50 protein-coding genes and 1 pseudogene (2 of these 51 only partly in view) are annotated in these 57,285 nt (G+C 71.7%); 18 read left to right on the forward strand and 33 right to left on the reverse strand.

Features of this window, described 5'->3' with window-relative positions; all coding sequences use genetic code 11:
• On the forward strand, positions 1-588 hold the 3' portion of the coding sequence (gene dapA / locus J7W19_RS07365; RefSeq protein WP_210455305.1) for a 4-hydroxy-tetrahydrodipicolinate synthase. The gene continues 306 nt to the left of window position 1, outside the view; the window shows 588 of its 894 coding nt (coding positions 307-894); its start codon lies beyond the left edge, outside the window; it ends in the stop codon at positions 586-588.
• A 156-nt stretch (positions 589-744) separates the two neighbouring features.
• Here the strand turns inward: dapA and dapD are convergent, their stop codons facing one another.
• The 3 genes from dapD to J7W19_RS07380 form a co-directional block, all read right to left on the reverse strand.
• Positions 745-1,734, reverse strand: a complete 990-nt coding sequence (dapD, locus tag J7W19_RS07370) for a 2,3,4,5-tetrahydropyridine-2,6-dicarboxylate N-succinyltransferase (protein WP_004956359.1) — start codon at positions 1,732-1,734, stop codon at positions 745-747.
• A 70-nt stretch (positions 1,735-1,804) separates the two neighbouring features.
• Complete coding sequence (locus J7W19_RS07375; protein ID WP_004956356.1) at positions 1,805-2,344, reverse strand: TetR/AcrR family transcriptional regulator; 540 nt, start codon at positions 2,342-2,344, stop codon at positions 1,805-1,807.
• Positions 2,344-2,667, reverse strand: coding sequence for a DMT family transporter (locus tag J7W19_RS07380; protein ID WP_004956354.1), 324 nt, complete (start codon positions 2,665-2,667; stop codon positions 2,344-2,346). Before J7W19_RS07380 ends, J7W19_RS07375 begins: the two co-directional genes overlap by 1 nt.
• 338 nt (positions 2,668-3,005) lie before the next feature.
• Between J7W19_RS07380 and J7W19_RS07385 the strand changes: the two genes are divergently transcribed.
• The 4 genes from J7W19_RS07385 (at position 3,006) to J7W19_RS07400 (ending at position 7,071) form a co-directional block, all read left to right on the forward strand.
• Complete coding sequence (locus J7W19_RS07385) at positions 3,006-4,232, forward strand: S8 family peptidase (protein WP_004951682.1); 1,227 nt, start codon at positions 3,006-3,008, stop codon at positions 4,230-4,232.
• 79 nt (positions 4,233-4,311) lie between these two features.
• Positions 4,312-4,956: a TetR/AcrR family transcriptional regulator gene (locus J7W19_RS07390; protein ID WP_004951679.1), complete on the forward strand. Its 645-nt coding sequence runs from the start codon at positions 4,312-4,314 to the stop codon at positions 4,954-4,956.
• A complete protein-coding gene (locus J7W19_RS07395) occupies positions 4,953-5,624 on the forward strand; it encodes a VC0807 family protein (protein ID WP_004951674.1) in 672 nt (223 codons plus the stop codon). The genes J7W19_RS07390 and J7W19_RS07395 overlap by 4 nt, the downstream gene beginning before the upstream one ends.
• 28 nt (positions 5,625-5,652) lie before the next feature.
• Complete coding sequence (locus J7W19_RS07400) at positions 5,653-7,071, forward strand: FAD-dependent monooxygenase (protein ID WP_004951671.1); 1,419 nt, start codon at positions 5,653-5,655, stop codon at positions 7,069-7,071.
• A 10-nt stretch (positions 7,072-7,081) separates the two neighbouring features.
• Here the strand turns inward: J7W19_RS07400 and J7W19_RS07405 are convergent, their stop codons facing one another.
• Complete coding sequence (locus J7W19_RS07405; protein ID WP_158688822.1) at positions 7,082-7,387, reverse strand: hypothetical protein; 306 nt, start codon at positions 7,385-7,387, stop codon at positions 7,082-7,084.
• Positions 7,388-7,790: 403 nt separating this feature from the next.
• Between J7W19_RS07405 and J7W19_RS07410 the strand changes: the two genes are divergently transcribed.
• Positions 7,791-8,228 (forward strand): hypothetical protein, encoded by a 438-nt coding sequence (locus J7W19_RS07410; protein ID WP_004951664.1) that lies wholly within the window; start codon positions 7,791-7,793, stop codon positions 8,226-8,228.
• Between the two features lie 83 nt (positions 8,229-8,311).
• Here J7W19_RS07410 and J7W19_RS07415 read toward each other — a convergent pair whose 3' ends face one another.
• Genes J7W19_RS07415 through J7W19_RS07450 form a run of 8 tightly spaced genes read right to left on the reverse strand, consistent with a single transcriptional unit; the run spans position 8,312 to position 14,953 of the window.
• Positions 8,312-8,644, reverse strand: coding sequence for a metal-sulfur cluster assembly factor (locus J7W19_RS07415; protein WP_004951661.1), 333 nt, complete (start codon positions 8,642-8,644; stop codon positions 8,312-8,314).
• Entirely contained in the window at positions 8,641-9,123 is a 483-nt protein-coding gene (gene sufU, locus J7W19_RS07420) for a Fe-S cluster assembly sulfur transfer protein SufU (RefSeq protein WP_040891837.1), read from the reverse strand. Before sufU ends, J7W19_RS07415 begins: the two co-directional genes overlap by 4 nt.
• Positions 9,124-9,136: 13 nt before the next feature.
• On the reverse strand, positions 9,137-10,393 hold the full coding sequence (locus J7W19_RS07425; protein ID WP_004951653.1) for a cysteine desulfurase: 1,257 nt from the start codon (positions 10,391-10,393) through the stop codon (positions 9,137-9,139).
• A complete protein-coding gene (gene sufC / locus J7W19_RS07430) occupies positions 10,390-11,154 on the reverse strand; it encodes a Fe-S cluster assembly ATPase SufC (protein WP_004951651.1) in 765 nt (254 codons plus the stop codon). Before sufC ends, J7W19_RS07425 begins: the two co-directional genes overlap by 4 nt.
• A gap of 7 nt (positions 11,155-11,161) precedes the next feature.
• Entirely contained in the window at positions 11,162-11,491 is a 330-nt protein-coding gene (locus J7W19_RS07435; protein WP_004951646.1) for a non-heme iron oxygenase ferredoxin subunit, read from the reverse strand.
• Positions 11,488-12,678, reverse strand: a complete 1,191-nt coding sequence (gene sufD, locus J7W19_RS07440) for a Fe-S cluster assembly protein SufD (RefSeq protein ID WP_004951644.1) — start codon at positions 12,676-12,678, stop codon at positions 11,488-11,490. The genes J7W19_RS07435 and sufD overlap by 4 nt, the downstream gene beginning before the upstream one ends.
• Positions 12,679-12,737: 59 nt before the next feature.
• A complete protein-coding gene (gene sufB, locus J7W19_RS07445) occupies positions 12,738-14,159 on the reverse strand; it encodes a Fe-S cluster assembly protein SufB (RefSeq protein ID WP_004951640.1) in 1,422 nt (473 codons plus the stop codon).
• Positions 14,156-14,953, reverse strand: coding sequence for a helix-turn-helix transcriptional regulator (locus J7W19_RS07450; protein ID WP_004951637.1), 798 nt, complete (start codon positions 14,951-14,953; stop codon positions 14,156-14,158). The genes sufB and J7W19_RS07450 overlap by 4 nt, the downstream gene beginning before the upstream one ends.
• Positions 14,954-15,103: 150 nt before the next feature.
• Here J7W19_RS07450 and J7W19_RS07455 point away from each other — a divergent pair, with 150 nt between their 5' ends.
• From J7W19_RS07455 to J7W19_RS07465, 3 genes are all read left to right on the forward strand, one after another.
• Positions 15,104-16,063, forward strand: a complete 960-nt coding sequence (locus tag J7W19_RS07455) for an ABC transporter ATP-binding protein (RefSeq protein ID WP_004951634.1) — start codon at positions 15,104-15,106, stop codon at positions 16,061-16,063.
• Positions 16,060-16,830 carry an ABC transporter permease gene (locus J7W19_RS07460; protein ID WP_004951631.1) on the forward strand — a complete coding sequence of 257 codons (771 nt, stop codon included), beginning with the start codon at positions 16,060-16,062 and terminating at the stop codon, positions 16,828-16,830. Before J7W19_RS07455 ends, J7W19_RS07460 begins: the two co-directional genes overlap by 4 nt.
• Before the next feature lie 107 nt (positions 16,831-16,937).
• Positions 16,938-17,924 (forward strand): COX15/CtaA family protein, encoded by a 987-nt coding sequence (locus J7W19_RS07465; protein ID WP_004951630.1) that lies wholly within the window; start codon positions 16,938-16,940, stop codon positions 17,922-17,924.
• Positions 17,925-17,999: 75 nt separating this feature from the next.
• On the opposite strand, the gene J7W19_RS07470 is transcribed toward J7W19_RS07465, so the two are convergent.
• On the reverse strand, positions 18,000-18,374 hold the full coding sequence (locus tag J7W19_RS07470) for a hypothetical protein (RefSeq protein WP_004951624.1): 375 nt from the start codon (positions 18,372-18,374) through the stop codon (positions 18,000-18,002).
• A 92-nt stretch (positions 18,375-18,466) separates the two neighbouring features.
• Positions 18,467-19,411, reverse strand: coding sequence for a heme o synthase (locus tag J7W19_RS07475; RefSeq protein WP_233478079.1), 945 nt, complete (start codon positions 19,409-19,411; stop codon positions 18,467-18,469).
• 450 nt (positions 19,412-19,861) lie between these two features.
• On the opposite strand from J7W19_RS07475, the gene tkt reads away from it, so the two are divergent.
• From tkt to pgl, 5 genes are read left to right on the forward strand one after another with little or no spacing between them, the layout of a single operon-like run.
• Positions 19,862-21,943, forward strand: coding sequence for a transketolase (gene tkt / locus J7W19_RS07480; RefSeq protein ID WP_004951618.1), 2,082 nt, complete (start codon positions 19,862-19,864; stop codon positions 21,941-21,943).
• A 37-nt stretch (positions 21,944-21,980) separates the two neighbouring features.
• Positions 21,981-23,096 carry a transaldolase gene (gene tal, locus J7W19_RS07485; protein ID WP_004951615.1) on the forward strand — a complete coding sequence of 372 codons (1,116 nt, stop codon included), beginning with the start codon at positions 21,981-21,983 and terminating at the stop codon, positions 23,094-23,096.
• 1 nt (position 23,097) lies between these two features.
• Positions 23,098-24,621 carry a glucose-6-phosphate dehydrogenase gene (gene zwf / locus J7W19_RS07490; RefSeq protein ID WP_004951612.1) on the forward strand — a complete coding sequence of 508 codons (1,524 nt, stop codon included), beginning with the start codon at positions 23,098-23,100 and terminating at the stop codon, positions 24,619-24,621.
• Complete coding sequence (gene opcA, locus J7W19_RS07495; RefSeq protein WP_004951610.1) at positions 24,618-25,712, forward strand: glucose-6-phosphate dehydrogenase assembly protein OpcA; 1,095 nt, start codon at positions 24,618-24,620, stop codon at positions 25,710-25,712. The genes zwf and opcA overlap by 4 nt, the downstream gene beginning before the upstream one ends.
• Positions 25,709-26,491 carry a 6-phosphogluconolactonase gene (gene pgl / locus J7W19_RS07500; protein WP_004951606.1) on the forward strand — a complete coding sequence of 261 codons (783 nt, stop codon included), beginning with the start codon at positions 25,709-25,711 and terminating at the stop codon, positions 26,489-26,491. Before opcA ends, pgl begins: the two co-directional genes overlap by 4 nt.
• A gap of 233 nt (positions 26,492-26,724) precedes the next feature.
• On the opposite strand, the gene pgi is transcribed toward pgl, so the two are convergent.
• The 13 genes from pgi to J7W19_RS07565 all read right to left on the reverse strand — a co-directional run bounded on the left by pgi (position 26,725) and on the right by J7W19_RS07565 (position 43,010).
• Entirely contained in the window at positions 26,725-28,377 is a 1,653-nt protein-coding gene (pgi, locus tag J7W19_RS07505) for a glucose-6-phosphate isomerase (protein WP_004948011.1), read from the reverse strand.
• A 206-nt stretch (positions 28,378-28,583) separates the two neighbouring features.
• The gene (locus tag J7W19_RS07510) at positions 28,584-28,919 is read right to left on the reverse strand and encodes an RNA polymerase-binding protein RbpA (protein ID WP_003957010.1); all 336 of its coding nucleotides are present in this window, start codon (positions 28,917-28,919) and stop codon (positions 28,584-28,586) included.
• 158 nt (positions 28,920-29,077) lie between these two features.
• Positions 29,078-29,308 (reverse strand): preprotein translocase subunit SecG, encoded by a 231-nt coding sequence (gene secG / locus J7W19_RS07515; protein ID WP_040890769.1) that lies wholly within the window; start codon positions 29,306-29,308, stop codon positions 29,078-29,080.
• 132 nt (positions 29,309-29,440) lie between these two features.
• Positions 29,441-30,217 carry a triose-phosphate isomerase gene (tpiA, locus tag J7W19_RS07520; RefSeq protein ID WP_004948018.1) on the reverse strand — a complete coding sequence of 259 codons (777 nt, stop codon included), beginning with the start codon at positions 30,215-30,217 and terminating at the stop codon, positions 29,441-29,443.
• A 5-nt stretch (positions 30,218-30,222) separates the two neighbouring features.
• Positions 30,223-31,434, reverse strand: coding sequence for a phosphoglycerate kinase (locus tag J7W19_RS07525; RefSeq protein ID WP_004948021.1), 1,212 nt, complete (start codon positions 31,432-31,434; stop codon positions 30,223-30,225).
• A 120-nt stretch (positions 31,435-31,554) separates the two neighbouring features.
• Positions 31,555-32,559 (reverse strand): type I glyceraldehyde-3-phosphate dehydrogenase, encoded by a 1,005-nt coding sequence (gene gap, locus J7W19_RS07530; protein ID WP_004948024.1) that lies wholly within the window; start codon positions 32,557-32,559, stop codon positions 31,555-31,557.
• A 194-nt stretch (positions 32,560-32,753) separates the two neighbouring features.
• Entirely contained in the window at positions 32,754-35,717 is a 2,964-nt protein-coding gene (locus J7W19_RS07535; protein WP_004948027.1) for a M14 family metallopeptidase, read from the reverse strand.
• 463 nt (positions 35,718-36,180) lie between these two features.
• Positions 36,181-37,200 (reverse strand): DNA-binding protein WhiA, encoded by a 1,020-nt coding sequence (whiA, locus tag J7W19_RS07540; RefSeq protein WP_004948030.1) that lies wholly within the window; start codon positions 37,198-37,200, stop codon positions 36,181-36,183.
• Positions 37,191-38,240: a gluconeogenesis factor YvcK family protein gene (locus J7W19_RS07545; RefSeq protein WP_004948031.1), complete on the reverse strand. Its 1,050-nt coding sequence runs from the start codon at positions 38,238-38,240 to the stop codon at positions 37,191-37,193. The genes whiA and J7W19_RS07545 overlap by 10 nt, the downstream gene beginning before the upstream one ends.
• Positions 38,237-39,169 (reverse strand): RNase adapter RapZ, encoded by a 933-nt coding sequence (gene rapZ / locus J7W19_RS07550; protein WP_078588105.1) that lies wholly within the window; start codon positions 39,167-39,169, stop codon positions 38,237-38,239. The genes J7W19_RS07545 and rapZ overlap by 4 nt, the downstream gene beginning before the upstream one ends.
• Before the next feature lie 163 nt (positions 39,170-39,332).
• Entirely contained in the window at positions 39,333-41,357 is a 2,025-nt protein-coding gene (gene uvrC, locus J7W19_RS07555; RefSeq protein WP_004948036.1) for an excinuclease ABC subunit UvrC, read from the reverse strand.
• A 131-nt stretch (positions 41,358-41,488) separates the two neighbouring features.
• Positions 41,489-42,343, reverse strand: a complete 855-nt coding sequence (locus J7W19_RS07560; protein ID WP_004948042.1) for a hypothetical protein — start codon at positions 42,341-42,343, stop codon at positions 41,489-41,491.
• Between the two features lie 4 nt (positions 42,344-42,347).
• Positions 42,348-43,010: a papain-like cysteine protease family protein gene (locus J7W19_RS07565; RefSeq protein WP_004948043.1), complete on the reverse strand. Its 663-nt coding sequence runs from the start codon at positions 43,008-43,010 to the stop codon at positions 42,348-42,350.
• Positions 43,011-43,241: 231 nt separating this feature from the next.
• On the opposite strand from J7W19_RS07565, the gene J7W19_RS07570 reads away from it, so the two are divergent.
• Positions 43,242-44,180, forward strand: a complete 939-nt coding sequence (locus tag J7W19_RS07570) for a hypothetical protein (RefSeq protein ID WP_004948046.1) — start codon at positions 43,242-43,244, stop codon at positions 44,178-44,180.
• Between the two features lie 198 nt (positions 44,181-44,378).
• Here J7W19_RS07570 and J7W19_RS07575 read toward each other — a convergent pair whose 3' ends face one another.
• Complete coding sequence (locus tag J7W19_RS07575; RefSeq protein ID WP_004948048.1) at positions 44,379-44,816, reverse strand: QcrA and Rieske domain-containing protein; 438 nt, start codon at positions 44,814-44,816, stop codon at positions 44,379-44,381.
• A gap of 234 nt (positions 44,817-45,050) precedes the next feature.
• Positions 45,051-48,071: an excinuclease ABC subunit UvrA gene (gene uvrA, locus J7W19_RS07580; protein WP_040890761.1), complete on the reverse strand. Its 3,021-nt coding sequence runs from the start codon at positions 48,069-48,071 to the stop codon at positions 45,051-45,053.
• A gap of 251 nt (positions 48,072-48,322) precedes the next feature.
• Here uvrA and J7W19_RS07585 point away from each other — a divergent pair, with 251 nt between their 5' ends.
• The 3 genes and pseudogenes from J7W19_RS07585 to J7W19_RS07595 all read left to right on the forward strand — a co-directional run.
• Entirely contained in the window at positions 48,323-49,009 is a 687-nt protein-coding gene (locus tag J7W19_RS07585) for a maleylpyruvate isomerase family mycothiol-dependent enzyme (RefSeq protein WP_004948055.1), read from the forward strand.
• Positions 49,010-49,076: 67 nt separating this feature from the next.
• Positions 49,077-49,733, forward strand: a complete 657-nt coding sequence (locus J7W19_RS07590) for an MBL fold metallo-hydrolase (RefSeq protein WP_004948056.1) — start codon at positions 49,077-49,079, stop codon at positions 49,731-49,733.
• 252 nt (positions 49,734-49,985) lie between these two features.
• Positions 49,986-51,251: pseudogene (locus J7W19_RS07595) on the forward strand (MFS transporter); the annotation flags it as partial.
• Positions 51,252-51,380: 129 nt separating this feature from the next.
• Here J7W19_RS07595 and J7W19_RS07600 read toward each other — a convergent pair.
• The 4 genes from J7W19_RS07600 to uvrB form a co-directional block, all read right to left on the reverse strand.
• Entirely contained in the window at positions 51,381-52,379 is a 999-nt protein-coding gene (locus J7W19_RS07600; protein WP_004948060.1) for a TerC family protein, read from the reverse strand.
• A 185-nt stretch (positions 52,380-52,564) separates the two neighbouring features.
• Positions 52,565-54,505, reverse strand: a complete 1,941-nt coding sequence (locus J7W19_RS07605; protein ID WP_004948061.1) for a TerD family protein — start codon at positions 54,503-54,505, stop codon at positions 52,565-52,567.
• 122 nt (positions 54,506-54,627) lie between these two features.
• The gene (locus J7W19_RS07610) at positions 54,628-55,206 is read right to left on the reverse strand and encodes a TerD family protein (RefSeq protein ID WP_004948062.1); all 579 of its coding nucleotides are present in this window, start codon (positions 55,204-55,206) and stop codon (positions 54,628-54,630) included.
• A 270-nt stretch (positions 55,207-55,476) separates the two neighbouring features.
• Positions 55,477-57,285: the 3' portion of an excinuclease ABC subunit UvrB gene (gene uvrB / locus J7W19_RS07615; RefSeq protein ID WP_004948063.1), read on the reverse strand. 324 nt of this gene lie beyond the right edge of the window; the window shows 1,809 of its 2,133 coding nt (coding positions 325-2,133); its start codon lies off the right edge, out of view; it ends in the stop codon at positions 55,477-55,479.

A 57,285-nucleotide genomic window follows, 5' to 3' on the forward strand; every position in this document is an offset into this window, starting at 1 on the left:
GCCGACGCCGTACTCGTCGTCACCCCGTACTACAGCCGGCCCCCGCAGGACGCCGTCGAAGAACACTTCCGGACCGTGGCCGACGCCGTCGGCGTCCCCGTCATGCTCTACGACATCCCCGGCCGCACCGGCACCCGCATCGAGGTGGACACCATGCTGCGGCTGGCCGAGCACCCGCGCGTCGAGGGCGTCAAGGACTGCGCCTACGACCTCCTCGGCAGCGCCAAGGTCATCGCCGCCACCGGGCTCGCGTACTACTCGGGCAGCGAGGAACTCAACCTGCCGCTGCGCTCGGTGGGGGCGGTGGGGTACGTCAGCACGGTGGCGAACGTCGCGGGGCCGCTGCTGGCGGCTTCCCTCGACGCGTTCGAGGCGGGGTCCGTGGAGGAGGCGACGAGGCTGAACGCGGCCGCGCTGCCGCTGATCGAGGCGATGATGGCGGGCGGGCTGCCGGGCACGGTGACGGCGAAGGCCCTGCTCGGCGCACTGGGCCTGCCGGGCGGGCCGGTTCGGGCGCCCTTGCGAGCGGCTTCGGAGGAGTGGGTGGAGCGGCTGCTGAAGGTGCACGGGGAGGCGGTGGGGCGCTGACGCGCTGTCCCTCAAGCGCCGGACGGGCTGAATTCAGCCCGTCCGGCGCTTGAGGACAACCGCGCGGAGCGCGGTTTCGGGGGTGCGGGGGCGCAGCCCCCTGCAAGAAACGGAGAAAGGGCGGGACCGGGGCACCGCCCGCCGCAGGCGCCCGTCTCAGTTGTGGCTGTGCAGCGCCTCGTTGAGCCCACCCCAGGTACTCTTGTAAGGACGAGCCTCCACGGCCCCAGTGGTCGAGTTCCGCCGGAACAGGATGTTGCTGGCGCCGGAAAGCTCCAGCGCCTTCACGATCTCCCCGTCCGGCAGAGTGACCCGAGTACCGGCGGTCACGTACAGCCCGGCCTCGACGACGCACTCGTCACCGAGCGCGATCCCGATACCCGACTCCGCGCCGAGCAGGCAGTTCGCCCCCACGGAGATGATCTGCTTGCCGCCGCCGGACAGCGTCCCCATCGTGGACGCGCCGCCCCCGATGTCACTGCCGTCACCGACGACCACACCCGCGCTGATGCGTCCCTCCACCATGGAGGTGCCCAGCGTGCCGGCGTTGAAGTTGACGAAGCCCTCGTGCATGACGGTGGTGCCCTTGCCCAGGTGGGCGCCGAGGCGGACGCGGTCGGCGTCGCCGATGCGGACGCCGGACGGGACGACGTAGTCGGTCATGCGCGGGAACTTGTCGACGCTGGTGACCTGGAGGTGCAGGCCCTCGGCACGGGCGTTGAGGCGCACGGTCTCGATCTGGTCGACGGCGACCGGGCCGAGCGAGGTCCAGGCGACGTTGGCCAGCAGGCCGAACATGCCGTCCAGGTTCGCGCCGTGCGGCCGGATCAGCCGGGACGACAGCAGGTGCAGCCGCAGGTAGACGTCGTGCGCGTCGAGCGGCTTGTCGTCGAGCGAGGCGATGACCGTGCGGACCGCGACGACGGTGACGCCACGGCGGGGGTCCGGGCCGACGGCCTTCAGGGCGGCCTCGCCCAGCAGCTCGGCGGCGCGCTCGGCGGTCAGCTCCTCGGTGCCGGCCTGGCCGGGCGCGTCGGCCAGCGCGGGGGCGGGGAACCAGGTGTCGAGGACGGTGCCGTCGGCGGCGATCGTGGCGAGGCCGGCGGCGGCGGCACCGGTGGTGAGGGGGACAGCAGCATCGGTCATGTCCGAAAACCTAACCGGAGGGGCACGCTCAAGGCGAACCGGACTCCCGCACCCCGGTGGCGGGCGCGGCTCACCCCACCAGCCGCGCCACCGCCTCCCGCACCTCCGCCCGGTCGAAGGGCCGCCCGGTCACCAGGCACTGGAGCAGCAGCCCGTCGAGCAGCGCGGCGAGGGCGCGGGCCGTGGCGGCGTCGGGCGTGCGGCGGCCGAGGACGGCGGCCATCTCCTCGACGCTCTCGGCGGCGACCGGACGGACGGCCGGACGGCGCAGGGCGGCGGCGTACAGCTCGTACTCCAGCTCCAGCCGCGAGCGGTCCCCGGCCGGCGCGTCCACGACGAGGTCGGCGACGGCGTCCGCGAGCGGCGCGTCCGGGGACAGGTCGCGCTCCCAGGCGGCGAAGTCGTCCAGCCACTTCCGGGCGGTCCGGCGCACGGCCTCGACGAGCAGGTCGTCGAGGGTGGCGAAGTGGTACGTCGTGGAGCCCAGCGGGACGTCCGCCTCGGCGGCGACCGCCCGGTGGCTGAGCGCGCCGAGGCCGCGGGCGGCGACGACGCGGACGGCGGCCTCGACGATGCGGTCGCGGCGGTCGGGGTCGTAGCGGCGGGGCATCAGTGGGAGGCCCCGCCGAGGTTGAGGACGACGACGCCCGCGATCACCAGCAGGATCCCGCCGATCCGCGCCGCGTTGACCGCCTCGCCCAGGAAGAACATGCCGATCGCTGCCACGACCGCCGTCCCCGCGCCGGACCAGATGGCGTAGGCCGTGCCGACGTCCATGGTCTTGAGCGTGCGAGCGAGGAGGAGGAAGGCGAGGAGGTAGCCGACCGCCGTCCCGAGCGAGGGCCAGAGCTTGCTGAAGCCGTCACTGAACTTCATGCAGGTGGTGGCGGCGATCTCGGACGCGATGGCACCCGCGAGGGTCAGGTACACCATGTGTACGAGGGTACACAACGGTGTGTACGGGCGTACGCAACGTGGGGTGGGGGGCGGTGAGGTGGCCCCGGTCCCGCCCCTTCCCGTTTCTTGCAGGGGCTGCGCCCCCGCACCCCCGAAACCGCGCTCCGCGCGGTTGTCCTCAAACGCCGGACGGGCTGAATCGTGCGCCCGGACGCGAAATCAAGCCCGTCCGGCGTTTGAGGACGAGCGGCGAAGCCGCGACAAGGGGGCGCGGGGGCCGGCCCCCGCAAGAAACGGTGAAAGGGCGGGACAGGGGCAGGCCAAACGGCCCACGCCCGATCGCCCCCCGCCACCCCTCCCCCTATCCAGGGGACATGAGACCCCCTCACCACCTCCGCCGCCTCCTCCCCCTCACCCTGCTGGCACCCCTCACCCTGGCCCCGACCGACCCCACCCCCGCCCCCGCGGCGCCCCGCGCCGCACTGCACCGCACCGACGGACGCGCCGTCCCCGGCCACTACATCGTCACCCTCCGCCAAGGCACCAGCCCGCGCGCGCTGACCACCCGGCTGGGCGTCACGCCGGACACCGTCTACCAGCACGCCCTCCTCGGCTTCGCCGCCCCGCTCACCCCCGGGCAGTTGGACGCCGTCCGCCGCTCCCCGGACGTGCGGTCCGTCGAGGAGGACGCGGTGCTCCGCCAGTCCTCGGTCCCCGTCCGGCCCTCGACACCCGTCCGCGACTCCGCCGGCCCGGCCGCCTCCTGGGGCCTGGACCGCGTCGACCAGCGGCGGCTCCCCCTCGACGGCCGCTTCGCGGTCACCGGCACCGGCGCGGGCGTGACCGCGTACGTCGTCGACACGGGCATCGACTACCGGCACCCCGAGTTCGGCGGGCGCGCCCGCGAGGGCGTCGACCTGGTCGACCCGAACGGCCACGGCTCCGACTGCCTGACCGGCTCCGGGCACGGCACCCACGTGGCCGGGATCATCGGCGGCGGGGAGCACGGCATCGCCCGGAAGGTGACGCTGGTCAGCGTGCGGGTGCTGGACTGCGAGGGCACGACCTCGGCCTCCCGTTTCGTGGCCGGCCTGGACTGGGTCGCCCAGCACGCCGGGCCGGCCTCCGTACTGAACGCCTCGCTCAACGGCCCGTACTCGGCGGCGACGAACGCCTCGGTGGCCGCGGTCGCCGACCGCGGCGTGCCGCCCGTCGTCTCGGCGGGCAACGCGCAGCCCTCGACCGCGGCCACCGACGCCTGCGCCAACTCGCCGGGCAGCGCGCCGGGAGCGGTGGTCGTCGGGGCGACGGACCGCGACGACCGGATGACGTCGTTCAGCGACTGGGGATCCTGCCTGCGGCTCCTCGCCCCGGGCCTGGACATCGTCTCGGCCCGCGCCGGCGGCGGCACCGCGACGAAGAGCGGCACCTCGCAGGCGGCGCCGCACGTCACCGGGGTGGCCGCGCTGTACAAGGCGGCGCACCCGGACGCGTCGGTGCGGACGGTGACCGAGTGGCTGGAGAAACAGGCCACCCAGGGGGTCCTGAGCGGACTCCGCGAGCGGACGCCGGACCGGCTGCTGAACACGGGCGGTCTCTGACGAAGGCGCCGCGCCACCAGCCCCTGCTTGACCAAACCAATACTTGCTCACCCAAGCAAACCCTCGCTACCTTTTGCTCATGCGAGCAAAGAACAGCGGAAGCAAGCAAGGTGCCGCCCCGGCCGCCGACCGGACGTTCACGGAGGCCGCCAGAAGGGCGCAGATCGTCGACGCTGCGATCGAGGTCATCGCCGAAGTGGGCTACGCCAAGGCGTCGTTCTCCCGGATCGCCCGGCAGGCCGGGCTGAGCAGCACCGGAATGATCTCGTACCACTTCGCCGGCAAGGACGACCTGATGCGCGAGGTCGTGGCCGAGGTGATGCGGGTCGCGGACGCATACATGCGACCCAGGATCGAGGCGCACGCGACCGCCCCCGAGCGACTCCGGGCGCACATCGAGTCCAACCTCGCGCTGCTGGACGTCTACCCGAAGCACCTGCACGCGATGGTGGAGGTGCTCACCGGCGTCCGGGGCGAGAGCCCGTCGGCGCGGGAGTTCACCGCCGCCACGGACGCGATGCTGGACACCCTGATCAACGCCGTCCGCACGGCCCAGGAAGCCGGGGAGTTCGGCGAGTTCGACCCGGCGACCATGGTGTACGCGCTCCGCGGCGCGATCGACGCGCTCGTGATGCGCGCCGCCCACGACCCGGACTTCGACGCCGCGGCCCACGGCCGCCGACTCGCCGACCTCTTCGACCGCGCGACCAGGAGGACCCCGTGACCGCCGAACCCATGACCGTCCCCGCCCCGCCGCCCACCGAGCGGCAGAAGACCGCCGCCCTGCGCAGGCTCATCGTCCTCCAGCTCCTCTTCGAACTCGCCCTCCCCCTCGGCGCGTTCTACGGCCTCCAGGCGGCGGGCGCGAGCCAGTGGACCGCGCTGGCGGCGGGCAGCCTGCTCGCCGTGCCCTGGCTCGTCCACGGGATGGTCCGGCGCCGACGGGTGGACGCCATGGGGCTGTTCGCCCTCTGCCTGATGCTGCTGGGTGCCCTGATGTCCATGGTGACCGGCAACCCGCGCGTCCTGCTGGTGCGCGACAGCTGGATCTTCGGCCTCATCGGCCTGTGGATCCTGGGCACTCTGGCGACCCGCCGCCCGTTCGTCATGTACCTGGGCCAGACGGTCGTCACCGCCAAGCTGGGCGAGGCGGGTTGGCGCGCCTGGGCCTCCCGCTGGGACACCGAGCCGGTGTTCCGCCGCGACGTACGGGTGCTCACCGCCGTCTGGGGCGCGGTGTTCACGCTGGACGCCGTGGTCCGGGTGGTCCTGGCCCTGACGCTGCCGGTGGGTTCCGTCCCCCTGGTGAGCACGGTGCAGTGGCTGGTCGTCCTGGCCGGTCTGCTCCTCTTCCACAACGTCTACGTCACCCGGCGCGGACTGAAGGCCTGAGACCGGAGGTACCGTCGTGGACCCTGATGTGATCGATGTGATCGTCGTCGGAGCCGGCCCCACCGGCCTGACGCTCGCCAACGAACTCGGCCTGGCAGGCGTCAGGACCGTCGTCCTGGAACGCACCCTCGAACGCGGCGGCCAGTCCCGCGCGCTCAACCTCCAACCCCGCACCGCCGAAGTCCTGGATCTGCGCGGCTGGTTGGAGCCCATCGCCGAACAGGCCCTCACCACCCTGCCGCGCGGCCACTTCGCGGGCATCCCCCTGGACTACTCGGTCTTCGACACCCGCTTCCCCTACCAGGTGGGCATCCCGCAGGCCCGCGTCGAACGGTTCCTGGAGGACCACCTCGCCTCGTACGGCATCCCCGTGCTCCGCGGCCACGAACTCACCGGCTTCGTCCAGGACGCGGACGGCGTGACCGCCACCGTCGCCGGCCCGGACGGCACCACCACCCTGCGCGCCGCCTACCTCGTGGGGGCGGACGGCGGACGCAGCCGGGTGCGCCGCGAACTCGGCGTCGGCTTCCCCGGGCGCGACGGACGGATCTCCATGGTCGTCGCGGACATCGTGCCGGAGCCCCACGAGGCCCTGCCGACCGAGTGGCGCCTGCCCGTGTTCGACGTACGGGAAGGCCCCTTCCTGATGCCGCTCGGCGACGGCGTCCACCGCTTCCTCTTCGGCGCCCCGGACCAGACCGTCGCCCGCGACGCCCCGGTCACCGCCGACGAGATCCGCACCGCCCTCACCACCGGCCCCGCACCGCACTTCACCCTCCGCGAGGTCCGCTGGGCCTCCCGCTTCACCGACGCCACCCGGCAGGCGGAACGGTACGCGGCCGGCCGGGTGCTGCTGGCCGGCGACGCGGCCCACATCCACTTCCCGGCGGGCGGCCAGGGCCTCAACCTCGGCGTGCAGGACGCCTTCAACCTGGGCTGGAAGCTCGCCGCCACCGTCCACGGCCACGCCCCACGCGGCCTCCTGGACACGTACCACACCGAACGCCACCCGGTCGGGGCGGCGGTCCTGGAGAACACCCGGGCCCAGGTCGTCCTCCTGCACCCCGACGACGACGTACGCGTCCTGCGCTCGCTGGTCTCCGACCTCCTGACGGAACCGGCCGCCAACCGCCGCATCGCCGGCATGATCTCCGGCCTGGACATCCGCTACCCCATGCCCCCCGACACCCCCACCCACCCCCTCCTGGGCACCCGCCACCCCGTCCCCCACCTCCACGACGCCCGCGGCCTCCTCCTCACCCCCTCCTCGGACCTGACCACCCTCCTCACCCCCTGGTCCGACCGAGTCGACCACACCATCACCCCGCCCACCTCCGGCACCGACGCCCTCCTCCTCCGCCCGGACGGCCACGTCTGCTGGGCGGGCACATCGACGGGGGACGGCCTGGAAGCGGCCCTGGAACACTGGTTCGGCCCCGCCTCCTGACGGGCCCCGATCAGCCTCCGGCGCGCCGCAGCACCGTGGACGGACAGTTGTCCGGGTCCGTGCTCTTGAACAGCACCCGCTCGTCCCCGTCCCGGCCGACGACGAGCGTCCTCAGCGGCCGACGATGCAACGGAGCATCCTCAAAGGACAGTTGGACCCGCATCTCCTGGACACCGGAGTCTTGGGAGAGGCTCCACGTCCCCGCAGCGTCGAACGTCTTCTCCTTCCGGTAGGCCGGGGACCACTCGTACGGCCAACGGTCCACGGAGAACGTCCCCCGGCCCGTGCCCGCCTCGTACCGAAGACGCACACTCATCCCGTCCGGCCCCTCGTACTTTCCCGCCACATCCGCCTCCGAAGCCCTGGCAACCGCTTCCGGACACCCCCGCCCGTCCCAGCTCAACCAGGCGAACCCGAGAAGCCCGACGAAGGTCAGGACAGCCACCACCAACCCGGTGACCGGGAACCGGCCCACCGGCAGGATCGGCGACTTCGGCAGTCCGCTCCGCCACCGATCATCCTTCGCCCTCATACCTCCCCTTCAACTCCAAGATCGCCGAATGTCCGCCGAGGCTACATCGCACCCCAGTTCGCCTATAGAGAGCCCCTGGCGAGTCGGTCAGCGTGACGGAAAAGCGTCGTTGCGGCCGGTGAGGCGAGCTAACATCAGCTCGCGATCGAACACGCGTTCGCATCTTCCAAGGGGGGAAGGAATTTCCATGAAGAACACGTCCCGCACCACCGTCCGCCGTCTCGCCGGAGCCGGGGCCGCCGTGCTGCTGCTGGGGGGCGGTGCGCTGGCGACCGCGCCGAGCGCCGCGGCCAAGAACTACTCGCTGTCCTTCGACAAGGTGGCGCTGGCGGCCCCCGGCGTCACGGTGGACGTCACCTACTCCTGCGACGAGGGTTCGCAGCAGTGGATCGTCGCCAACGCCGACGAGCTGCCCAAGCCGGGGCACAACGAGGTGAGCGCCGCCGGCATCCTCAAGACCGACAAGCTGGTCTGCGACTACAACACCCACACGGCGCGGATGCAGCTGACCACGGGCGGCGTCGGCGCGTTCGCCAAGGGCAGCAAGGTGAAGGTCTCCCTCCACTACTTTGACCCGAACGACGGCTTCAGCGGCTTCCGCACCGAGCGGACCGTGACCCTGTAGGCACCCGCGTACGGCGGAAACGGCGAGCGGCCCGCCCCCGGACGGTACCGGGGGCGGGCCGCTCGCGTCGGCGTGTGCCGCGCTCAGACGTTGAAGCCGAGCGCCCGGAGCTGTTCCCGGCCCTCGTCGGTGATCTTGTCGGGGCCCCACGGCGGCATCCAGACCCAGTTGATCCGGAGCTCGTTGACGATGCCCTCGGTCGCGGACTTCGCCTGGTCCTCGATGACGTCGGTCAGCGGGCAGGCCGCGGACGTCAGCGTCATGTCGAGGGTGGCGATGTTGGCGTCGTCGATGTGGATGCCGTAGATCAGGCCGAGGTTGACGACGTCGATGCCCAGCTCGGGGTCGACCACGTCGTACAGGGCCTCGCGGACCTCTTCCTCGGTGGCCGGCTTGGTGGTCACTTCGTCGCTCATGCGGTCTTCCTCGCAGTGCTCTCGGTGCTCGCGGTGGTCTCGCCCAGTGCCTGGGCGGTCGCGTCCTTCCACGCCATCCAGCTCAGGAGAGCGCATTTCACCCGCGCGGGGTACTTGGAGACGCCGGCGAACGCGACCGCGTCCTCCAGCACCTCCTCCATCGCGTCGTCCGGCTCGACCTTGCCCTTGGACTGCATCAGCTCCAGGAAGGTCTCCTGGATCCGACGGGCGTCGGCGAGCTCCTTGCCGACCAGCAGCTCGTTGAGGACCGAGGCGCTGGCCTGGCTGATCGAGCAGCCCTGGCCCTCGTACGAGACGTCTTCGATCGTCTCACCGGAGAGCCGGACGCGCAGGGTGATCTCGTCGCCGCACGTCGGGTTGACGTGGTGCACCTCGGCGTCGCCGTCCCGCAAGCCCCTGCCGTGCGGGTGCTTGTAGTGGTCCAGGATGACGTCCTGGTACATCGAATCAAGCTTCACAGTCCGCTGCCCATCAGCCGAAGAAGTTCCGGACGTGCTCCAGACCCTCGACCAGCGCGTCGACCTCGCCGGGGGTGGAGTACAGGTAGAACGACGCCCGGGTGGTCGCCGGAATTCCGTACCGCAGGCAGACGGGCCGCGCGCAGTGGTGGCCGACGCGGACGGCGATGCCCTGCTCGTCGAGGACCTGGCCCACGTCGTGCGGGTGGATGTCGCCGAGCGTGAACGAGATCGCCGCGCCGCGGTCCTCGGCCGTGGTGGGGCCGATCAGCCGGAGGTCGGGGACCTCCTGGAGCCGCTGGATCGCGTACTGCGTGATCGCGTGCTCATGCCGCGCGATCTTGTCCATGCCGATCGACGTCAGGTAGTCCACAGCCGCGCCGAGGCCGATGGCCTGGGCGATCGGGGGCGTACCGGCCTCGAACTTGTGCGGCGCCGGGGCGTAGGTGGACGAGTGCATCGAGACGGTCTCGATCATCTCGCCGCCGCCGAGGAACGGCGGCAGGTCCTCCAGGAGCTCCTGGCGTCCCCACAGCACGCCGATGCCGTCCGGGCCGCACATCTTGTGGCCGGTGAAGGCCACGAAGTCGGCCTGGAGCGCCTGGACGTCCAGCGGCATGTGCGGCGCGGCCTGCGAGGCGTCGACGACGACCAGCGCGCCGACCTCCTGGGCGCGCCGGACGATCGCCTCGACCGGGTTGACCGTGCCCAGGATGTTGGAGACCAGCACGAACGAGACGACCTTGGTCTTCTCGGTGATGACCTGCTCGATGTTCGACAGGTCGAGCCGGCCGTCGTCCGTGAGCCCGAACCACTTCAGCTTCGCGCCGGTGCGCTGCGCGAGCAGCTGCCACGGGACGATGTTGGAGTGGTGCTCCATCTCCGTGATGACGATCTCGGTGTCGTGGTCCACCCGGTAGGGCTCGTCGGCCCAGCCGAGCATGTTCGCCACCAGGTTGAGCGACTCCGAGGCGTTCTTGGTGAATATGACCTCGTCGCGGCTGGGCGCGTTGACGAACGCGGCGATCTTGTCGCGCGCGCCCTCGTACAGCGCGGTGGCCTCCTCGGCGAGGACGTGGACGCCGCGGTGCACATTGGCGTTGTGCTGCTCGTAGTACTCGTTGATGACGTCGAGCACCTGGCGCGGCTTCTGGGACGTCGCCGCGTTGTCCAGGTAGACGAGCTTCTTCCCGTCGTGCAGGACGCGGTCGAGGATGGGGAAGTCCTTGCGGATCGCCTCGGTGTCGAGGAGCCCCGGAATCTGTGTCACGCGGTGACGCCTCCCGTCGTGTACGCCTCGTAGCCCTCTTCCTCCAGCTTGTCCGCGAGCTCGGCGCCGCCGGACTCGGCGATGCGGCCGTTCGCGAAGACGTGCACGAAGTCCGGCTTGATGTAGCGCAGGATGCGGGTGTAGTGCGTGATCAGCAGGGTGCCCACCTCACCGGTGTCACGGACCCGGTTGACGCCCTCGGAGACGATGCGCAGGGCGTCGACGTCCAGGCCCGAGTCGGTCTCGTCCAGAATCGCGATCTTCGGCTTGAGGAGCTCCAGCTGGAGGATCTCGTGCCGCTTCTTCTCACCGCCGGAGAAGCCCTCGTTGACGTTGCGCTCGGCGAAGGCGGGGTCCATGTGCAGGCGCGCCATGGACTCCTTGACCTCCTTGACCCAGGTGCGCAGCTTGGGGGCCTCGCCGCGGATCGCGGTGGCGGAGGTGCGGAGGAAGTTGGAGACCGAGACGCCGGGCACCTCGACCGGGTACTGCATGGCGAGGAAGACGCCGGCGCGGGCGCGCTCGTCGACGGACATCTCCAGGACGTCCTCGCCGTCGAGGGTGACGGTGCCGCCGGTGATCGTGTACTTGGGGTGACCGGCCAGCGAGTAGGCCAGGGTGGACTTGCCGGAGCCGTTGGGGCCCATGATGGCGTGGGTCTCGCCCTGCTTCACGGTCAGGTCGACGCCACGCAGGATCTCCCGGGGGCCGCCTTCGGCGTCGACGGAGACGTGCAGGTCGTGGATCTCAAGCGTTGCCATGGGGAACTCAGGACTCCTGGGTGATGGAAACGAGCACAGACGCGTCTGGGCCGTCTCCTTCGATCTTGACGGGGTAAACGGGGACCGGTCGGGTGGCCGGGAGACCCGAGGGCTTTCCGGTGCGCAGGTCGAAGGTGGAGCCGTGCAGCCAGCATTCGATGGCGCAGTCCTCCACCTCGCCCTCGGAGAGCGAGACGTTGGCGTGCGAGCAGATGTCGTGGATGGCGAAGACCTCGCCCTCGGTGCGGACGATCGACACGGGGGTGCCGTCGACCTCCACCCGCTTGGGCGTGTCCTCCTCCAGTTCGCCGAGCGCGGCCACGCGTACGTAGGTCATGCGACGGACGCCTCCAGCTCGGCCTCGATCTTGGCGATCAGGCGCTCCTCCAGCTCGGGGACGCCGATCTGCTGGACGAGCTCGGCGAAGAAGCCGCGGACGACCAGCCGGCGGGCCTCGTCGGCGGGGATGCCGCGGGCCATCAGGTAGAACAGCTGCTCGTCGTCGAAGCGGCCGGTCGCCGAGGCGTGGCCGGCGCCGACGATCTCACCGGTCTCGATCTCCAGGTTGGGGACCGAGTCGACGCGCGCGCCGTCGGTGAGGACGAGGTTGCGGTTGAGCTCGTAGGTGTCGGTGCCCTCGGCCGCGGCGCGGATGAGGACGTCGCCGATCCAGACGGCGTGCGCGTCCTTGCCCTGGAGGGCGCCCTTGAAGACCACGTTGCTGCGGCAGTGCGGCGTGTCGTGGTCGACGAAGAGGCGGTGCTCCTGGTGCTGGCCGTTGTCGGTGAAGTACAGGCCGTAGAGCTCGGCCTCGCCGCCGGGGGCGCCGTAGACGACGCGCGGGTGCAGCCGGACCAGGTCGCCGCCGAAGGTGACGATCACGGACTTGAAGCGGGCGTCGCGGCCGACGAGCGCGGTGTGCTGCGCGGCGTGGACGGCCGTGTCGTCCCAGTCCTGGACGGAGACGACGGTGAGCTTGGCGCCGTCGCCGAGCAGGTACTCGACGTTGGCGGCCAGGGTGGCGTCACCGGTGTGGTCGATGACGACGATGGCCTCGGAGAAGGCGCCGATCTCGACGACCTGGTGGCCGAAGGCCACCCCGCCCTCGCCGTGCACGGCGATCCGCACGGGCTCGGTGAGCACGGTGTCCTTGGGGATCGAGACGACGGACGCCTTCTCGAAGGAGCTGTACGCCTGGGCGGCCACCCGGTCGACGGGCTTGCCGGCCTTGCCGAGCCGGGCGTCGTCCCGGCCGACGGTCTCCACGATGACGCCCTCGGGGGCGGTCACCTCGACCTTGACGCCGGCGCCGTCCGTCCCCTTCTCCAGGGCCGTGCCGTCGTGCAGACCGCGGAGGCGCTCCAGCGGGGTGAACCGCCACTCCTCCTCGCGGCCGTGCGGCACGGGGAAGTCGGCGACGTCGTACGAGGCGGGGGCGCTGACCCGCGCGTCGATGGGCTGCTTGGCCCCGCCCACCTGGATGGCGCCGTCGGTGGTGCTGCCGGCGGGAGTGTTGTCAGCCATGGCTGTCGTGGTGCTCTCTTCCTGTCAAAAAGGGTCGCTGCGGTCGAAGGCGGCGGGCGTCAGCCGACCGCGCCTTCCATCTGCAGCTCGATCAGCCGGTTGAGCTCCAGCGCGTACTCCATCGGCAGCTCGCGGGCGATCGGCTCGACGAAGCCGCGCACGATCATCGCCATCGCCTCGTCCTCCGACAGACCGCGGCTCATCAGGTAGAAGAGCTGGTCGTCGCTGACCTTGGAGACGGTCGCCTCGTGGCCCATGGACACGTCGTCCTCGCGGACGTCCACGTAGGGGTAGGTGTCCGAGCGGGAGATGGTGTCCACCAGCAGCGCGTCGCACAGCACGTTGGACTTGGAGCCGTGGGCGCCCTCGCCGATCTCGATCAGACCGCGGTACGAGGTGCGGCCGCCGCCCCGCGCCACCGACTTGGAGACGATGTTGGAGGAGGTGTTGGGCGCCATGTGGACCATCTTGGCGCCGGCGTCCTGGTGCTGGCCCTCGCCGGAGAAGGCGATGGACAGCGTCTCGCCCTTGGCGTGCTCGCCCATCAGGTAGACGGCGGGGTACTTCATCGTCACCTTGGAGCCGATGTTGCCGTCGATCCACTCCATGGTCGCGCCCTCGTACGCCACGGCGCGCTTGGTGACCAGGTTGTAGACGTTGTTCGACCAGTTCTGGATGGTCGTGTAGCGGCAGCGGCCGCCCTTCTTGACGATGATCTCCACGACGGCGCTGTGCAGCGAGTCGGAGGAGTAGATCGGGGCGGTGCAGCCCTCGACGTAGTGCACGTAGGCGTTCTCGTCGACGATGATCAGCGTCCGCTCGAACTGGCCCATGTTCTCCGTGTTGATCCGGAAGTAGGCCTGGAGCGGGATGTCGACGTGGACGCCCGGCGGGACGTAGATGAAGGAGCCGCCGGACCACACGGCCGTGTTCAGCGAGGCGAACTTGTTGTCGCCCGCCGGGATGACGGTGCCGAAGTACTCCTGGAAGAGCTCGGGGTGCTCCTTCAGGGCGGTGTCGGTGTCCAGGAAGATGACGCCCTGCTCCTCCAGGTCCTCACGGATCTGGTGGTAGACGACCTCGGACTCGTACTGGGCGGCGACACCGGCGACGAGGCGCTGCTTCTCCGCCTCGGGGATGCCCAGCTTGTCGTAGGTGTTCTTGATGTCCTCGGGCAGGTCCTCCCAGGAGGCGGCCTGCTTCTCGGTGGAGCGGACGAAGTACTTGATGTTGTCGAAGTCGATGCCCGTGAGGTCCGAGCCCCAGGTCGGCATGGGCTTCTTGTCGAAGAGCCGCAGGCCCTTCAGACGCAGCTTGAGCATCCACTCCGGCTCGGACTTCTTGGCCGAGATGTCGCGGACGACCTCCTCGGAGAGGCCGCGCTTGGCCGCGGCGCCGGCCGCGTCGGAGTCGGCCCAGCCGTATTCGTACGTGCCCAGGCCCTCGAGCTCAGGGTGGGCAGTCTCCGTGGGGAGAGTCATGCGGGGTTCCTCCCGGCCGTGCTGGTGGATGCGGTGGTCGTCTTGGTGGACGCTGTCTTGGGGATGAACGTCGTGCACACGCCGTCGCCGTGGGCGATGGTGGCAAGACGTTGCACATGCGTCCCGAGCAGGCGGGAGAAGACCTCGGTCTCCGCCTCGCACAGCTGCGGGAACTGCTCGGCGACATGGGCGACCGGGCAGTGGTGCTGGCAGAGCTGTTCGCCGACCGGCGCTGTGCGCGCCGTAGCAGCGTACCCGTCCTCGGTCAATGCCCTGGCCAGCATGCGGGCCCGCTCCTCGGGGGGCGCGGCCTCCAGGGCGGCCCGGTAGCCCTCGGCCTGGGCGGCCATCCGGGCCCGGGCGAACGCGGCGACGGCGGCCTCGCCCATCTCGCCGCCGCCCGCGGCCTGGGCGATCCAGCGCAGGGCGTCGGTGGCGAGCTTGTCGTATGCCTGGTCGAAGGCGTCCCGGCCGCAGTCCGTCAGGACGAAGACCTTGGCGGGCCGGCCGCGGGTACGGGCGCCGTACACCCGCTTCTCACGGGGCTCGACCATGCCCTCGGCGGCCAGCACGTCCAGGTGGCGGCGGACCGCGGCCTGGGTGAGCTCCAGGCGCAGGGCCAGCTCGGCGGCGGTGGACGGGCCGTGATCGAGGATGGAGCGGGCCACGCGGGCGCGGGTGCCGCGCTGCTCGTCGTGGGCGCGCTGCTCCTCGCGGGCCGCGGGTACGGCGGAACCGGGTCCGGCGGCCGTCGTGGCCGCGGGCCCTTCCGGTGCCTCGCCCGCGTATTTCACAACACCATTGTTGCGTAATTGGCTGAGCCGGGACAAGCCTCGACGCCCCGCCCGGCGGTGGTCTCGGTCACTAAGGGTCACCTAACCGGCACATTGATCTCGCACCCCGGCGGGATCCGGAGGCCCGCGGGGTTCGTAGACTTCCTTGCCATGCGCAGTGCCACCCCGGGCGAGCCCCGGACCCCCGGCCGCGTGCCGGCCGTCGAGGTCCACGGCCTCGTCAAGCGGTACGGGCGGAAGACCGCGGTGGACGGTCTCGACCTGTCCGTCGCGGCCGGCACCCTCACCGCCGTCCTCGGCCCCAACGGGGCCGGCAAGACCACCACCATCGAAACCTGCGAGGGCTACCGCCGCCCCGACGCCGGCACCGTCCGCGTGCTCGGCCTCGACCCGGTGGCCGACGCCGCCGCCCTGCGCCCGCGCGTCGGCGTGATGCTCCAGAGCGGCGGGATCTACTCCGGCGCCCGTGCCGACGAGATGCTGCGGCACATGGCCGCGCTGCACGCCCACCCGCTGGACGTCGGCATGCTGATCGAACGCCTCGGCCTGGACACCTGCGGACGCACCACGTACCGGCGGCTCTCCGGCGGCCAGCAGCAGCGGCTCTCCCTGGCCATGGCCGTGGTCGGCCGCCCCGAACTGGTCTTCCTGGACGAGCCCACGGCCGGCCTCGACCCCCAGGCGCGCCGCGCGACCTGGGACCTGGTCCGGGAGCTGCGGGAGGACGGCGTCACCGTCGTGCTCACCACCCACCACATGGAGGAGGCCGAGGAGCTGGCCGACGACGTCGCGATCATCGACGCCGGCCGGGTCATCGCCCAGGGCAGCCCCGAGGAGCTGTGCAAGGGCGGCGCGGAGAACACCCTCCGCTTCACCGGCCGGGCCGGCCTGGACGTCGCCTCCCTCCTGAAGGCCCTCCCCGCCGACTGCGCGGCCGTCGAGCTGACCCCCGGCTCGTACCGGGTCACCGGCTCCGTCGACCCGCAGCTGCTCGCCACCGTCACCACCTGGTGCGCGCAGCACGGCGTGATGCCGGACCGGATAGCCGTGGAGCGGCACACGCTGGAGGACGTCTTCCTGGAGCTCACGGGCAAGGAGCTGCGCGCATGACCACACCGGGCACCTTCACACCGCGCCCCGGCGCCGCCCCGCTCTCCCGGATGATCCGCGCGCAGGCCGCCCTGGAGACCCGGATGCTGCTGCGCAACGGCGAGCAGCTGCTGCTGACGGTCGTCATCCCGACGCTGCTGTTGGTCCTCTTCAGCACCGTGGACGTGGTGGATACGGGGGACGGCAAGGCCGTCGACTTCCTCGCCCCCGGCATCCTCGCCCTGGCCGTCCTCTCCACCGCCTTCACCGGGCAGGCCATCGCCACCGGTTTCGACCGGCGGTACGGCGTCCTCAAGCGGCTCGGCGCGTCCCCGCTGCCGCGCTGGGCGCTGATGACCGCCAAGACGGCGTCGGTGCTGGTCACCGAGGTGCTCCAGGTCGCCCTGCTGACGGTGATCGCGTTCGCGCTCGGCTGGTCGCCGCACGGCAACCCGTTCGCCGTACTGCTGCTGCTCGTCCTCGGCACGGCCGCGTTCTCGGGTCTCGGCCTGCTGATGGCGGGCACGCTGAAGGCGGAGGCGACACTCGCGGCGGCGAACCTGGTGTTCCTCCTGCTGCTGGTCGGCGGTGGCGTGATCGTGCCGCTGGACCGGTTCCCCGACGCCGCGCGGGCGGTGTTGGAGCTGCTGCCGATCTCGGCGCTGTCCGACGGCCTCCGGGACGTGCTGCGGGACGGCGCCGGGATGCCCTGGCGGGACCTCGGCATCCTCGCGGTGTGGGCGGTGCTGGGCCTGGGCGCGGCGGCCCGCCTCTTCCGCTGGGAGTGACCCCCCAAGCCGGGGTGAGCGCCCCCGACACAGGCGCTCACCTCGGCTTTCACGCCCCGCCGCACCCCTCGTGAATCCATGCACAAGCGGGCCCTTACGATGGCTCCGTGCCGAATTCGCTGAATCCCCTGCAGGCCGTCGCCGACCGCTGGCAGCCGTCCGCGCGCTTCGTCCGGCGGGCCTCGTTCGCCTGCGTCGTCATGGCCGTGATCATCGTGGTGACGGGTGGCGCGGTCCGGCTCACGCAGTCCGGCCTGGGCTGCCCGACCTGGCCGACCTGCACCGAGGACAGCCTGACGCCCACCCCCGCGATGGGCGTCAACGGCATCATCGAGTTCACCAACCGCATGCTGACCTACGTGCTCTGCGTGGTCGTCGGCATCGCGATCATCGCGGCCCGCGCCCGGAGCCCGCGCCGCCGCGACCTGACGCGGCTCGGCTGGGCCCAGTTCTGGATCGTCGCGAGCAACGGCATCATCGGCGGCATCACGGTCCTCACCGGCCTCAACCCGTATATCGTCGCCGCCCACTTCCTCGCCGCGACGGCCCTGCTCACCGTGGCCGTGATCATGTGGCAGCGGTCCGGTGAGGGCGACGACGCGCCGCGCGACCTGGTGGCCCGGCCGGTCCGCCAGCTGAGCTGGGTGCTGGTCGTCTCGACCGTCCTGCTGATCGTGGCGGGCACCGTGGTCACCGGCTCCGGGCAGCACGCGGGCGACGCCTCCAAGGACGTCCACCGCATCCCGCTGGACTTCCGGGAGATCACCCAGCTCCATGTGGACCTGGTGTTCATCGTGCTCGGCCTGACGGTGGCGCTGTGGTTCGCGCTGCGGGCCGTGAAGGCGCCGGGCGGACCGCGCCGCCGGGTGGTGGAGCTGTTCGCCGTGCTGATGCTCCAGGGCGTCGTCGGCTATGTGCAGTACTTCAACGACTCGCCCGAGATCGTCGTCGGGGCGCACATGTTCGGCTCGTGCCTGGTCTGGATCGCCGTCCTGCGGGCCTTCCTCTCGCTGCGGGACCGCGGCGAGCCCGTGACGCTGCCGTCCCCGGCCGCGGAGCCCGAGCCGGCGGCCCTGGCCGCGGCGGAGCGCTGACCGGGCCGTACGACGAACGCCGGAGGGGCGGACACGAAACCCGTGTCCGCCCCTCCGGCGTTCGGTCATGCGGCCTCAGCCGTTGGACGGCCCGCCCACCTGGATCCCGGCCATCCGCGACCACTCGTACGGGCCGGTCCGCACCTTCGCGGCCATCTCCCCGTCGAAGTCCTCGTGGACGGTCAGCCCGGCCGGCGCGGCCAGTTCGAGGGCCTTCTCTGCCGTCGCGTAGGAGGGGGCCACCAGGTTCCCCCACTCCCCGTTCGCGCCCACCAGGGCGATCCGGGTCCTGCCCCGCCCTATGTGGGCGAGCTGACCTTCCGCGCTCCCGCCGTGGGTCCGTGCGAAGTCGCCGATCCGCTTGGCCAGCCGGGCCGCCCGCCGCTGCGCCCTGGCGTCCAGCGGGGCGTTCCCGGCCTCCGTGTCGCCGGCCTGCTTGGTGTCTGCCATGACCAGGATGCTACCGACGGGTAGCCGGAATGGCGACGGGCGGCGCGGGTGGCTTTGACCACCCGCGCCGCCCGTGTGCGACGACGTCGGGACTACCGCAGGAAGGGGTCGATCGCGACCGCCGTGAAGAGCAGCGAGACGTAGGTGATGGACCAGTGGAAGAGGCGCATCTCCTTGAGCTTCGCCCCGGTGATCCCGGCCTTGGCGCGGGCCTGGAGGGCGTGCGCCTCCTTGAGCCAGAAGCCGCCGCAGGCCACGGCCACGACCGTGTAGAACCAGCCGGTGTACCCGAGCGGCGTCAGCAGCAGGGAGACGCCCACCATCACCCAGCTGTAGAGGACGATCTGCCGCGCGACGGCCTTGTTGCCCGCGACGACCGGCAGCATGGGCACGCCGGCCCGCTCGTAGTCGTCCTTCACCTTCATCGACAGCGGCCAGTAGTGCGGCGGCGTCCAGAAGAAGATGACGAGGAAGAGGATCAGGGAGGCCCAGGAGACCTCGTTCTTCACCGCGGACCAGCCGATGATGACCGGCAGGCAGCCCGCGATGCCGCCCCAGACGATGTTCTGCGCGGTGCGGCGCTTGAGGATCATCGTGTAGACGACGGTGTAGAAGAGCGAGGCGCCGAGCGAGAGCATCGCCGACAGGGGGTTGACCAGGAACCAGAACCAGACCGTCGAACCGACGGTGAGCGCCGCGGCGAAGACCAGGCACTCGCGCGGCGAGACCATGCCGGTGACCAGCGGGCGCTGGGACGTCCGGTCCATCATGGCGTCGATGTCGCGGTCGTAGTACATGTTGAACGCGCCCGCGCCGCCGGCGGAGAGGTAACCGCCGAGGCAGGTGGCCAGCACCAGCCACATGTCGGGGACGCCCTCGGCGGCGAGGAACATCACCGGGACCGTCGTCATCAGCAGCAGCTCGATGACGCGCGGCTTCGTCAGCGCCACGAAAGCCTTGACACGGGCCCCGAACGGCCGGTGATGACCGGGGCTCTCGACGAGTACCCCCGCAGGACGGGATTCGACGGCCGTCACGCACACCCCTGACAGAGATAAGGCCAGCAAGCACATCCGGCCCGTTCTGCCGGGTAAGGCTTGCGCGTACCAAGCCACTCTAGACGCAGGGCATGGCACGGCCTCCGCCGGGGTGGGTCGTGTTGGTCCCCGGGGAATCCGGGCGAAAGCGGGTTCCGGCGGCCCCCGGCGCACTCCGGGCGGGCACCCCGTGAGCACCCTCCGAGAGGCGCGCTCCGGCGCCGCACCGCACGCTGGACACATGACGGACACCCGCCGGACGGGAATCTTTACCCCCTCGGTCCGGTTGCCCGGGTCGTGTGGCGGGCAGCCGGAGAGCTGCCGACCGTCCACCGGAAGCACGCGGAAAGGACGCCGGTCCCCACGGGGGTAGGCTCGGGACCGCCGCGTCGTGGCGGAACATACCGCCCCCGGCAAGTGAAACCATGTGGAGAGGAGCCCTGACCTAGGGTGAGCACCAAGCCGACCACCACAGACCTCGAGTGGACCGAACTGGACCAGCGGGCCGTCGACACAGCCCGCGTCCTGGCCATGGATTCCGTGCAGAAGGTCGGCAACGGCCATCCCGGTACGGCCATGAGCCTGGCCCCCGCCGCGTACCTGCTCTTCCAGAAGCTGATGCGGCACGACCCCAGCGACGCCGACTGGACGGGCCGCGACCGTTTCGTCCTCTCGCCCGGTCACACCAGCCTGACCCTCTACGTCCAGCTCTTCATGGCCGGCTACGGCCTGGAGCTGTCGGACCTCAAGGCGTTCCGCACCTGGGGCAGCAAGACCCCGGGCCACCCGGAGCACGGCCACACCCGCGGTGTGGAGACCACCACCGGCCCCCTGGGCCAGGGCATCGCCAACGCGGTGGGCATGGCGATGGCCGCCCGCTACGAGCGCGGTCTGTTCGACCCGGAGGCCCCGAAGGGCGAGTCCCCCTTCGACCACACGATCTGGGCGATCGTCTCCGACGGCGACCTGGAGGAGGGCATCTCCGCGGAGGCGTCCTCGCTGGCCGGCCACCAGAAGCTCGGCAACATCGTCGCCCTGTACGACGACAACCACATCTCGATCGAGGGCGACACCGCGACGGCCCTGTCCGAGGACGTCCTCAAGCGCTACGAGGCGTACGGCTGGCACGTCCAGCGCATCGAGCAGGCGCCCAACGGCGACTTCGACATCCAGGCGCTGTACGCGGCGCTGAAGGCGGCGCAGGAGGAGACCGAGCGTCCCTCCCTGATCGCGGCCCGCACGATCATCGCCTGGCCGGCCCCGAACGCGCAGAACACCGAGGCCGCGCACGGCTCGGCGCTCGGCGACGCCGAGGTGGCCGCGACCAAGGAGGTGCTCGGCTTCGACCCGAAGCAGACCTTCCAGGTCGACGACGACGTCTTCGCGCACGTCCGCAAGGTCGTCGACCGCGGCCGCGAGGCCCACGCCACCTGGGAGAAGAAGCTCGCCAAGTGGCGCGAGGCCAACCCGGAGCGGGCGGCCGAGTTCGACCGGATCAACGCGGGCGAGCTGCCCGACGGCTGGGAGAAGGTCCTCCCGGTCTTCCCGGCCGGCAAGTCCGTCGCCACCCGCAAGGCGTCCGGCGAGGTCCTCAAGGCCCTCGGCGGCGTCGTTCCGGAGCTGTGGGGCGGTTCCGCCGACCTCGCCGGCTCGAACAACACCACGATCGACGCGTCGTCGTCGTTCCTCCCGGAGGGCAACCCGCTCCCCGAGGCGAACCCCTACGGCCGCACGATCCACTTCGGCATCCGCGAGCACGCCATGGGCTCGACCATGAACGGCATCGCGCTGCACGGCAACACCCGTGTCTACGGCGGCACCTTCCTGGTGTTCTCCGACTACATGCGCCCCGCCGTCCGGCTGGCCGCGCTGATGAAGCTGCCGGTCACCTACGTGTGGACGCACGACTCCATCGGCCTCGGCGAGGACGGCCCGACGCACCAGCCGGTCGAGCACATGGCCGCGCTGCGCGCCATCCCGGGCCTGAACATGGTGCGCCCGGCCGACGCCAACGAGACGGCCATCGCCTGGCGCGAGATCATGAAGCGCCACGCCACCAAGCCCGCCCCGCACGGTCTGGCCCTCACCCGCCAGAACGTCCCGACCTACGAGGCCAACGAGGGCGCGGCCAAGGGCGGCTACGTGCTGTTCGAGGCCGAGGGCGGCCGTCCCCAGGTGATCCTGATCGCCACCGGCTCCGAGGTCCAGATGGCCGTCGAGGCCCGCGAGACCCTGCAGGCCGAGGGCGTCCCGACCCGCGTGGTCTCGATGCCGTCCGTCGAGTGGTTCGAGGAGCAGGACCAGGCGTACCGCGACGGCGTGCTGCTGCCGGACGTCAAGGCCCGGGTGGCCGTCGAGGCGGGCATCGGCCTGACCTGGCACCGCTACGTCGGCGAGGCCGGCCGGATCGTCTCGCTGGAGCACTTCGGCGCCTCCGCCGACTACCAGGTGCTGTTCCAGGAGTTCGGCCTGACCTCGGAAGCCGTCGTCGAGGCCGCCCGCGAGTCGCTGGCCGACGCCGGCCGCCGCTGACGCGCAAGCACACGATCCAGTAGGAGATGTAGAACCCATGACAGACGCACTCAAGCGCCTCTCCGAGGAAGGCGTCGCGATCTGGCTGGACGACCTGTCCCGCAAGCGCATCACGTCCGGCAACCTGCGCGAGCTGATCGACGACAGCCACGTGGTCGGTGTCACCACCAACCCGTCGATCTTCCAGAAGGCGATCTCCAGCGGCGACGGCTACGAGCAGCAGCTGTCCGACCTCGCGGTCCGCAAGGTCACCGTCGAGGAGGCCATCCGCATGATCACGACGGCGGACGTGCGTGACGCCGCCGACATCCTGCGGCCGGTCTTCGACGCCACGGACGGCCAGGACGGCCGGGTGTCCATCGAGGTGGACCCGCGGCTGGCGCACGACACCCACGCCACCGTGGCCGAGGCCAAGCAGCTCGCCTGGCTGGTCGACCGCCCCAACACCCTGATCAAGATCCCGGCCACCAAGGCGGGCCTGCCGGCCATCTCCGAGACCATCGGCCTGGGCATCAGCGTCAACGTCACGCTGATCTTCTCGCTGGAGCGCTACCGCGCGGTCATGGACGCCTACCTGACCGGTCTGGAGAAGGCCAAGGCGGCCGGCCTGGACCTGTCGCTGATCCACTCGGTGGCGTCCTTCTTCGTGTCCCGCGTGGACACCGAGATCGACAAGCGCCTGGACGCGCTGGGCACCGAGGAGGCCAAGGCGCTCCGCGGCAAGGCCGCGCTGGCCAACGCCCGCCTCGCCTACCAGGCGTACGAGGAGGTCTTCTCCTCCGACCGCTGGCTGGCCCTGGAGAAGGCCGGCGCCAACAAGCAGCGTCCGCTGTGGGCGTCGACCGGCGTCAAGGACCCGGCCTACAAGGACACCTTGTACGTGGACGACCTGGTCGCCCCGAACACGGTGAACACCATGCCGGAGGCCACCCTGGAGGCCGCCGCCGACCACGGCGACGTCAAGGGCGACACCGTCCGCGGCACGTACGAGCAGGCCAAGGCCGAGCTCGACGCGCTCGCGAAGCTGGGCGTCTCGTACGACGAGGTCGTCCAGCTGCTGGAGGACGAGGGCGTCGAGAAGTTCGAGGCGTCCTGGAACGACCTGCTCAAGTCGACGGAGGCGGAGCTCAAGCGCCTCGCACCGGAGGCGTGAATTGACTCGCAGCAACCCGCTGCGTGACGCACAGGACCGGCGGCTCCCGCGTATCGCGGGGCCGTCCGGCCTGGTCATCTTTGGCGTCACGGGCGATTTGTCCCGTAAAAAGCTGATGCCGGCCGTCTACGACCTCGCCAACCGCGGCCTGCTGCCGCCGGGCTTCTCCCTCATCGGCTTCGCCCGCCGCGACTGGGAGAACGAGGACTTCGCGCAGATCGTGCACGACGCCGTCAAGGAGCACGCGCGCACGCCGTTCCGCGAGGAGGTGTGGCAGCAGCTGGTGCAGGGCTGCCGCTTCGTCCAGGGCGACTTCGACGACGACAACGCCTTCGAGACCCTCAAGCACACCATCGAGGAGCTCGACAAGGCGCAGGGCACGGGCGGCAACTTCGCCTTCTACCTGTCCGTCCCGCCGAAGTTCTTCCCCACCGTCGTCCAGCAGCTCAAGAAGCACGGCCTGGCCGAGCAGACGGAGAAGTCCTGGCGGCGCGCGGTCATCGAGAAGCCGTTCGGCCACGACCTGAAGAGCGCGCAGGAGCTCAACAGCATCGTCCACGATGTCTTCCCGCCCAACGAGGTCTTCCGGATCGACCACTACCTGGGCAAGGAGACCGTCCAGAACATCCTGGCGCTGCGCTTCGCCAACACCCTCTTCGAGCCGATCTGGAACCGGTCCTACGTGGACCACGTGCAGATCACCATGGCCGAGGACATCGGCATCGGCGGCCGGGCCGGCTACTACGACGGCATCGGCGCCGCGCGCGACGTCATCCAGAACCACCTGCTCCAGCTGCTGGCGCTGACCGCCATGGAGGAGCCCGCCTCCTTCGACGCGGACGCCCTGGTCGCCGAGAAGACCAAGGTGCTGGGCGCCGTCCGGCTCCCCAAGGAGCTGGGCAAGGAGACCGTCTTCGGCCAGTACGCGGCCGGCTGGCAGGGCGGCGAGAAGGTCGTCGGGTACTGCGAGGAAGAGGGCATCGACCCGCACTCGAAGACCGACACCTACGCCGCCATCAAGCTGGAGATCGACAACCGCCGCTGGGCGGGCGTCCCCTTCTACCTGCGCACCGGCAAGCGGCTCGGCCGCCGCGTCACCGAGATCGCGGTCGTCTTCCAGCGCGCCCCGCACTCCCCCTTCGACGACACCGCCACCGAGGAGCTGGGGCAGAACGCCCTGGTCATCCGGGTGCAGCCGGACGAGGGCGTCACCCTGCGGTTCGGCTCCAAGGTGCCGGGCACCTCGATGGAGGTCCGGGACGTCTCGATGGACTTCGCCTACGGCGAGTCGTTCACCGAGTCCAGCCCGGAGGCGTACGAGCGGCTCATCCTCGACGTGCTGCTCGGCGACGCCAACCTGTTCCCGCGCCTGAAGGAGGTCGAGCTCTCCTGGCAGATCCTCGACCCGATCGAGGAGTACTGGGACAAGCACGGCACGCCCGCCCGCTACCCGGCCGGCACCTGGGGCCCGGTCGAGGCGGACGAGATGCTCGCACGAGACGGACGGAGCTGGCGTCGGCCATGAAGATCGATCTCACGGACACCACGGCCAGCAAGATCAACAACGCTCTGGTCCAGGGGCGCCGCGCCATCGGCACCCCCGCCATCGGCATGGTCCTCACGCTGGTCATCGTCACCGACGAGGAGCACGCCTACGACGCGCTCAAGGCCGCCAACGAGGCGTCCCGCGAGCACCCGTCCCGCAAGCTCGTCGTCATCAAGCGCGTCAGCCGCTCCCCGCGCGACCGCGCGCAGGCCCGGCTGGACGCCGAGGTCCGGGTCGGCACCAGCGCCGGCACCGGCGAGACGGTCGTCCTCCGGCTCTACGGCGAGGTCATAGACCACGCCCAGTCGGTCGTGCTGCCGCTGCTGCTGCCGGACGCCCCCGTGGTCGTGTGGTGGCCGGTCAACTCGCCGCTGCACCCGGCCAAGGACCCGCTGGGCGTCCTCGCCCAGCGCCGCGTCACCGACACCTACGCGGCCGAGGACCCGGTCTCGGAGCTCGCGGCCCGCGCCGCGAACTACGCGCCCGGCGACACCGACCTGGCCTGGACCCGGATCACCCCGTGGCGCTCGATGCTCGCGGCGGCCCTGGACCAGCAGGCCGTCGAGGTCACCGCCGCCGAGGTCGAGGGCGAGGGCTACAACCCCAGCGGCGAACTGCTGGCCATGTGGCTCGCGGACCGCCTCGGCGTCCCGGCCCGGCGCACCGTCTCCGACGGCCCCGGCCTCACGGCCGTCCGCCTGGAGACCAAGGACGGCACCATCACCCTGGACCGCCCGGACGGCTCGCTGGCCAAGCTCAGCATGAAGGGCCAGCCGGACCGCGCCGTGGCGCTCAAGCGGCGGGAGACCGCCGAACTGCTCGCCGAGGAGCTGCGCCGGCTCGACCCGGACACCATCTACGAGTCCGCGCTGAAGTACGGCGTGGAACGGCTGGCGGAGGCGGGCGGCCCGGCGGTGGCACCGGCGGCGGGCGCGCCGCCGAAGTCCCCGGAGGCGGCGAAGACCTCGGAAGCCGCTTCCGAGCCCTCGGAGCCTTCGGAGCCCTCGGAGTCCTCGGAGAGCAAGCCCGCCCCGAAGAAGTCCGCGTCCAAGAAGGCGGCGGACAAGTGAGCACCGCGCCGCAGATCGTCGTCCACCGGGACAAGGACCTGATGGCGCGGGCCGCCGCGGCCCGGCTGATCACGAAGATCGTGGACGCCCAGGCCGCGCGCGGCACGGCCTCCGTCGTCCTCACGGGCGGGCGCAACGGCAACGGGCTGCTCGCGGCCCTCGCCGCCGCGCCCGCCCGGGACGCGGTCGACTGGTCGCGCCTCGACCTGTGGTGGGGCGACGAGCGGTACCTGCCGGACGGCGACCCCGAGCGCAACGTCACCCAGGCCCGCGACGCCCTGCTGGACGCCGTGGACCTGGACCCGGCCCGGGTGCACGCCATGCCCGCGGCCGACGGCCGGTACGACGACGCCGACGTGGCCGCCGAGGCGTACGCGGCCGAACTGGCCGCGGCCGCCCGCCCGGAGGACCACGGCCCGGTGCCCTCCTTCGACGTCCTCCTGCTGGGCGTCGGCCCGGACACCCACGTCGCGTCGCTCTTCCCCGAGCTGCCCGGCGTCCGGGAGACCGACCGCACGGTCATCGGCGTCCACGGCGCCCCCAAGCCCCCGCCGACCCGCATCTCCCTGACCCTGCCGGCGATCCGCGCGGCGCGGGAGGTATGGCTGCTGGCGGCGGGCGAGGACAAGGCCAACGCGGTGGCGCTCGCGCTGAGCGGGGCGGGCGAGATCCAGGCCCCGGCCGCCGGGGCGTACGGCCGCAGCCGCACGCTGTGGCTGCTCGACCAGCCGGCGGCGTCGCAGCTGCCGCGGGGGCTGTATCCGCCGGCTTCGCCCTGACGGGCGGGGGGGTGCCCCGGTCCCACCCTTTCACCGTTTCTTGCGGGGGCGAGCCCCCGCACCCCCTGAAGCGCCCTGCGGGCGCTGTCCTCAAACGCCGGACGGGCTCAATATCAGCCCGTCCGGCGTTTGAGGACGAGCGGCGAAGCCGCGAAAAGGGGGGTCTGGGGGCACAGCCCCCAGGAAACGGCGAAGGGGCGGGACCGGGGCACCCCCAGCGCGTCAGCGCACCCTCAGCGCCCCCGAACCGCCCGGTACCGGGCGACGAGCGCGGCAGTGGACGCGTCCAGCCCCTCCACCTGCGCACCCTCGGAGAGCGCAGGCTCAACCCGCTTGGCAAGCACCTTCCCCAACTCGACTCCCCACTGATCAAAGGAGTCGATGTTCCACACAGCCCCCTGCACGAACACCTTGTGTTCATACAGAGCGATCAACTGCCCCAGCACGGACGGCGTCAGAGCGTCGGCGAGAATCGTCGTCGTAGGCCGGTTCCCCCGGAACGTCTTGTGCGGCACGAGCTCCGCCGGAACCCCCTCCGCCGCCACCTCCTCCGCCGTCTTCCCGAAGGCGAGCGCCTGCCCCTGGGCGAACAGGTTGGCCATCAGCAGATCGTGCTGCGCCGCGAGTGAGGGCGACAGCTCGTCCACGGGACGGGCGAAGCCGATCAGATCGGCGGGGATGAGCTTCGTCCCCTGGTGGATCAACTGGTAGTACGCGTGCTGCCCGTTGGTACCAGGAGTCCCCCACACCACGGGCCCGGTCTGCCACTCGACACGCCGCCCCTCCCGGTCCACGGACTTGCCGTTGGACTCCATGTCCAACTGCTGGAGGTAGGCCGTGAACTTGGACAGGTAGTGGCTGTAGGGCAGCACCGCGTGCGACTGCGCGTCGTGGAAGTTGCCGTACCAGATCCCCAGCAGACCGAGCAGCAGCGGCACGTTCTCCTCGGGAGCCGCGGTGCGGAAGTGCTCGTCGACGAGGTGGAAGCCGTCCAGCATCTCCTGGAAGCGGTCCGGGCCGATGGCGATCATCAAGGAGAGCCCGATGGCCGAGTCGTACGAGTACCGGCCGCCGACCCAGTCCCAGAACTCGAACATGTTGGCGGTGTCGATGCCGAAGTCGGCGACCTTCTCGGCGTTGGTGGACAGCGCCACGAAGTGCTTGGCCACGGCGTCCTCACCCGCCCCGAGACCCGCCAGCAGCCACTTCCGCGCGGAGGTGGCGTTGGTGACGGTCTCGATGGTGGTGAAGGTCTTCGACGCGACGATGAACAGCGTCTCGGCGGGGTCCAGGTCGCGCACGGCCTCGTGCAGGTCCGCGCCGTCCACGTTGGAGACGAAACGGAGCGTCAGGTCGCGGTCGGCGTAGGGCCGCAGCACCTCGTAGGCCATCGCCGGTCCGAGGTCGGACCCGCCGATACCGATGTTGACGACGTTGCGGATGCGCTTGCCGGTGTGGCCCTTCCACTCCCCGGAGCGGATCCGCCCGGCGAAGTCCCGCATCTTCCGCAGCACCGCGTGCACGGCGGGGACGACGTTCTCCCCGTCCACCTCGATCACCGCCGACTCCGGTGCCCGCAGGGCGGTGTGCAGCACCGCGCGGCCCTCGGTCGTGTTGATCTTCTCGCCCCGGAACATCGCGTCCCGCAGCTCCGCCACGCCCGTCGCCTTCGCGAGCTCGCGCAGCAGCCGCAGGGTGTCGTCGGTGACCAGGTGCTTCGAGTAGTCGACGTAGAGGTCGCCGACGGTCAGCGCGTACCTCTCCGCCCGTCGCGGGTCGTCCGCGAACAGCTCGCGCAGGTGCACTTCCCCGATCTCGTCGCGGTGCTTGGCCAGCGCGTTCCACTCGGGCATGCGGTCGAGCCTGTGACGGGCTTCAGCGTTCATTCCGGACATCAGTCCACTTCTTCTTCTCGTAGCTCTCTCGCCTCCCACCAACCTAGTTGATGGAACATCCATTCCGATGCGCGGCATCACCCGCCGGTGGGACGAAACGGTTCGCCCCGAGAACGCGACCGGCCCGGCCGGAAGGCGGATGCCTCCCGACCGGGCCGGTCGTCTTCTTCGTACGGCTCATGCGCCGCGGGCGATCGTCAGATCTCCCCGCGCAGCTTCGCCAGCGCCTCGGCGAGGATGGCCTCGCCGTCCGCGTCGCTGCGCCGCTCCCGGACGTACGCGAGGTGCGTCTTGTAGGGCTCGGTGCGCGGCGGGTCCGGGGGGTTGTCCCGGTCCTGGCCGGCCGGGAAGCCGCAGCGCGGGCAGTCCCAGGTGTCCGGCACCTGCGCGTCGCTGGCGAAGCTGGGCTGCGTCTCGTGCCCGTTGGAGCACCAGAAGGAGATGCGCAGCCGCGGTGCCGATTCGCCGCGCTCCGCCTCCCCCATCGGCCCCGCCCCGACCCGGCTTCCTCGGATCGCGTTGCCACTTGCCACGGTCGTAACTCCCTGCGTGATGGTGCCGCGGAGCGTGACAGTCCGCTCCGCCGCGGGCGCCCCAGTCTACGTAAGGCCCAACGCGCGTCCAGCGGCTGGAGTTACCGACCGGCCGTGAAGACGCGGTCACCATCATAGGCCGAGGGTGCGACGGAGCGTCAGCTGTCGAACTTCATCAGCAGCCCGAGCACCACGATGCAGGCGAACCACAGCAGGCCCACGACGATGGTGATCCGGTCGAGGTTGCGCTCGGCGACCGAGGACCCGCCGACGGAGGACTGCATGCCGCCGCCGAACATGTCGGACAGGCCGCCGCCCTTCCCCTTGTGCATGAGCACCAGCATCATCATCAGCAGGCTGAAGACGATGAGGGCGATCGAGAACCCCATGACCACGGCTGGACCAACTCTCTCGGACTGTCACGGACGGACACTGGACGATGACGCTGCGGGGCCGGGCGGCGCGTTTGCGCCGGTCCCGGCCCCGACAGGGTACGACGGGCGGGGCCCGTCGGGATACCGCTACTGGTCGCGGAAGCGAACGATCTTGACGAACTCGTCGGCGTCCAGCGCGGCACCGCCGACCAGGGCGCCGTCCACGTCGGGCTGCGCCATGATCGCGGCGACGTTGCCGGACTTCACCGAGCCGCCGTACTGGATCCGGACCTTGTCCGCCAGCTCCTGGGAGTAGAGCTCGGCGAGCCGGCCGCGGATCGCCCCGCAGACCTCCTGCGCGTCCTCGGGCGTGGCGACCTCGCCGGTGCCGATGGCCCAGACGGGCTCGTAGGCGATGACGACGTTCTCCGCCTGCTCGGCCGGGACGTCCTTCAGGCCGCCGTCGAGCTGCGCGAGGGTGTACGCGACCTGGTTGCCCGCCTTGCGGACGTCCAGGCCCTCGCCGACGCAGAGGATCGGGGTGATCCCGTGCTTGAACGCGGCCTTGACCTTGGCGTTGCAGAGCTCGTCCGTCTCGCCGTGGTACTGGCGGCGCTCGGAGTGGCCGACGGCCACGTAGGAGCACTTCAGCTTGGCGAGCATCGGGCCGGAGATCTCCCCGGTGTACGCGCCGGAGTCGTGCGCGGAGATGTCCTGCGCGCCGTACTTGATCTTGAGCTTGTCGCCGTCGACCAGCGTCTGCACGGAGCGCAGATCGGTGAACGGCGGCAGGACGGCGACCTCGACGGACTCGAAGTCCTTGTCCGCGAGGGCGAAGGCGAGCTTCTGGACGTGGGCGATGGCCTCGAGGTGGTTGAGGTTCATCTTCCAGTTGCCCGCCATCAGCGGGGTACGTGCACTCACGTGGTTCAGTCCTCCAGTGCGGCGAGGCCGGGGAGCGTCTTGCCCTCGAGGTACTCGAGGCTGGCGCCGCCGCCGGTCGAGATGTGGCCGAAAGCGTTCTCGTCGAAGCCCAGGATGCGCACGGCCGCGGCCGAGTCACCACCACCGACGACGGTGAAGCCCGGCGAGTCCAGCAGGCCCTGCGCGACGGCCTTGGTGCCGTTCGCGTAGTCGGGGTGCTCGAAGACGCCCATCGGGCCGTTCCAGAAGACGGTGCCGGCGTCGGCGAGCTTCGAGGCGTACAGCTCCCGGGTCTTCGGGCCGATGTCGAGGCCCTCCTTGTCCGCCGGGATGGCGTCGGAGGCGACGAGGTCCGGGTTGGCCGGGGTCTTGCCCTTGAGGTCCGGGAAGTCGGCGGAGACCAGGACGTCCACCGGGAGGACGAACTCCACGCCGCGCTTCTCGGCCCGGGCCAGGTACTCCAGGCAGGCCGGGATCTGGTCCTCCTGGAGCAGCGAGATGCCGACCTCGTGGCCCTTGGCCTTGAGGAAGGTGTACGCCATGCCGCCGCCCACGAGGATGCGGTCGGCCTTCTCCAGCAGGTGGTCGATGACGCCCAGCTTGTCGGAGACCTTGGCGCCGCCGAGGACCACGACGTACGGCCGCTTGACGTCCTCGGTCAGCTTCCTGAGGACGCCGACCTCGGTGGCGATCAGGTCGCCCGCGGCGTGCGGCAGGCGCGCCGGGAGGTCGAAGACCGAGGCGTGCTTGCGGTGCACGGCGCCGAAGCCGTCGCCCACGTAGAGGTCGGCGAGCGACGCGAGGGCGTCGGCGAACGCGCCGCGCTCGGCGTCGTCCTTGCTGGTCTCGCCCGCGTTGAAACGGAGGTTCTCCAGCAGCGTGACCTCGCCGTCGCCGAGAGCGGCGACGGTGGCCTTCGCGCTGTCCCCGACCGTGTCGGTGGCGAACGAGACGTTCTTGCCCAGGATCTCACCGAGCCGCACGGCGACGGGGGCCAGCGAGAACGCGGGGTCCGGGGCGCCCTTCGGACGTCCCAGGTGGGAGGCGACGATCACCTTGGCGCCCGCCGCGGCGAGCTTGGCGATCGTCGGGGCGACGGCGCGGATGCGGCCGTCGTCCGTGATGGTGGTGCCCTCCAGGGGCACGTTGAGGTCGGCGCGGACGAAGATCCGCTTGCCCTCGACGCCGCTCTGAACGAGTTCGTCGATCGTCTTCATGCCGTGACTCCGGTGACGTCCGTAAGGGTCATGGGACGGGGCCCGGACGGCGCGCCGTCGCGCCGTTCGAGCCCCGTCCGCTGCATCGCTGTGCCGGTGGGCGTAGCCGTCAGGCCGGGATCAGAGCTGACCGCCGACGAAGACGGTGAGGTCCACCAGACGGTTGGAGTAGCCCCACTCGTTGTCGTACCAGCCGACGACCTTGACCTGCTTGCCCTGGACCATGGTGAGCTGCGAGTCGAAGGTGCAGGAGGCCGGCCAGTTGACGATGTCCGAGGAGACGATCGGGTCCTCGGTGTACTCGAGGATGCCCTTCAGCTGGCCCTCGGCGGCCTTCTGGAAGGCGGCGTTGATCTCTTCCTTGGTGGTCTCGCGGTCGAGCTCAAGGACGAGGTCGGTGACCGAGCCGGTGGGGACCGGGACGCGCATGGCGATGCCGTCCAGCTTGCCCTTCAGCTGCGGGAGGACCAGGGCGGTGGCCTTGGCGGCGCCCGTCGAGGTCGGGATGATGTTCTCCGCGGCGGCGCGGGCGCGGCGCAGGTCGGAGTGCGGGAAGTCCAGGATGCGCTGGTCGTTGGTGTACGCGTGGACCGTCGTCATCATGCCCTTGACGATGCCGAAGCTCTCGTCGAGGACCTTGGCCATCGGCGCCACGCAGTTGGTGGTGCAGGAGGCGTTGGAGATGACGTGGTGGTTGGCCGCGTCGTACTTGTCCTGGTTGACGCCCATCACGATGGTGATGTCCTCGTTCTTGGCCGGAGCCGAGATGAGGACCTTCTTCGCGCCGGCGGCGAGGTGCTTGGCGGCGTCCTCGCGCTTGGTGAAGATGCCGGTGGACTCGATGACGATGTCGGCGCCCAGCTCGCCCCAGGGCAGGTTGGCGGGGTCGCGCTCGGCCATCGTCTTGAACGTCTGGTTACCGACGGTGATCGAGTCGTCGGTGTGGCTGACGTCCTGCTGCAGACGACCGAGGATGCTGTCGTACTTCAGCAGGTGGACCAGGGTGGCATTGTCGGTCAGGTCGTTGACACCGACGACCTCGATGTCCGCACCCTGCTCCAGGAGCGCACGGAAGTAGTTTCGACCGATACGGCCAAAGCCGTTGATGCCTACGCGGATCGTCACGAACCGATCTCCTCGTTGGTGTGCCGGTCTGTCCCGGCGACTGTATGGGATGTCCCCGACCACCACCGACCCTACCCCCAACCCGGGACGTACGTGACATTGGCGGGCCTGGTGGGACAGGGGTCCACGCCCCTCGGAGAAGGGGCGCGGACCACTACCACAAGGGGCTGCCTCCCGTGGGGGCGCCCCCCTGGTCAGCCGTGCACGGCGCGTAGTGCGGCGCGCAGCAGGGTCACGCGCTGTTTACCGTCCCGCACGTGCTCCAGGCCGAAGCCCAGCAGCGCGGTGTCGGGGGTGACGACGGCGGCGGAGGAGTGGGCGAGTGCCCGGGAGGCCGCCCAGTCGCCGACGTTCCTGGCGCTCCCGGCCGGTGCCCCGGGAGCCTTCCAGGTGCCCAGGGATCCGCTCTCGAAACCCTCGGCGGCCCGGTCGACGCCGGTGACCGCGGCCTCGTCCACGAGCGCGCCCCGACCGCCGGTGCCGGAGTCGGTGACGTAGGAGACGGCCAGCTCGACCTTCCGGCCCGCGTAGCCGCTCAGGTCGAACGAGGCGGCGTGCCAGCCCTGGGTGGAGCCGGTGAAGCGGTGCCAGACGCCGCTGGTGCCGCGGGCGGCGCAGTCGTCGCCGGCGACGGTGAGGTAGTGCTTGAGGAAGGGGTGGAGCGCGACCAGTGCCGGGCAGCCCTGCGGGACCTCGTCGGTCGTACCGCCGTTCGTGTCGCGCAGGGTGGTCCAGTCCTCCCGGCCGACGGTGTGCGCCTCGACGATCACCTGGTCGTACTCCGGCTCGGTGTCGACGCTGAGGCGGAGGCCGAGCGCCGGCTTGGCCGCGGCGCGGACGCCGGTCAGATCGACGGTTCGGGCGAGCCGCATCCAGGCCCGGTCCTTGTGCGCGGCGTTGGCCATCCAGCGGCCGGCCCAGGGTTCGTACGCGCCCCGGACGCCGGGGTAGTCGCCGGCCGGCGCGCTGCGGAACTGCGGGAAGGAGCCGGAGCGCAGCGCGTCGGAGGTGACGACGTAGGTGCCGGCGGCGTCGAGCGGGTTGCCCGGCGCGTCGGCGAGGTCGGCGCGGACGCCGGCCAGGGGGCCGGTGCCGGCGAAGCGCTTGGGGTGCTGTGCCGGGGTACGGGCGTAGGCGCCCAGGTAGTACTGGGCGAAGTCGTCCGTGTCGGCCCGGCCGACGCGGGACTCGCCGCCGGCCCGCTCACCCATCGTGACGAGTTTGCCGCCCTCGTTGACGTAGTCGCGGACGGCGAGCAGGGTGCCGCCGCTCGGCTTGTTGTCGCCCGTGTACCAGAGGACCGTCGTGAAGTGGGAGAGGACGCCGAGCGGGTCGGGGGTGCCGTCCCGGGCGACGTCCCAGATCAGCCCCTGGTGCCCGGCCTTGGACAGGGCCTCGGTGTACGTCACGGCGTGCCGGGCCGGGGCGGTGCCGCCCTCGTCGGCGATGACCAGGGTGTCGGCCGGCGGGCGGTGCCAGACGGTGTAGGTGAAGGACGTGCTGCGGGTGGCCTTGCCCTCGGCCGTGCGCCCGGTGAACCAGACCTCCACCCTGGCTCCCTCGCGGGCCCTCGGGACCGTGCCCCGGTACTCGTCGAAGCGGATGTTGTCGTGCCCGCCGTAGCGCTTGCCGCCCTTCCAGGGCTTGACGGCCGCGGTGCGCGTCTTCCCGCCGTCGACGCGGTAGTTGAGCTTCTTGTCGCGCACGCTCTTGCGGGCGGTGACGGCGACGGTCTGCCCCGTGCCGCGCGCGAAGGAGGCCCTGAACGCGTGCGGGGTGAAGTCCGGTGCGTCCAGGCCGGTGACGGAGGCCGGGCGGTCGCCGCGGGCGGCGGTCTCGGCGACGGAGAGGGCGAAGGGCAGGTTCTTGGCGAACTCCGCCTGGATCAGCTTCTTGTCGTCGGGGAACGCGAACTCGGACGGGCAGTCCGCCGGGTCCCAGCGTCCCGAGGTGTCCGCGCGCGAGGCGGTGCGGCACGTCGACATCTCCGGGGTGAACATCAGCGTCCCGTTGACGTTCGCCGCGTGACCGTCCGCCTCGCCGTTGGTGGTGTACAGCTCGGAGGAGAGCTGCGGCCGGTAGCCGGGGATCGCGGACTTCTCGGGCGTCCCGGCCAGGGACTTGAGGAGGACGTCGTCGGGCGTGGGCGTGGCGACCTGCCAGCCGACGCCGTAGAGCAGCATCTCCCCGGCGGAGTGGTAGTTGACGGCGTAGGAGAAGCGGATCCGCTTCTCGAACGCGTCCAGCGCCCTGGTCTCGGGCTCGGAGGCGGGGGCCGGGCCGCGGTAGGTCTCGGAGGCCGGATCGGGGGACGAGCCCTCGTTGTCGTAGCCCCACTTGTAGGGGAAGTTGCGGTTGAGGTCGACACCGTCGCCCGCGGTGATCTTCCCGTCGCCGTTGTTGTCGCGGAGGTTCTTCCGCCAGAAGCGGGTGTCGGGGCTCTTGAAGGTGTGGTCGTAGCCGTCGGGATTGGCGGAGAGCACGAACCACAGTTCGGTGCGGTCCACGAGCCGGGTGATCCGCGGGTCCTTGCCGTAGTGGTCGAGGTAGTGGTGCATCAGCCGCCGGGTGGTCTCCGGAGTGATCCATTCCCGCGCGTGCTGGTTGGACATGTAGAGCACGGCGGGCTTGGAGCCGTCCTTGCTCCCGGCCGCGTCCTTGCTGAGTTTGAGGGCGAGGATGTCCTGCCCGCGGACGGTCTTGCCGATGCTCACGACCTTGGTCAGCCCCGGGTGGGCCCGGCCGGTGTCGATGATCTCCCGCTGGAGCCCCTTGGGGCCGCTGTACGGGCGGAAGACGCCGTCGCCTCCCGGCTTGAGGCGCTCGCGGGCGCGGGGCGACATCCGTTTCTCGGTGAGCTTCACGCCCTGCCCGCGCAGTTCGTCGGCCTGCGCGCGGGTGAGGTAGAGCTCCACCGGGACGGCCCGGTCCCCGGCGGGCCGGCCCAGCTCGTGCCCGTCGACGCCCGCCTTGAGCAGCAGCGGCACCTGGGCCTGGGTGATCTCACCGGTCCATACGGTCGGTGCCTCGGCGGCGTCGGCGGCGCCGGTGTCCGGTCGTGCGGGTGCGAAGGGTGCGGCTTGTGCGAAGGGTGCCGCGGTGACTCCGCCGAGGATCAGCGATGCCGCCGCGAGGGTCGCTCGTGTCCTGCGTCTCATGAACCCCCCTTGCCGTTGTCTGTCCCGTCTATGCCGGACGACAGGCTTCCGAGGGCCCATGGGCATGTCAATAGGGCCTGGACGGGGGTGGGGGCGTCCTGCCCGGCGGGGCGGCCGGCCCGCCGGGGCGCCGACGGCGAAGTCGGCCGGAACCGACCGGCACGGCCGGATCGAGGAGGCCGGCAGGACCGGTGGGACCGGCCGGAGCGGTGGCACCGGCCGGAGCGGCAGGGCGGGCCGGAGCGACTGGACGGGCCGGACCGGCGGGACAGACCGCCCCGGCAGCATGGGCCGGTACGACTGGACGGGCCGGACCGGCAGGGCGAACCGGAGCGACTGGACGGGCCCGACCGGCAGGACGGGCCCGACTGGCAGGGTCCGCAGGACCGGCAAGGTCCGCAGGACCGGCCGGGGCGCCCGGCGTCGGGGCGCGGTGGCCCGAGACGCACCGTCACGACCGGCGTCAGCCGGCCATGCCCTTGACCATGCCGTCCACCAGATCCTCCGGCAGATCGGCCAGTTCGGTCAGGTTGGACTCGGTGCCGGGGATGCCGAGGTCCTGGGCGCGCTTGTCGGCCATCGCGAGCAGCCGGCGGATCCGGCCGGCCACGGCGTCCTTGGTGAGCGGCGGGTCGGCGAGGGCGCCCAGCTCCTCCAGGGACGCCTGCTTGTGCTCCATGCGCAGCCGGCCGGCGGCGGCGAGGTGCTCGGGGACCTCCTCGCCGAGGATCTCCAGGGCCCGCTGGACCCGGGCTCCGGCGGCGACGGCGGCCCGGGCGGAGCGCCGCAGGTTGGCGTCGTCGAAGTTGGCCAGCCGGTTGGCGGTGGCCCGCACCTCGCGGCGCATCCGGCGCTCCTCCCAGGCGAGCACCGACTCATGGGCGCCGAGCCGGGTGAGCAGCGCGCCGATGGCGTCGCCGTCGCGGACGACGACCCGGTCCACGTTGCGCACCTCGCGGGCCTTGGCCGCGATCTGGAGCCGGCGGGCGGCGCCGACCAGGGCGAGCGCCGCCTCGGGACCGGGGCAGGTGACCTCCAGGGACGAGGAGCGGCCGGGCTCGGTCAGCGAGCCGTGCGCCAGGAAGGCGCCGCGCCAGGCGGCCTCCGCGTCGCAGGTGGCACCGGAGACGACCTGCGGGGGCAGGCCGCGGATCGGGCGGCCGCGGCCGTCGACCAGGCCGGTCTGGCGCGCCAGCTGGTCACCGCCCGCCACCACCCGCACCACGTACCGGCTGCCGCGGCGCAGTCCGCCGGGGGCCATGACGACCAGGTCGGAGGCGTGGCCGAAGATCTCCAGGATGTCCTTGCGCAGCCGCCGGGCCGCGATGCCCGTGTCCAGCTCCGCCTCGATCACGATGCGCCCGCTGACCAGGTGCAGGCCGCCGGCGAAGCGGAGGATCGCCGACACCTCCGCCTTCCGGCAGCAGGTCCGGGTGACGGGGAGCCGGGAGATCTCGTCCTTCACCGCTGCCGTCATCGCCATGGGCCGATCCTTCCATGCATCCGAAAAATACGGTCGTACGCGGCGGCCAGCAGTTCCGGATCGTGCGTTGCGGAACTTCCCTGGGCGGCGACCGGCGCCAGCTCGACCGTGCCGCCGAGCCGCTTGGCGGCGTCCCGGAGGCTGTCCCGGTCGGGCACGGCGGCCTCGTCGGCCAGCACCACGTCCAGGGCGAGTTTAGGGGCGTGTCGGGCCAAAACCTCCAAATGACGCTGCGGGGAGAAGCCCTCGGTTTCGCCGGGCTGGGGGGCGAGGTTCAGCGAGAGCACCCGGCGGGCCTTGGTCTCCTGCAGGGCGGTCAGCAGCTCGGGGACCAGCAGGTGCGGGATCACCGAGGAGAACCAGGAGCCGGGGCCGAGGACCACCCAGTCGGCGTCCAGGACCGCCTCGACGGCCTCGGGCACGGCCGGCGGGTCCTCCGGGACCACGTGCACGGAGTGCACCTCGCCGGGGGTGAGGGCGACGGTGGCCTGGCCGCGGACGGTGGTGACGGCGTCCGGCTCGCGGGGGTCGTGCCCGCGGACCAGCGCCTGGAGCTCCAGCGGAACGGCGGACATGGGCAGCACCCGGCCGTGCGCGCCGAGCAGCTTGCCGACCAGGTCCAGCGCCTTGACGTGGTCGCCGAGCTGTTCCCAGAGGGCGACGATCAGCAGGTTGCCGACGGCGTGGCCGTGCAGGTCGCCCTCGCTGGCGAAGCGGTGCTGGACGACGCGCGACCAGGTGCGCCCCCAGTCGTCGTCGCCGCAGAGCGCGGCGAGGGCCTTGCGCAGGTCGCCCGGGGGGAGCACGCCGAGCTCGTCGCGCAGCCGGCCGCTGGAGCCGCCGTCGTCGGCGACGGTGACCACGGCCGTCAGGTCGCCGGTGATCCGGCGCAGCGCGGCGAGCGAGGCGGACAGCCCGCGGCCGCCGCCGAGGGCGACGACCTTGGGCTGGGTGCGGCGCTGGAGGCGCCGCTCGGCGCCGCGGGGCCCGCCGGGGACGACCCGGCGGGCGCGGCGCATCCGGAAACCGCGGCCGGTCACTCGCGCCCCATGTCCCGGTGGACGACGACGGTCTCGACACCCTCCGAGACGAGGCGGTGGGCGAGCTTCTCGGACATGGCGACCGAGCGGTGCTTGCCGCCCGTGCAGCCCACGGCGATCGTCACGTAGCGCTTGCCCTCGCGGCGGTAGCCGGCCGCGATGAGCTGGAGCAGCTCGGTGTAGCGGTCGAGGAACTCCTTGGCGCCGGGCTGGTTGAAGACGTAGCCCGAGACCTCCTCGTTGAGGCCGGTGAAGGGGCGCAGCTCGGGGACCCAGTGCGGGTTGGGCAGGAAGCGGCAGTCCACCACCAGGTCGGCGTCGACGGGCAGGCCGTACTTGTAGCCGAAGGACATGACGGTGGCGCGGAGCTCCGGCTCCTCCTCGCCGGCGAACTGGGCGTCCATCTTGGCGCGCAGCTCGTGGACGTTGAGGCTGGAGGTGTCGATGACGAGGTCGGCGTCGCCGCGCAGCTCGCGGAGCAGGTCGCGCTCGGCGGCGATGCCGTCGACGATGCGGCCGGAGCCCTGGAGGGGGTGCGGGCGGCGGACCGACTCGAAGCGGCGCACGAGGGCGTCGTCGGACGCCTCCAGGAAGATCACTCGGCGCTTGACCTTCTTGGCGGCGAGGTCCGCGAGGGACTCGCGGAGGTTGTCGAAGAACCGCCGGCCGCGGACGTCGACGACCACCGCGATCCGGGCCACGTTGCCCTGGGAGCGGGCGCCGAGGTCGACCATGGTGGGGATGAGCGCGGGCGGCAGGTTGTCGACGACGAACCAGCCGAGGTCCTCCAGGCACTTGGCGGCGGTGCTGCGGCCCGCCCCCGACATGCCGGAGATGATGACCAGCTCGGGGATGCCCGCCGCCTCGCCGGTCGTGTCCGCCGTCGTACCCGTACTCACCGTTGCTCCGTCCCGATCGTGTGCGTTCATGCCGTCCTGCATGTGGTGTCCCCCGTTCTGCCGGCGGGGCCGTGGTCGCGGCCCCGTCCGTCCGGCTCTCCCTGTGCTCTTTCCCTGATCCTCGCAGGGTGCGGCGGCCGGACCGGGGTCACGCGCCCGCCGGCCGCTCCCGCGCTTCTCGCCGTCGTCTCCATCATCCCTCGGACTCGTCCAGGATCTCGCCCGTCGCCATGTTGACGGCCGGGGCGGGCGGGGCGCTTTCGGCCAGGGCGGCGGCGACGGCCAGGGCGGTCTTCCGGCCGACGCCCGGCACCTCGCAGATCTGCTCGACCGTGGCCGCCCGCAGCTTCTTCACCGACCCGAAATGCTTGAGCAGCGCCTGCTTGCGGCTGTCGCCCAGGCCCGGGACGGCGTCCAGCGGGGACGCCTTCATCGTCCTGGTCCGCTTCCCGCGCTGATAGGCGATGGCGAAGCGGTGCGCCTCGTCGCGGACGCGCTGGAGCAGGTAGAGGCCCTCGCTGGTGCGCGGCAGGACGACCGGATCCTCCTCGTCCGGCAGCCAGACCTCCTCCAGGCGCTTGGCGAGGCCGCAGACGGCGACGTCGGCGATGCCCAGCTCGTCCAGGGCCCGGCGGGCGGCCTGCACCTGGGGCCGGCCGCCGTCGACCACGACGAGCTGCGGCGGGTAGGCGAAGCGCTTGGGGCGTCCGTTGTCGTCGCGGGGACCGGCGGTGTCCTCCTCGGGCTCTCCCGTCTCCGCCGCCTCTTCAACGGTCCACTCCCCCGTCTTCTGGCTCTCCCGCAGGTAGCGGCGGAAGCGGCGGGAGACGACCTCGTGCATGGACCGGACGTCGTCCTGACCCTCGCCGTGCCAGATTTGCGTGTCTCCGACACGACCCTTGATCTGGAAGCGGCGGTACTCGCTCTTCCGCGCGAGCCCGTCCTCGAAGACGACCATGGACGCCACCACGTCCTGGCCCTGGAGGTGGGAGATGTCGAAGCACTCGACGCGCAGCGGCGCCGAGTCCAGGCCGAGGGCTTCGGCGATCTCCTCCAGGGCGCGGGAGCGGGTGGTCAGGTCGGAGGCGCGCTTGGTCTTGTGCAGGGCCAGCGCCTGCTGGGCGTTCCGCTGGACCGTCGCCATCAGGTCCTTCTTGTCGCCGCGCTGCGGGATGCGCAGGTCGACGCGGGAGCCGCGGCGGGCGGTCAGCCACTCGGCGACCGGCTCCACGGGGTCCGGCAGGGCGGGGACGAGCACCTCCTTGGGCACCGCGTCGCCCTGCTCCTCGCCGTAGAGCTGCTGGAGGGCGTGCTCGACCAGGCCCGCGGTGTCCACCGCCTCGACCTTGTCGGTGACCCAGCCGCGCTGGCCGCGCACCCGGCCGCCGCGGACGTGGAAGATCTGCACGGCCGCCTCCAGCTCGTCCTCGGCCACGGCGATCAGGTCGGCGTCGGTGGCGTCGGCGAGGACGACGGCGTTCTTCTCCATGGCGCGGCGGAGCGCCCCTATGTCGTCGCGGAGGCGGGCGGCCTTCTCGTACTCCATCTCCTCGGCCGCCTCCTGCATCCGCCGCTCCAGCCGGCGGAGGTAGGCGCCGGTGCGGCCGGCCATGAAGTCGCAGAACTCCTCGGCCAGTTCGCGGTGCTCCTCGGGGGTGACGCGGCCGACGCAGGGGGCGGAGCACTTGCCGATGTAGCCGAGCAGGCAAGGGCGGCCGATCTGGGCGGAGCGCTTGAACACCCCGGCGGAGCAGGTGCGGACGGGGAAGACGCGGAGCATCAGGTCGACGGTCTCGCGGATCGCCCAGGCGTGCGCGTAGGGCCCGAAGTAGCGGACGCCCTTCTTCTTGGCGCCGCGCATGACCTGGACGCGCGGGAACTCCTCGTTCAGGGTGACGGCCAGGTACGGATAGCTCTTGTCGTCCCGGTACTTCACGTTGAAGCGCGGGTCGTACTCCTTGATCCAGGAGTACTCCAGCTGCAGCGCCTCGACCTCGGTGGCGACCACGGTCCACTCGACGGAGGCGGCGGTGGTCACCATCGTGCGGGTGCGCGGGTGCAGACCGGCGAGGTCCTGGAAGTACGAGGAGAGCCGCTGGCGCAGGCTCTTCGCCTTCCCGACGTAGATCACCCGGCCGTGCTCGTCACGGAACCGGTACACCCCGGGCGAGTCGGGGATCTGTCCCGGCTTGGGTCGGTAGCTGCTGGGGTCGGCCATGTCTCACACCCTACTTGCGGGCACTGACAAGGCCGGTGTCGCGGCGGCCGGGAGGCTCGGCGGACGGTGCTCCGGCCCCGGCGCGTGGAGGGCGCCGGGGCCGGAGCGTGTGGGGGGTTCCCGGCGTCGCGTCAGCGGCGCCGGAGCCTGCGGACGGCGACGGTGCCCAGGCCGAGGGCCAGGGCCGCGCCGCCGGCCGAGGCGGCCAGGGTGGTGGTGCCGGAACCGGAGTCCGACGCCGAGCCGGCGGGTTCGGCGGCGAGCGGCGCCGGGGCGTCGGCCGCCTGGGCCTCGGCTCCGGCTTCGTAGCCGCCCGCCAGGCCCTTCTTCGCGTAGGCCGAGCCGGGCAGCTTGTCGCCGTACGCCTTGTGGACGCGGTCCCGGTAGGCGTCCACGGTGGTGCCCCCGGCGCCGACGGCCCGGACGGCCTCGGGGTTCAGGGGCAGGATCCGGTCGGCGCGCTGCACGTACCAGGCGTTGACCTGGGGCTCGCGGAAGACGGTGCCGCCGCTGAGCTTCTTCGCCCCCTCGGCCGCGTAGCGCGTCTCGTCGTCACCGGTGGCGATGTTGACGACCTTCCAGTCGGTGCCGCCGCCCGCGGTCCACACCGACGCCTTCTGGCCGTCGGCCGAGACGGCCTTGCTGGCGAGGTACTCCAGCGTGGCGACGGGCGCGTTCCGCTTGCCGGCCACGAAGTCGGGCGAGAGCGCGTAGACGGGCACGGCCGCGCCCTCGATCCGCGGCTTGGCGGCCGTCCTGGCGATGGCGCCGTCCCGGGCGAAGAACCGGGACAGGGTGTCCAGTGTCGCGGGGGACGCCGCCGTGTCGCGGGCCGCCGCCAGCCCGGCGGCGGGCGGGGCGGGGGCCGCGGGCGGCGGTGCGGCGTGGGCGAGCGGGGTGAGGGCGAGGACGCCGGCGGTCAGGGCGCCGGTGGCCGCGACACGGGCGAACGTCCGGCCGGGACGGTGGGTTTCACGCGTGGTCATGACCTCACCCGCCGATCCGGTAGAGCGAATGCGTCCAGGCGAACTGGTTGTTGTTGACGTACCAGCTGTGCGACGCCCAGTTGTAGCGGTTGCTGCTCGGCCACGGGTCGCCCCAGTAGACCATGCTGTTGGAGTCGTCGTAGCCGTAGACGACGTGCATGTGGCCGCCGCCGGACTTCCAGCCGATGCGCGTCTCGATGGGCCGGTTGGCGTTGATCTCGCTCTGCACGGTCGAGTAGCGCAGCCAGCCGTCCACGTACGAGCCGCTGTTGATGCCGGCCCAGCGCAGGGCGTTCTGGACGTTGCCCAGGTTGGCCTGGTTGTTGGGGCAGTCGGTGCCCTGCTGCCGGTTGAAGGCGGCGTTGCAGAACTGGTTCTGGCTGTACTTGCGGCCGAACCAGGTGGCGATGGTGTTGCCGGAGGCGGCCCAGCACCAGTTGTTCTTCTGCTGGGCCTGCATGGAGATGTTCAGCTTGTCGGCGCCGCGCAGTTCGTGGCCGGTGGGGGCGGCCGTGGCGGTGGCGGCGGGCAGCGCGATCAGCGCGGCGGCGGTGAGGGCGGCGACGGACAGTCGTCTGCCGCGTGGGCGGGGGGTGGGGGATATTCGGGGTCTGCGGTGGGCGGGGGGTATGGAGGTTCTTTCGAGCTGTGCCGAGGCACGGGACATGGACGTTCCTCCCGTGGTGGGGTGGTTCGGTGGAGGAGCGCGTCCGGACGCTGGTGAGGAGCATCGGATGTTGTCGGGTGTCGGTCAACCGGCTTGAATGCGGAAGGGAACACCCAAGTGAACGGATCACGACGGTTGTGAACGCCCTGTGCCCGTCAGGAGGAACGCTGTCCTCCACGCGGCCGTGACCCCGGTCACCCCGAGTGAATATTCACAGGAGGCAGCGAGCAGATGGTACGGACCAGCACCCGGGACGCCGAGGCCGAACTGGCCCAGGCACTGCGCACCGGACCCTTCCACCTGGCACTGCGCACCGCGCTGACGGCGCGCGGCCTGGCCCTGCACCGGGTGCAGCGCAGGCTCGCCCAACGCGGCGTCACGGTCGGTGTCACCAGCCTCAGTTACTGGCAGCAGGGGGCCCGAAGACCGCGTCGCCCCGAGTCGCTGCGCGCGGTGCGCCTGCTGGAGGAGATCCTGGAGTTGCCGGCGCAGGCCCTCACCCGGTTACTCGAGCCGGTGGCCCGGCCCGCGTCCGAGCGCCCCGCCGCGCGCTCGCTGCGCGCCCTCATGGACGAGGCCCGCGCGGTGGAACGGCTCCTCGCCGAGCTGGAGACCCCCGCCGACGGCGGGCTGCACACGGTCTGCCACCTGGAGCACGTCCGCATCGGGGCGCGGCGCGAACTCCGCGGCCGCGAGTCCCACCACGTCGTCCGGGCGCACCGGGACGGTGTGGACCGCTATGTCGCCATCCACTACGGGGACGCCGGCTGCGACCCGGCCCGAATCGGCGTCCGCGCCACCGAGAACTGCCGCGTGGGACGCGTCCGGTGGCACGCTGGGGCGGGCGTCCTGGTCGCGGAGCTGCTGTTCGACACCCGGCTGCGGTGCGGTGAAACGTATCTGCTCGGCTACGCGTTCGACGACGGGACGGGCGGCCAGAGCAGCGAGTACGTGCGCGGTTTCAGCTTCGCGGGCGGGCAGTACGTCCTCCAGGTCCGCTTCGACGCCACCGCGCTGCCCGTGCGCTGCCTCCGCTTCAGCCAGGCCACGGCGAACGCGCCGCGCGGCGGCCAGGAGGAACTGACGCTGGCGGGGCGGCATCCGGGGGTGCACCTGGTGGAATCGGCGGTGCGGCCGGGGATCGTGGGGATCGGGTGGGACTGGTCGTGAACGGCGGGCCTACGGCTCGTGCGGCAGGGGCGGGCCCCGGGGCGGAGGAGTCCCGACGCGGGCGGGCGGCGTTGCGGCGGGTCCATGGGCCGTGCGGCAGGGGCGGGCCCCGGGGCGGAGGACGAGCCCCGACGCGCGCCGTGGGCGGCCTGGCGGATCCGGCCTGAGGGATCGCCTCCCCCGAGGGCCGGATGCCGGTCAGCCCTTCGGGCCCGCCACCAGCCGGTCGCCGGTCACCCGCACCGGCACCTCGGGCAGCGGCACCGAGGCCGGGCCGTGCAGCACCTTGCCGGTGTTCGCGTCGAACTTGCTGCCGTGGCAGTGGCAGACGGCCACACTGTCCTCGATCTTCGAGACGACGCAGCCGGCGTGCGTGCAGACGGCGCTGAACGCCCGGTACTCGTCCTTCTTCGGCCGGGTGACCAGGACCCGCTCCTCCCGGTAGAGCCGCGCCCCGCCGACCGGGACCTCGCCCGCCGCGCCCAGCTCGACGGGGGCGGTGGGCGTCGCGGAGGCCGCGTCGCCCTCCTTGCCGCCGCAGGCGGTGACGCCCAGCCCGGCCGCGCCCGCGAGCGCGGCCCCGCGCAGGACGGTACGGCGGGAGGCGCAGCAGGGCGCCGGCTGCGGGCTGGTCATGGTGGCTCCCACGGGGGTACGCCGACGGGCGGTGCCGCCGGGGCTGCTGTGACGATCGGTCCCGACGATACCGGCCACCGGCCGGGCGCCTCCGCGCGGTGCCGTACGAGCGCGGCGGCCCGTACGGCAGTACGCCACCGGGTACGGCGTGCCCGAGCGGCGGCGGAAGGCCCCCGGGTACGCGTTCGGGTCCGTGCCCCCGCGGGGGTACGGACCCGAACGTCGGCCCGGCTGTCAGGCCCGGCGCCCAGCCGCCTTCTTGGCCGGCGCCTTCTTGGCGGCCGTCTTCTTCGCCGCCGTCTTCTTCACCGCCGCCGGCTTGCCGGCCGCCGCCTTCGCGGCGGTCTTCTTCGCGGGCGCCTTCCGGCCCCCGGCACCCCGCTTGGGAGCGTCCTCCGGGTCAGGGTCGCCCACCCGCTCGCCGAGCATCTCCCGCAGGAACCGGCCGGTGTGGCTGTCCTCGACGGCCGCGACCTCCTCCGGCGTGCCCTCGGCGATGACCAGTCCGCCGTTCTTGCCGCCCTCCGGGCCCATGTCGACGATCCAGTCGGCCGTCTTGATCACATCGAGGTTGTGCTCGATGACGATCACACTGTTGCCCTTGTCGACCAGACCCGACAGCACCGAGATCAGCTTGTTGATGTCCTCGAAGTGCAGACCGGTCGTCGGCTCGTCGAGGACGTACACCGTGCGGCCCGTCGAGCGCTTCTGCAGCTCGCTCGCGAGCTTCACGCGCTGCGCCTCGCCGCCGGACAGCGTCGGGGCGGGCTGCCCGAGGCGCACGTACCCGAGGCCGACCTCGTGGAGGGTCCGCAGGTGGCGCGCGATCGTCGGGACCGCCTCGAAGAAGTCGAGCGCCTCCTCGATCGGCATGTCCAGCACCTCGGCGATGGACTTGCCCTTGTAGTGCACCTCCAGCGTCTCGCGGTTGTACCGCGCCCCGTGGCAGACCTCGCACGGCACGTAGACGTCCGGCAGGAAGTTCATCTCGATCTTGATGGTGCCGTCGCCGGAGCAGTTCTCGCAGCGGCCGCCCTTGACGTTGAAGGAGAAGCGGCCGGGCAGGTAGCCGCGGACCTTCGCCTCCATCGTCTCCGCGAAGAGCTTGCGGATGTTGTCGAACACACCCGTGTACGTGGCCGGGTTGGAGCGCGGCGTCCGGCCGATCGGCGACTGGTCGACGTGGACGACCTTGTCGACCAGGTCGTCGCCGTCCACCCGGGTGTGCCGGCCGGGGACCGTGCGGGCGCCGTGCAGCTCACGGGCCAGGTGCGTGTACAGGATGTCGTTGACCAGCGTCGACTTGCCGGAACCGGAGACACCGGTGACGGCCGTGAGCACCCCGAGGGGGAACGCCACGTCGATGTCGCGCAGGTTGTTCTCCCGGGCGCCGCGCACGGTGAGCATGCGCTTCCGGTCGATCGGGCGCCGCAGCTCCGGAGTGGTGATGGCGCGCCGCCCGGAGAGGTACTGCCCGGTCATCGAGGCGTCGTTGGCCAGCAGCTCGGCCAGCGGGCCGCTGTGCACGACCTTGCCGCCGTGCTCGCCGGCCCCCGGGCCGATGTCCACCACCCAGTCGGCGACCTTGATGGTGTCCTCGTCGTGCTCGACGACGATCAGGGTGTTGCCCATGTCCCGTAGCCGCACCAGCGTCTCGATGAGCCGGTGGTTGTCGCGCTGGTGAAGACCGATGGACGGCTCGTCCAGCACGTACAGCACGCCGACCAGGCCGGAGCCGATCTGCGTGGCGAGCCGGATGCGCTGCGCCTCGCCGCCGGAGAGGGTGCCCGCCGCGCGGTTGAGCGAGAGGTAGTCCAGGCCGACGTCGACGAGGAAGCGGAGCCGCTCGTTGACCTCCTTGAGGACGCGCTCGGCGATCTTCTTCTCGCGGCCGGTGAGCGTCATGTCCCGCAGGAAGTCGGCGCACTCGCTGATGGACATCGCGGAGACCTCCGCGATGGAGCGGCCCTGGATGGTGACCGCCAGCACGACCGGCTTGAGGCGGGTGCCCTCACAGGTCGGGCACGGCACCTCGCGCATATAGCCCTCGAAGCGCTCGCGGCTGGAGTCGCTCTCCGCCTCGGAGTGCCGCCGCTTGACGAACGGGATGACGCCCTCGAACGAGGTGGTGTACGCGCGCTCGCGGCCGTACCGGTTGCGGTAGCGCACCTCGACCTGCGTGCGGTGGCCGTTCAGCAGGGCCTTCTTGGCACGCTGCGGCAGTCCCGCCCAGGGGATGTCGGTGCGGAAGCCCAGCTCGTCGGCGAGGGCGGAGACCAGGCGGTGGAAGTAGTCCTTGCTCTGGCCGTGCGCCCAGGGGCTGATCGCCCCCTCGTCCAGGCTCTTGTCCTCGTCCGGGACGATCAGCTCCGGGTCGACCTCCATGCGGGTGCCGATGCCGGTGCAGTCCGGGCAGGCGCCGAAGGGCGAGTTGAAGGAGAAGGAGCGCGGCTCCATCTCCTCGAAGGAGAGGTCGTCGTACGGGCAGTAGAGGTGCTCGGAGTACATCCGCTCACGCTCGGGGTCGTCCTCGGGGAGGTCGACGAAGTCCAGGATGACCATGCCGCCGGACAGGCCCAGCGCGGTCTCGACCGAGTCGGTCAGCCGGCGCTTCGCGCTGCTCTTGACGGTGAGGCGGTCGACGACCACCTCGATGGTGTGCTTCTCCTGCTTCTTCAGCTTGGGCGGCTCGGACAGCTGGATGGTCTGGCCGTCCACCCGGGCGCGGCTGTAGCCCTTGGTCTGAAGGTCGGAGAAGAGGTCGACGTACTCGCCCTTGCGCTCGCGCACCAGCGGCGACAGCACCTGGAAGCGGCTGCCCTCGGGCAGCTCCAGCACCCGGTCGACGATGGCCTGCGGCGACTGCCGGGAGATCGGCCGCCGGCACTCGGGGCAGTGCGGCTTGCCGATCCGGGCGAACAGCAGGCGGAGGTAGTCGTAGACCTCCGTGATCGTGCCGACCGTGGAGCGCGGGTTGCGCGAGGTCGACTTCTGGTCGATGGACACGGCCGGGGACAGGCCCTCGATGAAGTCCACGTCGGGCTTGTCCATCTGGCCCAGGAACTGCCGTGCGTACGAGGAGAGCGACTCGACGTAGCGGCGCTGCCCCTCGGCGAAGATCGTGTCGAAGGCGAGGGACGACTTGCCCGACCCGGAAAGACCCGTGAAGACGATGAGGGAGTCACGGGGGAGGTCGAGCGAGACGTTCTTGAGGTTGTGCTCGCGCGCGCCACGGACGATGAGACGGTCTGCCACGCCGGTCGGCACCTTTCTTGAGAAGACGAGGGGGTGCGCCGGCCCCGCCGCCACGCGACGCCGGCCCGTGATGCGGGCCCGTCGCGGCGGCAGGGGTCAGTGCGGAGCGATGCTCCCGACCCAGCCAGGGTACGAGAGCGCTGCGGCCATCTCTCCAGGATGCCGCACATCGAGCGTATAGCACGCGCGTTCGATTCACGGCCGGAGTCCGACTCCTTCACCCGAAAGAGTGGCGGCGCTATCGTCGGGCCATGGCTGATCACGAGCACGACCTCGCCCTGGTCGGCGAGGCCACCGACCGGCTGCTGACCGCCGTGGCCAAGCTCCCGGAGCCCGCCCTCGCCGAAGCCTCCCGGCTCCCCGGCTGGACCCGCGGCCACGTCCTGGCCCATCTCTCGCGCAACGCCGACGCCCTGGTCAACGTGCTCGCCGGACGGCCGATGTACGCCGACGCGGCGGTCCGGGACGCCGACATCGAACGGGACGCCCCGCGCCCCCTCGCCGTCCACCTCGCCGACCTGCGGGACAGCTCACGGCGCTTCCTGGAGGCGGCCGCCGCCCCCGGCGACCTCTCCCGCACGGTCACCCTCCGCAACGGCGTCACGGACCGCGCCTCCCGGGTCCCCTTCCGGCGGCTGATCGAGGTCGAGCTGCACCACGTGGACCTCGGCATCGGCTACGGGCTCGCGGACCTGCCCGCCGAGTTCACCGACCGGGAGATCGGCTTCCTGGCCCGGCGGTTCTCGGGCCACCCCGGGGTGCCGCCCCTGCTGCTCGCCGCGGAGGACGGGCGGGAGTGGCGGACGGGCGGGACGGACGGCCCCCGGCTGCGCGTCTCCGGCCCCGCGCCCGCGCTGCTGGGCTGGCTCGCGGGCCGGAACGACGCCGCCGCCCTGGACACCGGCGGGAGCCCCGTCCCGGCCCTGCCTCCGCTGTGACGCCGGGTACGGCCGCGGGGCCGGCCGCCCACGGCCCGTTGCCGTACCGAGGAACTAGGCTGATCCCATGGCATACACGGGAGCGGTGAAGGTCGGCGGGCCCGCCGACGTACACGAGCTGACCGATCTGATCATCTCCAAGGTCGCGGTCGGTCCGATGCACAACAACGCCTATCTGCTGCGCTGTCGCGCGACGGACGAGCAGCTGCTGATCGACGCCGCCGCCGAGCCGCACACGCTGCTCGGCCTGATCGGCGACGGCGGGATCGCCTCGGTCGTCACCACCCACCGGCACGGCGACCACTGGGGCGCGCTGCGCGAGGTCGTGGACGCCACCGGTGCCCGCACCTACGCGGGGCGGTACGACGCCGAGGGCATCCCGGTGCCCACGGACATGCCCGTCGAAGACGGCGACGAGATCCGGGTGGGCCGGGTGCCCCTCACCGCCGTCCACCTGGTCGGCCACACGCCGGGCAGCATCGCGCTGGTCTACGACGACCCGCACGGCCACCCGCACGTCTTCACCGGCGACTGCCTGTTCCCGGGCGGCGTCGGCAACACGCACGACGACCCCACCGCGTTCGCCAGCCTGATCGGCGATGTGGAGACCAAGCTCTTCGGGCGGCTTCCGGACGAGACCTGGGTCTATCCCGGACACGGCGCGGACACCACCCTCGGCGCCGAGCGGCCGCACCTCGCGGAGTGGCGCGAGCGCGGCTGGTGAGACGGATGTGACGGCGGCGCCGGGCTCTCCGGCGTTCCGCCGGGGGGGCGCACGTCCGCCGTGAGGCGCCGGGGGGCGCGCGTCCATCGCAGGACAACCGGAAGCGGAGGTTCCTTCGCGCCCCCGGAAACGCGTCCGCGCGCCCCGTGTCCCGTACCGGCACGGGAAGTTGGACGGTACATGCACCGTGACGGCTCCCCCACCGGTTCTGCCGGCCCCACCGGTCCTGCCGGCCCCACCGGTCTCCCCGCCATGCTCCGCCTGGCAACGGCCTCCCTCGTCGGGACGGCCATCGAGTTCTACGACTTCTTCGCCTACGGCACCGCGGCCGCGCTGGTGCTCGGGCCGCTCTTCTTCCCCACCGCCTCGCCCCTGATGGGCACCCTGGCGGCGTTCGGCACCTTCGGAGTGGGCTTCATCGCCCGCCCGCTGGGGTCCGTGCTCTTCGGGCACGTGGGCGACCGGTACGGCAGGCGTCCCGTCCTCGTCGTCTCCCTGCTGCTGACCGGCGTCGCCACCGTCGCCGTCGGGCTGGTGCCCCCGTACGCCGCGATCGGCGCCGCCGCCCCGCTGCTCCTCCTCGTCCTGCGCTTCCTCCAGGGGCTGGGCCTCGGCGGCGAGTGGGGCGGTGCCGTACTGCTCACCACCGAACACGCCCCCGCGCACCGCCGCGCGCTGTGGTCGTGCTTCCCCCAACTCGGCCCTCCCCTGGGCTTCCTGCTCGCCAACGGCATCACCCTCGGCCTCTCCGTCGGCCTCACCGACGCGCAGTTCCGCTCCTGGGGCTGGCGGGTGCCGTTCTGGGTGGCGGGCGTGCTCGCGGTCGGCGGCATGCTGCTCCGCAACCGGATCAGCGAGTCCCCCGAGTTCCACGCGCTCGCTCCCGGGCAGCGGGCCCCACTGCCGATCGCCGAGGTGGCACGCGACCACTGGCGGCTCGTCCTGCTCTCCGCCGGCGGGCTGGCCATGGGCTACGCGGTCTACTACACGGTCACCACCTGGGCCCTCGCCTACGGCACCGAACAGCTCGGCGTCGACCGCACCGTCATGCTGGTCTGCGTCATGGTGGCGGTCGTCGCCTCGGGCGTCGTCACCCCGCCGCTCGCCCTCCTCGGCGACCGCGTCGGACGCCGCCCGCTGTGCCTGGCCGGCTGCGTGGCCGTCGTCCTGTGGATGTTCCCGATGGTCGCCCTGCTGCACACCGGGAACCCCGTGCTGATGACGGTGGGCTTCGTGGTGGCGATGCTGGCCTTCATGATCGCGTTCGCCGTGGTCGGCGCGTACCTGCTGGAACTCTACGCGCCCCGGGTGCGCTGCACGGGCGCCACCGTCGGCTACAACCTCGCGGGCATCCTGGGCGGCGCCGTCACCCCGCTGGTCGCCACGGCGGTCACCCGGGGGGACCGGCCGCCCTGGGGAGTGGCCGTCTACCTGGTCGCCGTCGCGCTGCTCAGCCTGGTCTGCTTCGCCCTGCTGCCGGAGACCCGGCCCGCGTCCACGGAGGAGACCCGGCCCGCGGCCCCGGAGGTGCCGGACGCCCCGCCGGGGGTCACGCCGAGCGCCGCGCCCGAGGCGACACCGGTCACCGCCCCGCGGATCGGGCTCCCGGGCCCGCGGAACGGCGCGAGCACCTGGGAACGCGTCGGCTCAGACGTCCGCGTGGACGTCAGCGCCCTCCCGGCTCCCCTCGGCGCCGGCCCGCTCGGCCTTGGCCGAGGCACGCAGGCTGGTGACCGTGGTGACGGCGAGCACCGCGCAGATGACGCCCAGCGAGACCGGAATGCTGATCTCCGGCACCGGCACCCCACTCTCGTGGAGGGCGTGCAGCACCAGCTTGACGCCGATGAAGCCGAGGATCACCGACAGCCCGTACGAGAGGTGGACCAGCTTCCGCAGCAGGCCGCCTATCAGGAAGTACAGCTGGCGCAGACCCATGAGGGCGAAGGCGTTGGCCGTGAAGACGATGTACGCGTCCTGGGTGAGGCCGAAGATCGCCGGGATTGAGTCCAGGGCGAAGAGGACGTCGGTGGTGCCGATCGCCAGCATGACGATCAGCATCGGCGTCATCAGGCGCCGTCCCCCCTCCACGACGAAGAGCTTGGTGCCGTGGTACCGGTCCGTGGAGGGGAAGCGGCGTTCGACCGCCTTCAGGAAGCGGTTCTCCTCGAACTCTTCCTCCTCCTCGTCCCCGCGGGCCTCCTGGATGAGCTTCCAGGCGGTCCAGACGAGGAACGCCCCGAAGATGTAGAAGACCCAGGAGAAGTTGGCGATGATCGCCGCGCCGGCGCCGATGAACACGGCCCGCAGGACGAGGGCTATGAGCACGCCCACCATCAGCACCCGTTGCTGGTAGGCGGCGGGCACCGCGAACTTGCCCATGATCAGGACGAAGACGAAGAGGTTGTCGACGCTCAGCGACTTCTCGGTGATGTAGCCGGCGAAGAACTCGCCCGCCGGCTGTCCGCCGCCGAGGAACAGCAGGCCCAGACCGAACAGTCCCGCGAGGACCACCCAGACGACCGTCCAGGTACCGGCCTCTCTGAGGGTGACCTCGTGCGGCTTCCGGCCGCCGATGAAGAAGTCGGCGGCGATCAGGGCGCAGAGACCGGCGACGGTCACCAGCCACAGCGTCAGGGAGACGTCCACGGGACCTCCGGCATCTCGTACGGCAACTTCCAGCGTCGTCGCTGCCGGAGGCTCCTTCCACTCGCCGGTTCACCCGGCACCCCGGGTGCCGGCCGACGCCCGGGGTCGCCTCCGCATCACCAACGGTACAGGAAGCACCAAGAAAGAGTAAAGAGAATCCCAAGTGGCCGCCAAGGCGGGACCGGTCAGAGTCCGTAGGCCCGCCTCGCCTGCCCCACCTGCCACAGCACTTGCCGCACCACATCACTGCCGGCCGGAGCCAGCGACGGCTCGTACGTCCAGGCGTGCCGCACCCACGGATCGGCCAGGTGGTCGTCGGGCACCGGGGTGATCCGCAGCAGCGAGCGCCACAGCGGATCGAGGACGGGGCCGAAGCCGCGGGAGTCCTCCCGGTCGGCCACCATCATCAGGTGCACGCCCACGGCGGGACCCTCGTCCGCGAGGTAGCGGAGCTGGGTGACCGCGCGGTCGTCGAAGCCGTGCGGGAAGTCGTTGACGATCAGCAGCTGCTCGGCGGTGTCCAGGTCGGGCGGCAGCGCGTCGGCGGCTCCGCTGCGGACCGCCATCTGCACCAGGTCGACGCGCCGGGTGAGCTCGGTCAGGACGGCGGCGACCCCTTGGGCCCCGGCCACCGGGGGCCGCACCAGCACCCCGTGCTCGACGAGCGGCGCCAGGGCGGCCGAGGCCGATCCGGCCGGGTCGAGGACGTGCACGGCGAACTCGCCGACGGGATGCACCGCCAGCAGCCGCGCGGCGTGCGCCACGGCGCAGTCCATGGCCAGTCGGCGCAGCTCGGCGGGGTCGGCCATGTCCGTGCCGGAGCCGGTGGCGCGGCCGCAGTCGACCCACAGGCCGCGCTGGAGCGGCAGCCGGACCAGCATGGGGATGCGCAGGCCCCGCCGCTCCGGCAGGTGCAGATCGCCCAGTCGCAGCGCCATCGGCGTCTCCAGGGGCGCCTGGTAGGCGTGCCAGACGGGGCTGTCCCAGCGGGCGAGGGCGGGCGGCAGCGCGTGCTCGACGACCTCGGCCTCGGCGGTGAGCTGGGCGAGATCGCGGTCGAGCACGGCACGGGCCTGCTCGACGAGCCCGCCGTGCTTGGCGCGTGCCGCCTCACGGGCCGCGTCGGCGGCCGGACCGACCCGGGTGGCCGGGTCGGAGAGCACCCGGTCGAGCTCCTTCTCCAGCCGTGACTCGGCGAAGCCGACCGCGCTGCGGTACGCGGCGGTGCTCCGGGCCAGATCCTCGAACATCCCCCACACCTGGTTGTACAGGCGCTCCTCCATCGTCCAGCCGGCGGCGTCCCCGGCCACGGGCTCCGGTGGCGTCCCCGGCCGGGCGGCCGGGGTGGCGGGGGCGGGCTGCGGGGGCTCGGTGGCCCGGCGGCGCGGGTGCCGGTAGTCGACCGGACCGGCCGGGGACGGGGTCTCGGGCGCGGGGACGGCCTGCGGGGCGGCGGCCGGCGCCGCCTCCGGGACGGCCGGCTGGGCGGGCCAGTCCACCGCCGTCCCGGCGTGCCGGCAGCCGCTCCCGGCGTGCCGCGCCGAGGGCTGCGACGCGGAGAGCACCGTGGCGCTCCCGGCCGCCTCCGCCTCGACGCCCGCGGCGAGTTCGGCGGCACGGTCCACCCCGAGGTCGCGGAAGAGCTCGGCGAGACCGCCCGCGTAGCCCTGGCCGACGGCCCGGACGCGCCAGGCACCCTGCCGGCGGTAGAGCTCCAGGGCCACCAGGGCGGTCTCGGCGTCCAGTTCGGTGACGGTGAAGCTGGCGATGTCGTCGCCGCCGGCTTCGGCCAGGGCGACGAACGGCGCGGCCGTCGCCCCGAACCGTGCCGGGCCCCGGCCGCCGGGCGGCAGGGCGAGGAGTACGTGCACGCGGTGCACCGAGTCGGGCAGGGCGTCCAGTTCGACGGAGAGCCGCTGCGCCGCGGCGACACCGGCCGGCACCTCCACACCCGGCAGCCGCGGGGAGCCGGGTGTGGAGGTGCCGACCCGTCCGGCGTCCGGAACCCTGCCGTCCGCGCCGCCGAGCGCGGCCCCCACCACCACCGGATCCCCCGCCGAGACCCGGATCTCCAACCGGCTCCCGGTCAGCGGGTGGTTCTGCCCCCGTACCAGCTCGGCCGTCATCGCCCTGCTCCCCCTCCTCTGGTGTGCTGTGCGCCGCCGCGGCCCGGTGGCACCACGCCACCGGGCCGTTCCGTACTGTCCGTGCTCCGTGTCCGCCCCGTCGGACCCGCCCCCGGCGGGGGCTACAGGATGGTCGCGATCACCGGGTAGAGGTCGTGGATCGTGCGGCCGTTGGACGGGGTGCCGATGGCCGTCATCTGCCAGCCGCCGCCCACGCGGTGGACCTTCGCCATGATCTGCGCGGTGTACGGGCCGCCGCCGTCGAGCGTGTAGCGGGCCAGCTCCTGGCCGGTGTTGTCGTCGACCAGCCGGCAGTGGGCGCTGGTGATCTCGGAGAAGGTCTGCCCGCTGAAGGAGTTCACCGCGAAGACGATCTGGTCGACGTGGACGGGCACCCGGTCGAGGTCGACCAGGATCGTCTCGTCGTCGCCGCCGGTGCCGGCGCCGCCGACCAGGTTGTCACCGGTGTGCCGCACCGAACCGTCGTGGCTCACCAGGTGGTTGAACCAGACGTCGTCGATGTGCTGGCCGTCGGCGAACATGCTCGCGGAGGCGTCGAGGTCGATCTCCTTGGTGCGCGACCTGAACAGTCCCCGGCGCGGGGCCGACTTCCAGCCCAGCCCCATCCGCACCGCGGTCAGGCTTCCCCCGCCGGCCTTCTGCAGGCTGATGCCCTGACCCTTGGACAAGTTGACTGTCACGCGCGGTCCCTTCTCATTCGTCGTTCGGTCACCGTCGTACGGCGTCGTACGGTGTTTCCCCCCGGAACGCCGCGCGCGTGCGCGGCGCATGGGAACGACCCTATGCACTCCCGCTCTCGCCTGCTTCACCCAGGGCGGTTTGTGGCGGTCTTGCAACATCTCCGCCGGGCCCATTCCGGAACAAAGGGATAAAGGGCCGGACAGCGGAACCATGGCTTCCGCCCGACGGCCCGGCGGTGCGCTCCGCCGGGCCGTCGGGCGGACGCGCCGTCAGGCGACCCCCGCCTCCTTCATCTGCCGCAGCTCCTTCTTCAGCTCGCCCACCTCGTCGCGCAGCCGCGCGGCGACCTCGAACTGGAGCTCCGCCGCGGCGGCCCGCATGCGGTCCGTCATGTCCTCGATCAGCTGGGCGAGTTCCGCCGCCGGCCGATCGGTCGCGACGGCCGCCTTCGCCTTGCCCTTCTTGCCGCCGCCCGCGGCCGTCGGGACGGGAGCCTTCCCCTTCTTCTCGCCGCCCTTGCCCTCCGCCGGCTTCCGGTAGCCCGTGCCCAGCAGCTCCTGGGTGTCGATCTCCTCGCGGACGATGGTGGCGACGATGTCACCGATCTTCTTCCGCAGCGGCTGCGGGTCGATGCCCCGCTCCTTGTTGTACGCGATCTGCTTGGCGCGGCGCCGGTTGGTCTCCTCGATGGCCTTCTCCATCGCCGGCGTGATCTTGTCGGCGTACATATGGACCTGGCCGGAGACGTTGCGCGCCGCGCGGCCGATGGTCTGGATCAGCGAGGTGCCGGAGCGCAGGAAGCCCTCCTTGTCGGCGTCGAGGATCGCCACCAGCGACACCTCGGGCAGGTCGAGGCCCTCGCGCAGCAGGTTGATGCCCACCAGGACGTCGTACTCGCCGGCCCGCAACTCGCGCAGCAGCTCGACACGGCGCAGGGTGTCGACGTCGCTGTGCAGGTAGCGCACCTGGATACCGAGCTCCAGGAAGTAGTCCGTCAGGTCCTCGGCCATCTTCTTGGTGAGCGTCGTGACCAGGACCCGCTCGTCCTTCTCGGTGCGCTTGCGGATCTCGTGCACCAAGTCGTCGATCTGGCCCTCGGTCGGCTTGACGACGACCTCCGGGTCGACCAGGCCCGTGGGCCGGATGATCTGCTCGACGTAGCCGTCGGATTTCGCCAGCTCGTACTTCCCCGGCGTCGCCGACAGATAGACGGTCTGCCCGATGCGCTCGGTGAACTCCTCCCACTTCAGCGGGCGGTTGTCCATGGCGGACGGCAGCCGGAAGCCGTGCTCGACCAGGGTGCGCTTGCGGGAGGCGTCACCCTCGTACATGGCGCCGATCTGCGGCACGGTGACGTGCGACTCGTCGATGACGAGGAGGAAGTCGTCCGGGAAGAAGTCCAGCAGGGTGTTGGGCGGGGAGCCGGGCTCGCGGTCGTCCATGTGCAGCGAGTAGTTCTCGATGCCGGAGCAGGAGCCGATCTGCCGCATCATCTCGATGTCGTACGTGGTGCGCATGCGCAGCCGCTGGGCCTCCAGCAGCTTGCCCTGCTTCTCCATGCGCGCCAGGGTCTCCTCCAGCTCCGCCTCGATCCCGGCGATGGCCTTCTCCATCCGCTCGGGGCCGGCGACGTAGTGGCTGGCGGGGAAGACGTACAGCTCCTGATCGTCCGAGATGACCTCGCCGGTCAGCGGGTGCAGCGTGGACAGCGCCTCGATCTCGTCGCCGAACATCTCGATGCGGACGGCCAGTTCCTCGTAGACCGGGAAGATCTCGATGGTGTCCCCGCGCACCCGGAAGGTGCCCCGGGTGAAGGCCAGGTCGTTCCGCGTGTACTGGATCTCCACGAAACGGCGGAGCAGCTCGTCCCGGTCGATCTCCTCGCCCACCTTGAGCGGAACCATGCGGTCCACGTACTCCTGGGGCGTGCCCAGGCCGTAGATGCAGGACACGGAGGCCACCACGACCACGTCCCGCCGGGTCAGCAGCGAGTTGGTCGCCGAGTGGCGCAGCCGCTCCACCTCCTCGTTGATCGAGGAGTCCTTCTCGATGTAGGTGTCCGACTGCGGGACGTACGC

Source organism: Streptomyces mobaraensis NBRC 13819 = DSM 40847 (assembly GCF_017916255.1).
Classification (GTDB): Bacteria; Actinomycetota; Actinomycetes; order Streptomycetales; family Streptomycetaceae; genus Streptomyces; species Streptomyces mobaraensis.

Excerpts from the sequence above, each read along its gene's own strand:
- dapD (WP_004956359.1), bottom strand. The coding sequence starts at position 1,734 with ATGACCGATGCTGCTGTCCCCCTCACCACCGGTGCCGCCGCCGCCGGC.
- J7W19_RS07375 (WP_004956356.1), bottom strand. The coding sequence starts at position 2,344 with ATGCCCCGCCGCTACGACCCCGACCGCCGCGACCGCATCGTCGAGGCC.
- J7W19_RS07380 (WP_004956354.1), bottom strand. The coding sequence starts at position 2,667 with ATGGTGTACCTGACCCTCGCGGGTGCCATCGCGTCCGAGATCGCCGCC.
- J7W19_RS07385 (WP_004951682.1), top strand. The coding sequence starts at position 3,006 with ATGAGACCCCCTCACCACCTCCGCCGCCTCCTCCCCCTCACCCTGCTG.
- J7W19_RS07390 (WP_004951679.1), top strand. The coding sequence starts at position 4,312 with ATGCGAGCAAAGAACAGCGGAAGCAAGCAAGGTGCCGCCCCGGCCGCC.
- J7W19_RS07405 (WP_158688822.1), bottom strand. The coding sequence starts at position 7,387 with ATGAGTGTGCGTCTTCGGTACGAGGCGGGCACGGGCCGGGGGACGTTC.
- J7W19_RS07410 (WP_004951664.1), top strand. The coding sequence starts at position 7,791 with ATGAAGAACACGTCCCGCACCACCGTCCGCCGTCTCGCCGGAGCCGGG.
- J7W19_RS07415 (WP_004951661.1), bottom strand. The coding sequence starts at position 8,644 with ATGAGCGACGAAGTGACCACCAAGCCGGCCACCGAGGAAGAGGTCCGC.
- sufC (WP_004951651.1), bottom strand. The coding sequence starts at position 11,154 with ATGGCAACGCTTGAGATCCACGACCTGCACGTCTCCGTCGACGCCGAA.
- J7W19_RS07435 (WP_004951646.1), bottom strand. The coding sequence starts at position 11,491 with ATGACCTACGTACGCGTGGCCGCGCTCGGCGAACTGGAGGAGGACACG.
- sufD (WP_004951644.1), bottom strand. The coding sequence starts at position 12,678 with ATGGCTGACAACACTCCCGCCGGCAGCACCACCGACGGCGCCATCCAG.
- sufB (WP_004951640.1), bottom strand. The coding sequence starts at position 14,159 with ATGACTCTCCCCACGGAGACTGCCCACCCTGAGCTCGAGGGCCTGGGC.
- J7W19_RS07455 (WP_004951634.1), top strand. The coding sequence starts at position 15,104 with ATGCGCAGTGCCACCCCGGGCGAGCCCCGGACCCCCGGCCGCGTGCCG.
- J7W19_RS07460 (WP_004951631.1), top strand. The coding sequence starts at position 16,060 with ATGACCACACCGGGCACCTTCACACCGCGCCCCGGCGCCGCCCCGCTC.
- J7W19_RS07470 (WP_004951624.1), bottom strand. The coding sequence starts at position 18,374 with ATGGCAGACACCAAGCAGGCCGGCGACACGGAGGCCGGGAACGCCCCG.
- tal (WP_004951615.1), top strand. The coding sequence starts at position 21,981 with ATGACAGACGCACTCAAGCGCCTCTCCGAGGAAGGCGTCGCGATCTGG.
- opcA (WP_004951610.1), top strand. The coding sequence starts at position 24,618 with ATGAAGATCGATCTCACGGACACCACGGCCAGCAAGATCAACAACGCT.
- pgi (WP_004948011.1), bottom strand. The coding sequence starts at position 28,377 with ATGAACGCTGAAGCCCGTCACAGGCTCGACCGCATGCCCGAGTGGAAC.
- secG (WP_040890769.1), bottom strand. The coding sequence starts at position 29,308 with ATGGGGTTCTCGATCGCCCTCATCGTCTTCAGCCTGCTGATGATGATG.
- J7W19_RS07525 (WP_004948021.1), bottom strand. The coding sequence starts at position 31,434 with ATGAAGACGATCGACGAACTCGTTCAGAGCGGCGTCGAGGGCAAGCGG.
- J7W19_RS07535 (WP_004948027.1), bottom strand. The coding sequence starts at position 35,717 with ATGAGACGCAGGACACGAGCGACCCTCGCGGCGGCATCGCTGATCCTC.
- whiA (WP_004948030.1), bottom strand. The coding sequence starts at position 37,200 with ATGGCGATGACGGCAGCGGTGAAGGACGAGATCTCCCGGCTCCCCGTC.
- rapZ (WP_078588105.1), bottom strand. The coding sequence starts at position 39,169 with ATGAACGCACACGATCGGGACGGAGCAACGGTGAGTACGGGTACGACG.
- uvrC (WP_004948036.1), bottom strand. The coding sequence starts at position 41,357 with ATGGCCGACCCCAGCAGCTACCGACCCAAGCCGGGACAGATCCCCGAC.
- J7W19_RS07560 (WP_004948042.1), bottom strand. The coding sequence starts at position 42,343 with ATGACCACGCGTGAAACCCACCGTCCCGGCCGGACGTTCGCCCGTGTC.
- J7W19_RS07565 (WP_004948043.1), bottom strand. The coding sequence starts at position 43,010 with ATGTCCCGTGCCTCGGCACAGCTCGAAAGAACCTCCATACCCCCCGCC.
- J7W19_RS07570 (WP_004948046.1), top strand. The coding sequence starts at position 43,242 with ATGGTACGGACCAGCACCCGGGACGCCGAGGCCGAACTGGCCCAGGCA.
- J7W19_RS07575 (WP_004948048.1), bottom strand. The coding sequence starts at position 44,816 with ATGACCAGCCCGCAGCCGGCGCCCTGCTGCGCCTCCCGCCGTACCGTC.
- J7W19_RS07585 (WP_004948055.1), top strand. The coding sequence starts at position 48,323 with ATGGCTGATCACGAGCACGACCTCGCCCTGGTCGGCGAGGCCACCGAC.
- J7W19_RS07590 (WP_004948056.1), top strand. The coding sequence starts at position 49,077 with ATGGCATACACGGGAGCGGTGAAGGTCGGCGGGCCCGCCGACGTACAC.
- J7W19_RS07605 (WP_004948061.1), bottom strand. The coding sequence starts at position 54,505 with ATGACGGCCGAGCTGGTACGGGGGCAGAACCACCCGCTGACCGGGAGC.